Here is a 57,671-nt window from a genome sequence, read left to right as displayed (position 1 = left end):
CATGGGAGCGGGTTGAACCTCCCCGCAGTTCGCCGATAGCGCCCTGTGCCCCGGTCATCGCCTTGGTCCTCTGCCGGTTTCATTAATCAGGTTCTCCTTTCCATTGCCCGATCTCCAGCCCGGTAATCCGGGCGGAAGACTTCCACGGGCTTCGTTTTGGCATAGTGGCCGAAAATGGGGTCGGCCAGCAACCATATCTACCAGGAAAAAACATTTTGCAAAACGGCTAACCGGCGCCCGTTGCTTGAGGAGGTCTTGCAGAACTTACAAAAAAATTGGAGAATCAGATTGGACAATCAGAAATCTTGGCAGATCCGGGGTACTTTTCTGGGACCATGTTTAAAAAATAATAATCGGGGGCGGGGATATGGCCAGACAGGTGGATGTCGTCATAATCGGAGCGGGAAGCGCCGGGCTTTCGGCAATGAGTGAAGTCCGGAAAAAAACCGACAACTTTATCCTGGTCAACCAAGGCCCCTACGGCACCAGTTGCGCCCGGGTGGCCTGCATGCCCACCAAAGCGCTGATCGAGGCGGCCAGGGCCTGTCATGGCCGCCATTTTCTCAAATACCTGGGGGTGCAGGGCACCGAGAGCCTGACCATCGACCGTCCCAGGATCTTAGCCCATGTCCGCCGCTTGCGGGATGGTTTCACCAGCGGGATGATCAACTCCACCGCGAAACTCGGCGACAAGTTGATCACCGGCCCGGCCCGGTTCATTGATCCCGGCACCATCGAGGTTGCCGGCCGCATTTACCAGACCGCCAAAACCGTAATCGCCACCGGCTCCCGCTCCATCGTACCTTCAGCCTGGTACCGACTGGGAAACCGGGTCATTACCACCGAGGAGATTTTCGAACTCACCGATCTGCCGGACACCATGGCGGTCATCGGTCTGGGGCCGGCCGGCCTGGAAATGGCCCAGGCCCTGGCCCGTTTGGGAGTCAAGGTTACCGGGGTTGAACAGGGCGCAACGGTCGGCGGCCTCTCCGATCCCGAGGTCGCCGCCGGCATGGTGGAGATCCTGCGGGAGGAGATGGAGATTCATATCGGGATGACGGCAGAAGTCGAGGCAACAGCTGAAGGCCTGACCGTCATCTCCGGCGCAGAAAAAGTCCGGGTGGCCAAGGTGCTGGCCACCATGGGCCGGCGGCCCAACCTGGAAGATCTGGGCCTGGAAAACCTGGGCCTGCAAAGCGATGCCGGTGGCCGGCTGCCCCATGACCCGGCAACCATGCAGCTGGGGGATCTGCCGGTTTTCATCGCCGGGGATGCCAACGGCGACCGGCCTCTGCTCCACGAAGCCATCGATGAGGGCCGGATCGCCGGCTTCAATGCCGCCCGAGATCAGGTGGCGCGCTTCCGGCGGCGCACGCCGCTGGCCATTACCTTTGGCGAACCCGATATCGTCACCGTCGGCCAGCGCTACGAAGAGATCAGCAATCTTGCTGACTGCGTGATCGGCAACCACGATTTCTCCAGCCAATCCAGAGCCCGGATGAGCAACAGCAACCAGGGCCTCGTCCGCATCTATGCCCGCCGGAGTGACGGCCTGGTGCTGGGAGCGGAGATGGCGATTCCGGCCGCCGAGCATGTCGGCCATCTGCTGGCCTTGGCGATCCAGCAAAAGGCCACGATTAACGAGCTGCTGCGCTTGCCGTTTTATCATCCGGTGATCGAGGAGGGAATTCAAGCCGCCCTCCGAGGATTAAGCAAGCAAACCGACCAGGGCAAGGTCTCGGACACCGAGCTGCTGCTCTGCGGCAGTCATGTCGAGGATTGCCTGTCCTGATTCCCGGCCGGCATTTAAGCCTGGAACACCGTGCGATCCATTCTGATCGGGATTTGGTCCGGGCGGTTCTCCGATATTATTACGGGCAGCCGCTTGTCACCCGGCTCCTCCCATAAATTAAGCACTTGCAGCACCGAATCGATTCCCGCCAGTACCTCTGCCGCTACGGCGGCCTGCTCCCCCTTGAGGCCCTGCCGTTCCTCAAAGGCCGCCAGTTTGGCGAGGTTGTCCCCAAGACCCTTAACGGCCCGGTTGGTGTCAAGGTCGTTGTTCATAGCCAGTTCAAAATCGCGACCCAAGACGGCAATGAGCCCGGCACAATGGGCGGTATCGTTTTGCAGAACCAGCCGGGGTTCGATAATCCCGCGCGCCATAATCTGGATGGCGTCCAGCAATTCCCGGCTCGCGCTCAGTTTCCGGTCGGTGAGGTTGATCTTCCGGCGATAATGGGTGCGCAGGAGGTGAAACCGGATATGGTTGTAGCTCAACCCTTTGGCGGTGAGATCGTCGGGATAGAGGATGTTGCCTTTGCTTTTGGACATTTTCCGGCCATCGAGCAACACATGTTGGCCGTGCAGCCAGTAGCGGGCGAACTCTTGGCCGGACACCCCCTCGATCACCGCGATATTGTAGTCATGGTGCCGGTAGATGTTGTCGATGCCGCCACAGCTGATGTCCACCTGGTAGCCCAGGTGGGCGGCAATTACGGCCGGATCCTGGACGTTCCAGGCCGGCCGGCCCTTACCCAGTTCCGTCTCCCAGCAGACCCCGCCGCCCCATTCGGGCCGGCAGCCATGCCAGAGGATGAAGTCGCCCAGGTTCCAGCGCCGGCCCGGATAGGTATCCTTGGCAAAACGGCGTTTGCGGGCGGGCCACCGGCTCATATCGAGCCGGTAGAGTTTGCCGAATCCTTTGAATTTGAGCGGGTCATAAAAGATATCCCGGCCATGCCGGTAGGCGTATCCTTTTTTGAGCAGCACCTTGATCAGTTCTACCGCCGGTTCAATGCAGGTGGAGGAACGGGGGATGCATGCCGGCAGCCTGATGTTGAGCTTTGCCGCTTCTTGGCGAAAGATGGCGGCATTGGGTTCGGTCACTTCGGCCAGGTTCTTGCCCAACTTCTGAATCCGGGCGATGGATTTATCCTCCACATCGGTAAAGTTGATGACCCGCTTGGTCCGATAACCAAGATACTGCAGATAGCGCTCGAGGATATCCTCGTAGATATAGGTCCGATAGTTGCCGATGTGCGGCCGGTCGTAAATCGAGGGGCCGCAGGTGAAGATCTTGACCTCTCCTTTGGCGCGCGGCCTGAACCGCTCGAGCCGCCGGCTCATGGTATTGCGCAGATGCAGGGTTTTCATGGTTTCCGTGGTCTTTGGGTGGGCCGGCATAATCGGATAACGCGAAATCCTTGTCGTTTTATTAGGCGAACGGCAGTCCCCCCGTGGGTTGGAATTGCGTTGGCGCACGTAAATTCCAACCCAAAAGAGGACTACCGTGCTAATAGATCATACACCAGAGCGAGGAAAAATCAGCCCTTATTCAGTTAGTTCCAGATCAGGTTTTTCAGATTGACAATCCGGCCGGCAAGCTCCAACGTGAAGTAGCGGCCCTGATTGGCTTAATAAGCAAGCCCCAGCGGGAGGATGTCATGCCACGCCTACGCCGTTCTGTCCTGACAACGATCAAGGTGCGGCTCCAGGTCGGGCCCGAGCTGCCGGCCGAAAAATTCATTGCCCCCGGCACCGGAGCTCCGCCGCCAACCGCCCTGCCGCGTATCCCGCAGAAACGGCGCTGAGGCCGGGCCGCCGATGCGACCACCGCTGCCCAAAATCACTTTGCTGAGCTTGCTCTCAACCATCCTGGTCGCCTGTGGCGGAACCCCGCCGGACAAACTGGGGGTCCAGAACGACCAACTCCGACCATGTCCACCTTCCCCCAATTGCGTGTCGAGCCAGGCGTCGGATGCCGGACAAAGGATTGACCCGCTGGTTTTTCGGGACGACAGACCGGAGCGGGCCTTTGCCCGCCTGCAACAGATCCTGGAGCGCCGAAACGACGCGACCATCAAGGAAGAAAAACCGGGTTACCTGCGCGTGGAACTTCGAACTGCCCTTTTCGTCGATGACGGAGAGTTCCTGCTGGACGAAGAGCGACGATTGATCCATGTGCGCTCCGCTTCCCGCCTCGGATATTGGGATCTGGGCAAGAACCGCCGCAGAGTGGAAGAGATCAGGCGGGAGTTTGCCCGGGCAGAAGACTCTCCGAAGGGCAAACTTTGATCATTCAGGACGTGAGGGGACGGCGCGGTGCAGGACCAATATTATGAACCGATCTTCGTTGATGTTGCCCTCGGGAAAAAAGAGACTCCGGCTGATCCTGATCGAGGCAGAGCGACTTTTCTATGTAAGGCGCTTCCAGGAGGTCTTCCAATGGAGTCCCGGTAAACCTTGATGGGGCAACTGCTAACCCTGGCTGAAAGGAAGAATAGATGAAACGATTTATGCAGTCCGCATGCTTTTGCACGTTGGGCTTAATTTTAATGGCCTCGCAAGCCTCGGCCGCAACAATGGAAGAGGCCCGGGAAGCGCCCCGGTGGCGCTTCACCGGCGGCGGGGTGGTGATAATAGCCCCGGATTATGAGGGCTCTGATCAATACCGGGTGCGCATGCTTCCCCTCATTGATCTGACCTACGGGCGCCATTTCTTTATCCAGACTCATCGCGGGATTGGCTGGCGCTGGGCTCCAACCCAAAGCAACTGGGATGCCAGTGGCGCGGTGACTTACCGTTTTGGCCGAAAAGAAAGCGATAATCCGGCTTTATCCGGTCTGGGCGATATCCGGGGAGCGGCGGAACTTGTTCTGACCGGCAGCTACTCCCTTGCTCCCTGGGTATTGAGCGCCGATCTCCGGCAACAGTTGGACCATCAAGCCGGGGGGATGCTGGTCGGTCTCAGAGGAGCCTGGCGCATCCCCGGTCCCGGCGCGAAGGCTTCTATGACCCTGATTCCCAGCATTACCTGGGCTAATCGTGACTATATGGAAACCAGATTTCAAATAGATGCCGGCCAGGCGCTCCGCTCGAAATACGCCCCGTTTCAGGCCGACGCGGGAATTAAAGATCTCGGCCTTGCCTGGCAGCTGCGCTATCCGATCACGCCCCGGGTAGCGCTCACCACCCTGATCGGCTACAGCCGCTTGCTGGGCGATGCGGCGCAAAGCCCGATCGTCCGCCAGGAGGGTTCCGCCCATCAAGTGCGGGGCATCATGGGCATCGGGTATAGTTTTAAGTAGAAAATAACTCCATTCTCCCACGGAGAGGCAAAGAAAAAAGTTCCCCTTCCTGCCTGGCCGGCCTTTTTTATGCTTTGGTGCTTGCAAGAGGAAAACCAGGGTCCGGTTTTTGGCGATTAAGGCGGCGCCACTCAGTCTCTGCTCGCGGCGGGTTATTCGGACCTGCCGCCGTCAGGGCTGGAGGTCAAGCCGGGCGAGCTGGCGCTCGGATTGTTCCATCAGGGCGACCATTTCCGCCACCCGGTGATTGAACCGTTCCCGCTCCTCCTCCGGCAGCGAGGCCGCCCGGGGAATATCGGCAGTCAGCGGATTGACCGGCCGGCCCCGGACATGCAGTTCGAAGTGAAGGTGCGGTCCGGTCGAGCGGCCCGTGTTGCCCGAGAGGGCGATGCGCTGCCCCCGCGCCACGCTCTCCCCTTTGCGGACCAGGAAGCGATGCAGGTGGAGATAACGGGTGACGTATTTGCCGCCGTGTTCAATTTCAATATACTTGCCGGCAAAGGGATGGGTCAGCACCCGGGTCACCACTCCGTCGGCGACGGCCAGGACCGGCGTTCCGGTGGGGGTGGCGAAATCAACCCCATTGTGGGGCGAAACCCGGCCGGTGATGGGATGGCGGCGGCTGGGATTGAAAGAAGAGCTGATCCGGTAGCGCTGGGACGTCGGGTAGCGCATAAAGGCACGCATCAGGCTGTCGCCGTTTTGATCGTAGTAATTGCCGTCATCGCCCAGAAAGGCACTGTGGTGGTGGTTGCGGCGCAGAATGCGGACCCCGTCGATCCGGCTCTGGCCGGTCGGCTCGCCGGCCACGCTTTGCCGGGAACGGATGATCTGAAAACGATCCCCGGCCTGGATCTGGCGGGCGAAGTTGAGCTGGTCGGCAAACAACTCGGCCACCTGAACGATTTCCCGTTCGCTCAGGCCGGCGCTTTTGCCGGAGAGATAAAAACTGCCGTTGATTTCGCCAACCAGGATCTGTTGCTCCCAATCTCCCTCGCTGATCAACTCTTCGTATTCAAAAGAGGACTCGTCGACGCGCCGATAAACCACCTTGTTGCCGGCGTGGATGAAAAGCTCCATTTCCTCCAGTTGCGGTTCATTGGCAGCGAGCCGGAAGGTCAGCCGATTGCCGGGACGCAGGGTATCCAGGGCCAGCAGCGATTCGTCCGCTTCCAGGATATGGTACATGGTCTGGTGGCTGAGCTCGAATTGATCGAAAATAGAACCCAGGGTGTCGCCGGGCTTAATGGCATAAGTGTGGACCGGTTCGGGTTCCGGCGGTTCCACGACGGTTGCAACGGCCGGAATCGCAGCAGGCTGAGAAGCGGGGACGCTGACTTCACTGGCGGCAAGCTCTTCCGGGGGCGGGCTGGCCGATAAAACCATAACCCCCGCCAGGAAAAGCAGGGGTAAGGCTGCCCAGCTCAGGCCCCGCAGCAATTGGAGGTTGAATATATGCGGACCAGGTGCTGATATCGGCCTGTTTTTTTTCATGGCGACCTGTCTTGGTTTTGAGGAATGGAAAGATTGTGCCCGGCACTATAACTTAAAATAAGCCGGGACTCAAACGATCCGTGCCTTTTATGCTCCTCAAAAAACAGCAAACCTGCCTGAAAAGGGGGGCGAGGCGCGCAGATCATCCACCAAGCCAGGCCAGGACTTCCTTTTTGCTGGGGGTCTTGCCGGAACATTTAATCTGGCCGTCGATTACCACCGCCGGAGTGGTGAACACGCCAAGCTTGGCAATTTCATTGAAATCACTGATTTTTTCTACTTCGGCGCTGACCCCGGCCTCCGCCAGGGCTTCCTTGACGATTCTCTCGGTCTCATGACATTTAGGGCAGCCGGGGCCGCAAACCTTGATTTCCATAATTTGGCTCCTCCAGGTTAAATTTGTTTTTATTTCAGAAAAAGGTCCCGTAAAGCAGACCGCTGATGGTGGCCATGACAATCACCAGAGTGACGAAGACCACCGTTTTCTGGGTGCCCATCAGGCTGCGGATGACCAGTATGTTGGGCAGGCTCAAGGCCGGACCGGCCAGCAGCAGGGCCAGGGCCGGCCCCTTGTGCATGCCGTTGCCGATCAGCCCCTGGAGGATGGGAACCTCCGTGAGGGTGGCGAAATACATGAAGGCGCCGACAAAGGAGGCGAAGAAATTAGCCCCCAAGGAATTATCCCCTACGGCTCCGCTCACCCAGGCTGCGGGGATCAGGCCCTCCTGGCCCGGCCGGCCCAGGAGCAGGCCGGCAACAAAGACCCCGATCAGCAGCAGGGGCAGAATCTGCTTGGCAAAGTCCCAGGACTCCTTGAACCACTCCCCGTTTTCATCCTCGCGGCGACTGAGCAAAAGGCTCAGCCCGACAAAACCGGCGACAAAGGCCAGGGTGGGATGACCGGAAAAAACCAGGGCCAGCACCACCGCCGGCGCTCCCGCCAGGACCACCTGCCACTTGGGCAGGCCAAACCAGAACATCAGCATAATCACCAACAGCATGGCAAACAGGCCGGTGAGTAACCACTTTTGGACCCCCAGCAGGGCCCAGAAACCGCTGCCACCTCCATCGCCCCAGTTGGCAAAGACCAGGATTCCGATCAGGGCGGCGAAGAAAAGGGCGTTCTGCCACAGGGGCCTGGTGGTCTGCTGTTCGGGCTGGGGAATCTGGTCCTGGAGTTTTGCCTGTTCTTCCCTGCGGAAAATCCAGTGCATGCAGAGGCCGATGACAATGCTGAAAAGAATGGCCGCCACCGCCCGGGCCAAACCCATTTCCGGTCCCAGCACCCGGGCGGTCAGGACAATGGCCAGTACATTGATGGCCGGGCCGGCATAGAGGAAGGCGGTGGCCGGCCCCAGGCCCGCTCCCATCCGGTAGATGCCGGCAAAGAGCGGCAGCACCGTGCAGGAACAGACGGCCAGCACCGTACCCGATACCGAGGCCACCCCGTAGGCGAGCACCTTGTTGGCCCGGGCGCCGAGATATTTCAGCACCGATGCCTGGCTGATAAAAACCGCGATGGCCCCGGCAATGAAAAAGGCCGGAATCAGGCAGAGCAGCACGTGCTCTCGGGCATACCAGCGCACCAGTTCAAGGGCTTCAAAGATCGCGTTGTCAAAGCGCTCGGCCCCTAACGGCAGGTAATAGACAGCCAGAAAAACGGCGACGATAGCCGCCAAGGGCTTCCATTCGCGTTGCCAGTCCATGTGTCAGCCTCTTGTCCTGGGAGGAGGAGCAAGGCCGGAACACAGGCGGCGACGATCCACTTGGGCCAGCCCGGTCAGAATTTTCCTGATCCGGGGGTCTTCTTCCAGCCAGGTTTCCAGCTGCCCCAACAGGGTCGCGGCATAGAGAGAGTCGCTGCCATCGGCCAGGTAATAGTTGATCCAGGGTCCATCTTTTTCGTAAGCGACCAGGCCGGCTTCCTCCAGGATCCGCAAGTGCTTGGAAACCGTGGATTGGGCCAGGCCCAGCAAAGCCGTAAGCTCGCAAACACAGAGGTGGCGCCGGGCCAGGATCTTGAGGATGGTTACCCGGTTGGGATCGGACAGGGCTTTCATCACTCGGGTAAATTTTTTTGTTTCCATTTGGTCCCTTTGGATTACCATATCGCCATATGGCGATATGGTGCTGCAAAACGCAGCTTTTGTCAACCCTGAATCGGTCCTCCGCAAATTTATGCGGCGATCCGCGACCCGGCTCTCGGGGCGTCGCCCGCTCTGCTCATATTTCTGCAAATATCCGCCTCCCCGACCATAATATCGTTGGCTTCCCCAGATAGCTGACGAAAAAGCAAGGTTAGCAGCAGGAAGGGGAACATCTCTGCCGCGGAAGTGTCTTTTGGGGACAGGCCCGCCGACGGACATCGATTCAAACGGGGCGGCTGAACTTGCAAGTGGAGGTTGCCGAGAATGAAGCTGTTGCAGACAACGGTCATACTGCTGGCGCTGCTGATTGCGGCGGGGTTGTCGCTGGGCAGTCCCGTGGCCGGGGGAAGCGAACCGGCAGTACATGAGAAGATACTGGCCAACGGCCTCAAGGTGCTGGTGCGGCTGGATCAACGGGCCCCGGTGGTCACGTCGCAGATCTGGTACAAGGTAGGCTCGGCCCATGAGACTTCCGGGGTTACCGGCATCGCCCATATGCTTGAACACATGATGTTCAAGGGAACCGAGAACCTGGCCCCCGGCGAATTTTCCACCCTGGTCGCCCGCCTGGGCGGCCAGCAGAACGCCTTTACCAGTCGCGATTATACCGCCTATTTTCAGACGCTGGCGGCGGATCATCTCGAAACCGTCATGCGCTGGGAGGCGGATCGGCTGGCGAACCTGGTCCTCGACGAGCAGGAGTTTCGCCGGGAAGTGGAGGTGGTCAAGGAAGAGTGGCGCATGCGCAGCCGGGATAACCCCAATGCCCGGCTTTACGAACTGCTTTACGCCACCGCCTTCGTCAACAGCGGCTATCACCACCCGGTGATCGGCTGGAAAACCGATATCGATGCCTATACCCTGGCCGATCTGGAGCAGTGGCGGCATGATTATTACGCCCCCAACAATGCCGTCCTGGTGGTGGTGGGAGCGGTTGAACCCGAGCAGGTTATGGCCCTGGCGGAGAAATATTACGGCCCCATCGCGGCCCGGGAACTGCCGGCGGCCAAGCCCCGGATCGAATTGGAACAACAGGGCCTCCGCCGGGTAGAACTCGAACTTCCCGCCCGGCTGCCTCTGCTGGCCATGGGCTACAAGGTGCCCTCGCTGCCGGGGGCCGATGAGGACTGGGAGCCCTATGCCCTGACCGTGCTGGCCGGGGTACTCGCCGGCGGCGAGAGTTCCCGCTTCAGCAACGAACTGGAACGGGCCGGCAAACTGGCCCAGGCCCGGACCAGCTACAGCCTGACGGCCAGGCTGCCGACCCTCTTTGTCCTGACCGGGGTGCCCAACCAGGATGGCGATACCGCCGAAGTGGAGGCCTTGCTGCGGGAACAGATCGAGCGGGTCCGCCGGGAACCGATTCCCGCCGCCGAACTGGAACGGGTCAAAACCCAGGTGGTCGCCCGTGATGTCTATGAGCGCGACTCCATGTTCTATCAGGGGATGCGGATCGGCATCTATGAAGCCATCGGCCTCGATCATCGCCGGCTGGCCGAGTACGTCCCCCGGATCGAGGCGGTGACTCCTGAGCAGGTCCAAAAAGTTGCCCGCAAGTATCTGACCGAGCAGGCCCTGACCATTGCCGAACTAAAACCGTTGCCGCTGGCGCCGGGCAGCCCCCCGGCCGCCGCCCCATACGATAACGGAGGTACCGACCGTGTTCACTAAAATGAGTCGGTTGCTGAAACACCAGCTATGGCCGGCCCTGGTCCTGCTTTTTGGTTGCGCCGCTCTGGCTCCGGCCGCCGCGGCGCTGGAGCTGCAAAGCTGGCAAGCCGACAACGGCGCCCGGGTCCTGTTTTACCCCACCGCCAATCTGCCGATGGTGGATGCCCGGGTGATTTTCGATGCCGGCAGCGCCCGGGACGGAGAGCAAGCGGGAGTGGCCCATTTGACCGCCGCCCTGCTCTTCGAAGGGGCCGGAGAACTCGGCGGCCAGGTAATCGCCAGCGTACTGGAAGGCACTGGGGCCGAGTTTGCCGCCGGGGCGACCCTGGAAGCGACGACGGTGCGGCTGCGCAGCCTGAGTGATCCGGAGCGCCTGGGCCCGGCCGCCTCCTTGGTCGCCAAGGTAATCCAGAACCCCGATTTTGCTCCCGCGGCCTTTGAGCGCCAAAAACAGCGTCAGTTGCTGAGCATCCGGGCCAAGGAGCAATCTCCCTCCGCCCTGGCCGCCGATGCTCTGCGGGCGGCGGCTTTCGGCGACCATCCTTACGGCCGGCCCGGCACCGGAACCACCGCCTCGGTCAACGCCCTGACCCGGACCGCGGTACAGGATTTCCACCGCCGCCATTACACGGCGGCCAATGCCTGGGTGGTACTGGTGGGGGATCTGAAGCGCGCGGAGGCCGAAGATCTGGCCGGCAAACTGGTGGGGGGGCTACCCGCCGGAGAGCGGATGGCTCCCCTGCCGCCGCCGCCGCCTCTTGAGGGTTCCAGGGTGGTCCGGGTGCCGTTCCCGTCCGAGCAAGCCACGGTGCAGATGGCCTATAACGGTGTCGAGCGGCGGGATCCCGATTATTACCCCCTGTTTGTCGGCAACCATATTTTGGGCGGCAGCGGTTTTGCCTCCCGGCTCATGACCAACCTGCGCGAACAACGCGGCCTGGCCTACAGCGTTTCCAGTCGCCTGGTCCCGTTGCGGAGCGGGGGGCTCCTGGTCATGGGAATCCAGACCCGCCATGATCAGGTCGACCATGCCGTGACGTTGATGCAGGCCGACCTGATCCAGTTTATCCAGGCCGGCCCGACGGAAGCCGAGCTGGCGGACCACCAGGCCAACATCATCGGCGGATTCCCGCTGCGCCTGGACAGCAACGCCAAGATCGCCGAAAATATTGGCGACCTGGCGGTCATGGGTCTGCCGGCCGATTATTTCGCTCACTATCCGGCAAAAATAGCCGCTCTCGACCCCGAGGCCGTGCAACAGGCTTTCCGCGCCAGGATCGATCCTGCGGCACACGTCGTAGTCATTGTCGGGCCGGAGGCAAAAGAATAAGACCTTGCTTCCGTTGGCCGGTCATTGCCAAAATGCGGGGCGGGATCAAAACTTCGCCTCAGGGGCAGCCCCTGACGATTTCGGTGGTAAAGCCCACCACCTTGTCCGACCGGGGGATGGTCACCAATTGGTATGGCTCGACCAGTTCGTCGATTACGGTGCACTCATCATCCGGCAGGGTTGCTCGCACCTTGACCATGAAATTGGCCGTCCGCTCGCGGATTTCGACAATTTCGATCCGGTGGCGATCGGTGGTCCGCTGGCCCAGGAAGGCCGCCACCACTTTTCTTTGGGCAAAATCCACCGCCGGCTGGGCGGGGGGAATTACAAAAGCGGTTTCATGCTCCCGCCATAAAGCGTCGTAGGCTTCCTGGTTCCTGATTACCGTCAATCGCTCCATCCCGATCCCGCTGGTTTGCCCGGTCTGCAGGACCGAAAAGGCCACCAGGGTTCCGCCGTTGCCATTATCGTCGTCATCATCGGATTGACAGCCCGCCAGGAGCAAGGCAAACAGTAGAACTCCAGCCAGAAGAGCCAAACGCTTCATGTAATCGTTCCTCCTTGTTGTTATCGCGGTTATTGGCTCCGGAGCCAATAAACCGCCCCGGCACCCCCGGCAAGCTGTTATAGGCGCCAAAAGTTGCCAGCGCGTGGGCTTGGCGGCCGGATTATCGTTTTCCCCTTATAATTAAAGGCCGCCCGGAATGCAATCGGGCAGTTGCCGAAATCCGGCAACTGCCGACCGGCATACCTCTCCAAAAGCGCAACCGAGGAAAAGATTTCCTGATTAAAATTATTTGGTTAAACTGACGCTGTGATAGGCGGCCCCGCCGGAAGGCTGCCCGCGGCGGAAACCGATCCTCCGTCCAGGCGGACCGGTCAACCCTCGCCGCTCACTCCCGAACGGGTTATACGAGCTGAAACGCTACAGGAAAACAGGAGAAACAACTGGATACGTTGACCCACGCCTTGAGTGGCGCCCTGGTGGCCCGGGCCACGGCTCCGCGCCAGCCGCGCCCCGATCAGTTGTCCCTGCGTGAGCGGACCTGGATCGGCGTTCTGGCCGGCACCATCTCGGATATCGACTTTGTGGTGGCCCTCTTCGATCATGTCGCCTATCTGGAAAATCACCGGGGGGTGGCCAACTCCCTGCTGTTCATGCCTGTCTGGGCCTGGCTACTGGCCGTGGCCTGCGCGTTCGTTCTCGGCCGCCGTTACCCCTGGCGCGCCTACTACGGGGTGATCCTGCTCGCCATCCTGGCCCATATTCTCGGTGATCTAATCACCAGCTACGGAACCCAGATCTTCGCGCCCCTGAGCAACTGGGCGCCCGGCTGGAATACAACCTTTATTATCGACCTCTGGCTCTCCGGCCTGCTGGCTCTCGGTCTGCTGGCCAGCCTTTACTGGCGGCCGCGCACCGGCGCCGCCCTGGGCCTGGTCGCGGTGACGGCCTTGGTGCTGTTTCAGTACACCCAGTACCGCAACGCGGTTGAACTGGCGGACAGTTGGGCCCGGGAGCAAGGTTACACCGAAAACGTCGCTGAGGCCTATCCCCAGCCCTGGTCGCCCCTCAACTGGCTGCTGGTGGTCGATCGGGGAGAACGCTATCACCTGGCCCGGGTTAATCTGCGCCGCCAAACCCCGCTGATCATGAATCCGGATGCCCACCCGCTCTGGCGGATCCGGGAAAGCTACCTGCCCGTTGACCAATTGGCGTGGCGCCGCTACGACCAGTTCGGGCCCGATGAAGCTGCCCCTCTGGCCCGGGAAGTCTGGAGCCACGATGACCTGGCCTTCTTCCGCTGGTTCGCCAACTATCCGGCCTTACAGGCCATAGACCAATATAATGGCGATCAGTGCGTGATCTTCACGGATCTGCGCTTCGAGCTGGAGGGGCGGGAGTCCCCGTTCCGTTACGGCATGTGTCGTTCGGCGGCGGACGCTGAGTGGGTTCTTTATCGCATGCGGGCCGGAAGATCACGCCAGGCCCTGTAAGCCTGCCTGGGAGAAACTTCCGGGAAGACCAGCGACCGGAGTCCTGCTGATGGTGCCGGCAAGCGCCCGATCGGCGGGGTTTTCAGTCTAAAAATCGGCGAGGCTCTTGGCGGACGGGACCGCCGCCCTGAAGCATATCGGGCCAGATAAGCCGTTCGGCGGCAGGATAGCTTTATCAAGCCCCCTTCAGTAGTAACGCTAAGAGACCAAACTCCACGACCAGCAGCAACAGGCACAAAACGATGCCAACGATGGCCATCCAACGCTGGCTCGGCACCCTCAGGCCTAGAATGCCCAGGACAAGTCCGGCGATGGCCGGCAGAAAGGCTAAAGGCCGGATCAAGACAAAGGCCAACAACCCGGACAAACCCAGCGTCAAAGAGGCAACGGCCAAGACGTTGCGTTCTCCTGCTCCTGCTTTTCGGGCCTCAAACGGATGTTTCGCGCCGGATTCAGGTGCCATCGTTTCATTCCCCTGGTTGAGAAATCTTAGTCCTCCTGCACATTATAAATGTGCTTCCGTTACTACAGGGTATCGTATAATTATTTACGGGCCAGGATCAACCTATTCTTCAGGGCCGGCCAAGGATCAAGCACCAACTGGGCTATCCGAATGCGCCAGACTTCCGGGCAGGCTGCGGCCTGCCCCCTTGCCGGCCCAGCGATGGATAAGCAGATTCCGCTCAGTTCACCATCACCGCCGGCAACAACCACCAAAACCGGCGCCGGTTACCTGCTCGCCGGGGCCAGACGCAGGGCCATGCGTTGCAAGTCATCCAGATAGTCGCGCCAGGTATGGAGATAAAAAGCCAGAGCCTGGGAAAAGTTCTTACCCACCAGGCCATCGAGAAACAACTGGGAAATATCCCGTTCGCGCTGCAAGACGTACTGAGAAAGCAGAAAAACCCGCCGCTCCTCGGTGCTCATTTCCTCCAGCAAGCCTTCCAGGACATGCCTGGCCCGGGGCTGATACATCCAGAAGTACATCAGGTCCAGAGCATTGACGATGGTAGCCAGGTTAACGCTTTCCTCCTCCATGCTCATCGCGCAGACAAAACGCTCCGGGGATTCCAGCTGGCTCAACACCTCGGCTTCCGGGTTTTGCAGTTCCAGGCGGGCGAAGATGTCGTACAACTGCCGCAGTTTGTCGGTATAATCCCTCATCCGTTCGCGAAAGTTCACCGCCCGGTCGGCCAGACCCTCGATAAACCCGGCCACGAGGTCGGAGGCCAGTTTGGAAATAATCGCCGCCCAGTTTTGCAGAATGGCTCCGGCGGCGGGTACTCCGGCCAGGCCCAGGCTGAATCCGATCAGGAAATTCAAGCTCAAGGCCACCGGAATTGAAAGCACGGTGCGAAACAGGTTGCCCACCGCCGCTTGCCGGGGCAGTCCCCTGAACAGATTGTGCCCCATCAGATAAAGTCCGTTAACCACCGCCATCGAGGCATACAGGGCAACCGGATTGGTTTCTACCGTTACGCCAAAGCCCTTCTGCATCAGGATCGTCTTAACCAGCAGGTCCAGCAAGGGGACGGAAAAACCGGTGTACATCAAGGAATCCGCCAGCCGGTTCCATTTGACGTAGTCGCTCCAGTGCAGCAAAGGAGTGCGGCGCAGCCCGCCGGCCCCCAACACGGACTGAATGATGTTCCGGATCCCGGTGATCCCGAACCAGATAAGGGCGCCGAACCAGGCCAGCAGCCACCAGTCCTGAGTCAGGGCGAAGGTGGCGTATGCCGGCATAAAACCCAGCAGAATTTTCAGCAAATTCTTGATATTGGTATTCAGGTAGCGCGGAGCCGGCCAAGGTTTGACTTTGGTCTGCTCAGGGCAATCCAGGCGCAGCAGCTTAGCGTCCTCGCTGGCAAATCCCCCCAATGTCCGGATATTGCTCTCTTCCGGCGGCACATTCTGGTACCGCCCCACCACCCATTCGTCGTTAAATGGACGAAAAACTCTTTGCAGGAAGGGAAGCTCACTGATCTTACTGGGGCCGCTCAGTCTGGGCTCGCTCCCTTCCCGCTGCCCGGGAACCCGGTAAGTCCGGCGGCGAGCCACCTCAATCCTAATGGGAATGCGAAGGTTATCGGCAACCAATCGTTCCATCTGGCGCCGGCATTTACCGGGCAAGGAATCCACGACCACCAGCCCCATGCCCGGCACCCTGGCGGAGCCCCCGGTGGAATCGGTGCCAATACGGGATTTAAGGGTGGTGTTGCCGTAATATTTACGCAATGATTCGAGATCGCTGAGAATGGCCCGCAGGGTTCGTTTCTGATCCTCGCTTAACTCCTCGTGCTCTTCGGCGGAAAAAACCAGGTCTATGACATTGCGCTTCAAACGAACCGCGTTGCCTGAGTTCAAGGCCGATTGCAGTTCCAGGATGCGGGGATTATCGGGACAACGCCCGAAAGCCGCATCCTTGAAGTTGAAAGCCTCCAGGCGGGTAATCCGGCCGCGGCTGCGATAAAGCAATTCCAGGACATCCACCGCCCACAAACCACTTAAACTCAAGGTGATGCGGTGACGGGTGTGCAGCCTTTCCAGACGATCCAAAAGTTCTTCCAGGGATAATCGCAGCAGGGGGGGAGCCCCATCATCGGGCGAAGGAACAAAGGGATTGTGAATATTGGGGTTTTTGGCCGGTCGCAGGTAGTCATCGATGATTGTCTCGATGTCCAGGCTATTCATTCTGGTCGCCAGCTCTTCCGCCGCCCGGCGCTTTTGCTCGTCACCACAGGCGCAGCATTCACGCAGTCCCTCCAGCCGTTCGCGAAAAAGCGGCACCAGCTGGTCGTGGATCAATTTTGCCAGATGATGCAGGGAAGGTTGCCCGCTGCCCACCAGCTTGAGGAACTCGCCGGCAGCAAGGGTCGGCATCTGAATGCCAAAAAGTTGATTGATCGCCTGGCGATGAGCTCGGTTGAAGGCCTCGAGAATGGCGAAAATATAGACCTGTTGATACTCGGAGGCAACCCGGCCTGCGGCCATGAATTGCTGCACCTCCGGCTGACGGACGAACCCAAGGAAATCTCTGGTATCGGTGAAGCCGCGGGGGGTCCAGATCAGCCGAATGTAACGCCCCCGGAAACGCGGGGTTAATTCAAGGCCCAGGCGGACGTTGACCCCCATGATTTCCGCGGCCCGCAGCAACTCCTCTGCCACTTCCGGAGACAAGAAATTATAGTAGATCACCCGCAGGCGTCGAATGCCCTTGATCCAGGCATCCATGATCAAGTGGGTGGCGGATTTGCGGCCCTTGGTGTTGGCATCGTGCACATGATCATCAAAGGCGATTTGATTCCATTCCTCCGGCATCTTAACCAAATGAAACCGATCCAGTTGCCGGGCAATGGCCCGGGGCCGGCCCGTGGCCGCTTCCCGGAAATCGCGGGCCAGCGACAGTTTGCGCTCATCGTCGCCGGCCCGAACCAACTCCTTCATGATTTGCAGTAAAACCCGGGCGGTATTCTTGCGCAGATTGCCCTCGGATGAGGAAAAAATCTCTTCCCGCAGAGCCTGCAGGGTGCGCAACCTTTCTTCGACAGTATCCCGCTCCAGCGAGCGAAACATTTTGACCACGGCATAGGCGATGCGCAACCCTCTGGTGGCGGCCATTTCCTTGATTCCATGGGGATGCAGATAGGGGGTCAGCAGACTTTTCAGGTTGGGTGCGTCTTCGCCGTGCAGGACGTCGTTGACAATGCCCAGCAGTTCATGGTCCTTGAGGTCAAAAAACAACCAATCTTTAATTGATTGCCGATTCATAGGCGGGTATGGGCTCGGAGACGTTTTATTAATTGGCCAAAGAGGCCCGATCGCAAATTCAAGGGGAACAGGGTTATCATACACTCCATTCGGCCTGTTGTCATGGCTGGCTTGGGGTTCTTTGGGGGTTTGCGGGCACATCTCGCTGCCCCGCTTCGCAGCGTCTCCTCCCGGGTACTGATGATGATCGAATTAAAGCTAAAAAGCCGGCCTGACAGCCAGACATCTTCACATTAAGACCTGTGTTTGTGCCACAATGGGTATCAAGATTGACAGCAACGAAAAAATGTGTCACTAGTTTTCGGACTTGACTCGGCACTTTAGGGGGACCGGCAGTTGATCGGGCCGGGGCTGGCAGGAGGAGGGATTTTCAGTCCAGGGCGCTCAGCAACTTGCCCACAACCGCCCCGAAAAAGGCACCAAGCAAGGCGCCGATGGCGGAGATCATGACGATGACCATTACTATGCCGCTGTATACTACCCAGGATATGGCGGCCAAATCAGGGCCGAACCAGCGCCCCAGGTCGTGTTCGACGGCTTCGTACCAACCGCCGCCAAACGAGCCGTCGCCCAGGAAATTGATCATCAGCGCAACCAGGATCCCGAGAACCGCCCCGAAGTTGCATCCTACAACGACGGACAGTTTGAAAATTTTTTTCACCAATTCTCCCCCGACTAAAGATCACCAACCACCGCGATGACGAATCGATGACGAAGCCACTCAAAGACCTGATCAAATCAATCGGGCGAATAGTCGAGCCTTCCCATCCGATCCTGATTCCGGTTGCCTTGGTGGTTATCGCCCTGATCATAGTTAACGGCTACAAAACCTATCAATTTGTCGATCAGGACCCCCAATATTGTCAGCTTTGTCATGTGGTGGAGGAAGCCCACCGGGAGTGGCGGGTCAGCGGCCACCGCGACTTCGTTTGCCAGAGTTGCCATTCGATGAGCCTGATCAGCCAGAACAAGTTGCTGCTTGCCTATATTTTCACCTGGGATCATAGCGAGATTCGCCATGAGCACGCCCGGGAAAAGCCCTGGGCCAACTGCAGCCAATGTCACCTCGACGTCGCCAGGCAGGGCGGATTAGGCCTGCGCAAGTCCTATGGCCATGCCCGCCATGTTTTCATGGAAGGTCTTTCCTGCCGCGAATGCCATGACGGTAACACCCATAATTTTTATCCCGACGAACAGCGGTGCTTCAATTGCCACCAGGACAAAATGGTTCATGGCATTGGCATGGAGAGTTTTGCCTGCATGGTCTGCCACTCATTCGGCGAAACCGCTTCTCCTCCCTCCAAAGAGAGCTGTATCACCTGCCATAAGGACATTCCCGACCGGGGGCCCATGAGCAACCTGGAATGCCACAGCTGTCATCAGCCCCACGGTGACATCAGGCCGACCGAGGCAACCTGCGTGGCCTGTCACGCCAACCAGGACAGCATCGGCCGCCATGACCAGCATGCGGGAATCTCCTGCCTAAAGTGCCATCACGCTCACACCTGGCGAATCGGCCCGGAGCTGGCCCGGGAGTTATGCGTCGAATGCCACGCCTACCGGGATCCCATGATGTTTATTTTTTGATGTCCTCCTCATCGATCCCGAACTTGTTCATCTTGCGATAAAGCGTGGTCAGATCGACGCTCAAGGTTTTGGCAACCATTTCCTTGTTGCCGCCGAACCGCTTCAAGGCGTTGATGATGATATCCTTTTCATAGTCGCAAACCATCGCCTTAAGGGGCTGCAGCCGGGAGTCCTCGGGCGCCCCGGTTCCTCCCCCAGCCCCGCCGGACTTGATTTTCTGGGGCAGATCCTCGAGGGTTATCTGCTCGCCGGCGGCGAAGATCACGGCCCGCTCGACCACGTTTTTCAGTTCCCGGACGTTGCCGGGCCAGGAATAGGCCAGCATGGCATTAATCGCTGCTTCAGCGAAGCCTTTGACCACCTTGCCAGGCACCGAATGTTCCTCCTGGAGGAAGCGGTTGGCCAGCAGGGGAATATCCTCCGGCCGCTCCCGCAGGGGCGGCATCCGGATTTCGATTACGTTGAGCCGGTAGTAAAGATCCTCGCGAAAGGTTTTGTCGCGGACGCAGGCCTCGATATCCTTGTTGGTGGCGCAAATAATTCGTACGTCAACCGACTTGGTCTTGGTGTCACCCAGGGGAAGCAACTCTCCGGATTCCAGCACTTTGAGGCTTTTGGACTGAATTACCAAGGGCATATCTCCGATTTCGTCCAGAAACAGGGTGCCGCCGTCGGCCATGGTGACCAGGCCGGTCTTGTCGCAGTTGGCCCCGGTAAAAGCCCCCTTCTTGTAACCGAAGAGTTCGGATTCGAGCAAGGTTTCCGGAATGGCCGCGCAATTTATCGACATGAAGGGCTTGTTCCGGCGCGGACTGTTGTGGTGTATGGCCTCGGCGATTAACCCTTTGCCGGTGCCGGACTCGCCGGTGATCATGATATTGGCCCTAGTGGGCGCAGCTTTCTCGATGGTGTCGAAGATCTTAAGCATGGGCTCGGAGAGGCCCACGACTTCCTCGATGGAGAGCTTCTGGGAGATCTGCCTTTTAAGGGCCATGTTCTCCAGGCGCAGGCTGCCATGCTCGAGAATATGGCGCACCGTGAACTTGATATCATCATGGAGAAACGGCTTGACGATATAATCCGCGGCCCCCAGCTTCATAGCCTCCACCGCCGAATCGATCGAACCAAAGGCCGTGATCATGATGACCGGCAGCAGGCTATCGATTTCCTTGGCCTTCTTCAACACGGCAAAGCCGTCGGCCCCCTCCATCTTGAGGTCGGTTATCACCAGGTCGTAGCTCCTGCCCTCCATCATCGCCATGGCTTCGAGGCCGTTGTGCGCCGTATCAACCTCGTAGCCTTCACCGCTGAGGACGATTCTCAGAATGGTCCGAATATCCTCTTCGTCGTCAACCGCCAGAATTCTAGCCATTATTAACCCCCTCAGGATTTGCTGGCAGGATAATCGAAAACACGCTCCCATGGCCCTCGAGGCTTTCAACCCGCAACTCGCCGCCGAATTTCTTGACGATTTCATGGCTGATCGACAGACCCAGGCCGGTCCCTTTCTCTTTGGTGGTGAAAAAGGGATCGAAAATCTGACCCAGCAGTTCTTCCGGAATGCCGCATCCGTTGTCAATCACCTGGGCGACTACCCGGTCATTCTCCTTAAAAGTGCGGATGGTTATCTTTTTGCTGGTGTCGGCGATGGCATCGGCGGCGTTGAGCAGCAGGTTGATGAAGACCTGTATCATATTGCCGTCATCGACCCTGACCGGCGGCAGATCATCGGCCAATTCGAGCCGGGTGGTTATCTGCTTGAGTTTTTTATCGAATTTCAGGATTTCAAGGCATGAATTTATAATATCGTTGATATTGTGTTCCTTGATCTCCATCGCCGGGAGCCGGGAGAATCTCGACATCTGCTGCAAAATCCTGGTGATCCTCTGGATATTGTGCTCGACCCGGTCAAAGTTTTCCCGGGTAAAATCGTCTTCAGCCCGTTCCTTCAGAATCTGGACAAATGATGAAATCGAGGTCAAAGGATTACCGATCTCATGGGCAACCCCGGCGGCAACCCGGCCCAGGGCGGACATTCTTTCGGTTTGGGCAATCTTGTCTTCCATGCTTTTGATTTCGGTAATGTCCTGGATCAACTTCAGAATCCCGAGAGTCTCGCCGGCGGCGTTTTTGACCGGCGCCGTGGTTATCTGGAAAATGGTGTTTCTCTTGCCGAACAGGCCCTTGCGCACATCGTGGCAAACCCGGCCGCTGGCCTCATCCGGCGGCAGGCAGAGCGGGTAGATCTCGGAACATTGCTTGCCGACCAGATCCCCGCCCCACTGCTGCACGGTTTCATTGGCCCAGATGATTTCGTGGTTCTGATCCAGCAGCAGCAGGCCGGCGCCGATGGCGCTGACAATGGTATCCATCTTTTTATTCTCGATCAGGATTGCCTCGTTGGCCGCCCGCTCGCTCAAAATGCTTTTGCGGATCAGATAGGCAAAAATAGAAGCGCCGAGAAAGAAAGTCGAGAAAATGGCCACCACCAGCCAGGAATAGGTTCTCATGCTGTTCTGGGCGACGGCCACCACCTCCGAGTAGGGCGAGGAGAGAAAAACCAGCCAGCTGTCAGCGCCGATATCCAGGCGCGAAAAAGACAGGATTTTGTCTTCCTGGGTGGTGGCGATATAACGACCCGACTCCATTGGCGCCCCTTCCAGTACTTTGCGGGGAAGCTCGAAGGAAGTATGGCAGCCGAAGCATTCGGTCCGGGCGTTATAGAGGTTTTTGCCGACCATCTCGGGGGCGTTGGGATGGTAAAGCAGGTTGCCGCTCTGGTCCATCAACCAGACATAGCCCCGGTTGCCGGTTCTGAAGGTAGAAAGGTGCTTGTTGGCGATCTCGTTTATCGACAGGTCGATCAAGGCCCAGCCCATGGCCTGCCCATCTCTTTTGATCGGGTAGAGGACATGGATATGTTCCAGGTCATGGAAAACCACCGCCTCCTCGCGGTGGGAAAATTCGCCGAATTCTGCCAGATCAATATAATTTTCGCCGGGTTTGGTTGAGAAAAGGACCTGGCCCTCACGGTTATAGACCGTCATATCGGCCCCGAGATCAAACTCGGCCTCGAACAAGTCGGCGAAGATGGCATCGACCTCCCAGTTCTCTGCCGGGGCGTAGTAAGACAGGGTTTCGGCAATCAGCTGGATCTTGACGATTTCCTTGTCGATGTTGGCTTTGATGCAGTTGGAAATTCCCCGGGCGATCAGCATCTGCTGGCGGTTATAAGACACCGCCAGCTCTCTCAGGAGGTTCTCATGAAAGAGCACGTTCACGGTGATCAGGATGGAAACGATGGTGACAAAAATTCCTATCACCAAAAACTTGTTCTTCATGTCAGTCCCTGATCGGGGAAAAAGGAGTCACCGGCGGACCATTGCTGCCGGTAGCCGGGCAAGTCGCCCAACCCCCGGCCCCTTGGCGGCCTGGTTCATTTTTTTTCCTGGAGCCGGTTGTAACCCTTGACCCCGATATGGCAGCGGGCGCACTGTCTGTCGGAAGCAAAGGCCAGATTACCGGTATGACAGGCGCCACAGTATTTGCCCTGGTAAAGGCTTTCCATGGTGAAATCATCCCTTTCCTGGACGGCCAGGGCCTTCATCTCGAAAAGCCCGGGATGACAGGAGGAACAGACCATGCCCTTTTTAAGGTGGTCGGCATGGCTGAAAATCACAGCCATCAGCGGTTCGGTGTAAATCACGTCACCGGGTCCGGAATTCTTGCCGGGGGCGGAAAAGGCCGCGTAACAGAGCGCCAGGCTGAGCAGCACGGCCAGAGGTGATATTAATAGCATTTTTCTCATTTTAGCGCTCCTTTTCATCCCTTCATATAAAATACGTTGGGCTTGGTGCCTGCTTTGGGCCGGATGGTCCAGACCTGGGCTTCGAGCTGGTGGATCATGCGGTAGATCTTACCGGCGGAATCGGCAAGATCGCCGAAGGTCCGGGCCCCGGTGGGACAGGCCGCCGAGCAGGCCGTCAGTTTCTCGCCCTTGGAGAGCCGGGTGACGAAGCAGAAATCACACTTGTCGATGGCATGGATCTCTTCACTGAAATAACGTGCGTTGTAAGGGCAAGCCACCATACAGGCCTTGCAGCCGATACACTTTTTGTTCTCCATCATGACGATCCCGTTTTTCCGGTCTTTATAACTGGCCCGGGTGGGGCAGGCCCTGACGCAGGGCGGATCGTTGCATTGCATGCAGAGCATCGGAATAAACTCGGTCTGCCGCCCCACCGCGTGGGGAACCGTTCTTTCCAGAATGGTGGTCCGGTAGCCGTAGGAGGGCACCTGGTTGGTCTCGTTGCAGGCGGCCACGCACAATTCGCAGTCGATACAGAGGTTCTGGCGGATCACCATGCTGTAATGGGGTTTATAGGGATACTGCTCCAGGAACAGCCCGCTGGAGGCGAAGCTTTTCTCCACGGTGGAAACCAGCGAGAGGAGGCCGCCACCGGCCAGGACGCCGGTAACGACAAATCCCAACTTGAGGAATTTCCTCCTTTCGAACTCCGGCAGAGTCCCGGCTGGTTCCCGTTTCATTTTATCGATATTCTCAAACATGAGGTAGGCTCCCTGGTCTGTGGTGGATTCAGTGACCGCTTTTATGGCCCTTGAACACGCGCTCGCCCAGGAGAAAAGCGGCGGCGACGATGCCAAGGCCGGCAACAGTGATCATCATTTCGTGGAACGACGGTAAGTAAGTGTTCAGTTCCCGGGCTTCGATGACGCCCAGTTCCTGGAAGGCCGGCACCACCTGACCCAGGACCACCAGGTCGTAGCGCATGATGAAAATTCCGATAATCATCAAAATGGAGGCCAGAAAGCTGATCTTGACGTTCCTGAAGCGCGAACCCAGTAATAAGGCAAAGGGTATGACCATGCCGATCAGCACTTCAAACCCCCAGAAGTTGAGAGCATATGGTCCGGTCAGCATCGCCATCAGGACATCTTTTTTACCGGCCGTGCCCACCAGGCCGGTAATAATTTTCCAGGTGGTGAAAAAGAGAATTACCGCGATCATCAAAGCGGTCAGCTTCGAAACCGCCTCCAGGGCCCTTTTCATCGGCGCGTCGATAACTTCATTGTTGATCTTGTAGCCCAGGACGGTGAAGAGAATAATCGCCGCTCCGCCCGACATGGCCGCGGAGGCGATGAAGTAGATCGGCATGTAGGGGCCGTACCAGAATTCTCGCCCGGTGAGCATGCCGAAGATGGCGCCCAGGTTGCTGTGGGCCGCAATACCGGAGATCAGCCCGGCCAAAGCCGCATAGTAGGCGATTTTATGTTTGTGGAGGAGGATAAAGATGAACTCGATCGCCATGAATATCATGTATGCGCCGTAAAGTGTGCCCATCCACCACAGGTTGGAAGCAAAGTTGGGTGAGATTACCTGGTATATCCCCATCCGGAAGGGGTTTTCAAGATCGAAGAAAATAACCGTAAAACCGGCGAAAATGGTGACCACCGAAAGGAAAACCGCCCGGTTGACGATGGGCATGAAATCCTTCATGCCGAAAACATGGCCGATGGCGGATACGATGCAAAGGCCGGTAGAGGTAACGACAAAGAAAATGTAGGTTGAGATGATAAGGCCCCACTGGATCTCGCGGGTAACATTGTAGGCGTTATGAAACCCGATCCGCATGGCGTCCAGGCTGACGACGGACGCGATTACGATGGTGACCAGGGACAGTGAGAAGATAATGTAAAAAGAACGGGTGCCGGAAAGAAGGCCGGCAACGGCGGACATCACTTCCGAGGTAAAACCCGGGCTCGGCGGACCACCCGAATCCTTGCCGGTCGTGGCCCTACTCTGCTTTGTTTCATCTGCCATGATTGCCCTCCTGGCGAAATATTGGGCGATTTGCCTTATAAAATGGTGATCTCTTTTTTCACTTCCACATAGGGGGTACTGTCAGAGAGCAGGATCGAACCATACTTGCCCTGGAAATCCAGCAGCTCATCCAGGGAATCGAGCCTGATGACCCACTGCCGGGATTTCTCCTTTTTTTCGCAGACCACCATGCCGTTTTCCTCCCGATGGTTGACCCCGTCAGCGATCCAGTCCTTGTACCAGATCTTATCCCGGGCCTTCTCCAGGCTTTCGACGTTGCGATAATCCAACGGCGTCAGCGCTTCCTGGAAGGCCTCCTCGCAAATTTGCCGGTTTTCCGTAACCGAGACTCTTTTTCTGCTGACAATGAATTTCATGGTTTCTCCCCTTGTTTGGTTCATTATCTGCCCATAACTAACCGTTACTTCTTATTAAGCCGCACTACCATCCAATCAGTCAATCCATAACCTCAACAGGCCATCCACTCAGTTGCAGGGTTGCGAAATCGGTTAATTTGCTGCTTTGCAAACCGCAGGTGCATAAACCGTGCCTCATGCTAAGTGACTGTTTTTACAAAATATAACCTAATTAAATTTTTTGCATTGTTGCAAAAAAATGCAAAAGTGCAAAAAAATGCGGCGACCGAGGCTTGCTCGGTCGCCGCATTTGCCGGCAGTTTTTTTTAAGTCAGGGCTTACTTGTGAGCCGTGAGCGGGGCCGCGGCTTTGGCCTTGGCCCGGGAGGCTTCAAGGGCGTGGCCGACACTCCAGCCCACCAGCCCGGAGCCGAAGATGTAAACTACCGCCGAGAGCATGACCCCCAACATCATCGATACGGCCAGAATCACCTTGGGCAGGATCGCCACCGGCATCGGTCCGCCGTACATGATCCCGATGATTTTCAGTCCCACGGCGCCGCCGAGCAAAGTTCCCGGCAACAATCCGGCCAGCACGAAGAATACCAGGCCTGCGCCGACTCCCACATACAATCCCTTTTTGGCGGTTTCATTGGTTTTCATGGCTTTTCCTCCTTATTTATTGGCTGCTGCATTATGAATCTTTAACGATCCGGTTCTTGTTTCTTTGATTGCATCGATTACCAGGCCAACCAGGTAACCCAGGGTGGCCGTCCCGGTGACGCAGGCCAGGGCGGCGAGCAGAACCCCGAAGAGAATGCCCAAGGAAACGATGATCCGCGCCAGAATTCCGAATTCACCCGGCCCGAATATCATCCCGGTCAGTTGCAACCCCATTACCCCGGCCAGCAGAAAGCCGTAAAGCAAGCCGAACAAGGTGAACAGACCCAGGCCGGCCCCGGCGCCCAGGTAGGCAAACTTTTTTGCGTTTCTCTTTTCCATTTTATCCCTCCTTTGCTTCTGGTTGTTTGGCTTGGTTAAATAGCACAAACCGTGCCAAACTATAAATAGCTGTTTTTTCGTGACATGACCCGTAAATTTGCTTGCGTTTTTGCCAAGCCTCTGCAACCCTGCCAAGAAATCCCCTCGGCCGACGACTAGGTCGCAGGGGCCAACCAAAGCAACGCCGACCTTTTCGCTTGACATTAAACCCCTGCTGCATAACTATGCACCCCGGAGTGAACGTTCACTCCGCAGCCGGATAAAAAGGCAACCGGAGTGGTTATATGGCGCGGGAAAAGGAACTGCAGGACAAGCGGAGGCGCATTATGGCCGTGGCCCTGGGATTGTTGGCTGAACGGGGTTTTCACGGCGCCCCGATTGCGGCCATCGCCAAGGAGGCGGGAATCGGGGTGGGCACTATCTATCGCTATTTCAAGGATAAAGACAGCCTGATCCATGCAATATTTAGGGAACTGCATGATCGCTATCAGCAGCAACTGCTGGCTGAATTCGACCCCGACCGGCCCCTGCCCAAGAGGTTTAGCCAGATTTTCAGCTTCCTCTTGCGGATGTTCATTACCGCCCCGGCGGAGTTCCGCTTCATGGAGCTTTATTATTATTCCCCTTACGCCACCGCAAGCGCTGCCCGGCTGCCGGCCGAAGAGGGCCTTATTTTACAGACCCTCCAGGAAGCTCGTGAGCAGGGACTCTGCAAGAATGTTCCGATGCAAGCCCTGGAAGCCATGGCCTGGGGACCGGTGGTGGCCCTGGCCAAAGAACACAGCAACCGCCACTTGGCGGTTAATGATGAGATTATCGCCCAAACCGTTCGGGCTTCCTGGGACGCCATCCGGAATAGCTAAACCAGACCGGACCTGATTCCCGGGCAACCCTGCACGAAACCATCAAGTCAGGAAGAGAAGATGCAAAACAATAATAATCGGCGATCATTTAATACCCGACCCTGGGCACTGATTATCCTGGCGGCAATGATCCCAATCCTGGCGGCAGGTTGCGGCAATGGCGGGCCCGACAACGGCAGCCAGCAGGGACCGCCGCCGCCTCCGGTAACGGTGTTGACTTTGGAGCCCGAGGATGTCCGGGTGGAGGCCGAATACCCCGGCCGGGTAAGGGGTTCTCGCGAGATCGAAGTCCGGGCCCGGGTGGCGGGGATTCTCGAACAACGTTTATATATAGAAGGTAGCCCGGTCCAGGAAGGCGAGCCGCTCTTCCGCATCGACCCCGAACCTTTTGCCATCGCCTTGCAACGGGCCGAGGCCGACCAGGCCGTCGCCCTCGCCGACCACGCCCAGGCTCGGCGGGAATGGCAGCGCAGCGCCAACCTCTACGAGCAAGACGCCATCAGCCAGCGGGAACGGGACCAGGCCCGGACCACCCTGGAATTGACCGAAGCCCGCCTGGCCCTGGCCGAAGCCGCCCTGGCCGACGCCCGCCGCAACCTGCGCTACACCGAGGTTGCGGCCCCCGGCAGCGGCATCACCGGCCTGGAGAGCTTCTCCGAAGGCAGCTTGATCGAATTCGGCACCCTGCTGACCACCATCACCAGTCTTGAACCGGTGCATGTCCGCTTTTCCCTGCCGGAAAACGACGCGGCGCTCCTGGCCCGGAAAGTACTGGCCCGCGATGGCGCCAAGCAACCCCTGGAGGCTTTCCTCCGCCTGGCTGCCGACGATGATTATCCCTATCCCGGCGTGGTGGATTTCACCGACCGGGTCATCGATCCCCTGACCGGGACCGTTACCGCCCGGGCGATCTTCGCCAATCCCGACCGCCAACTGGTTCCCGGCCAACTGGTCCGGATCCGGCTGCTGCTTCAGCGGCTTGACGGAGTATTCCTTATTCCCCCGGCCGCAGTGGGCAGTGACCGCAACGGCCAGCGGGTTTTTGTCGTGGGTGAGGATGACACGGTCCAGGCTCGGCCGGTGGAGCTCGGCCCGGTGGTGGCCGGCCGCCAGGTAATTCTCTCCGGGCTGGCCGCCGGCGACCGGCTGGTAATCAACGGTCAGGTAGCCTTGGGCCCCGGCTTGGCGGTAATGCCAATCCCCGCCGAACAGGAGGATTAGGCATGGCCCGTTTCTTCATCGACCGGCCGATTTTCGCCTCGGTCATCTCCATCATCATCCTCCTGGCCGGCCTGGTCTCCCTGCGGATCCTGCCCGTCGAGCAGTACCCGGACGTGGTGCCGCCCCAGGTCGTGGTGCAGGCCTTCTATCCCGGCGCCGATTCCGAGGTCATCGCCTCTTCGGTGGCCGCTCCCCTGGAGCAGGAAATCAACGGGGTGGACAACATGATCTACATGGAGTCCACCAGCACCGATGCCGGCATGCTGATGCTCACGGTGACCTTCGCGATGGGCACCAATCCGGACCAGGCTGCGATCAACGTCAACAATCGAGTGCAGGCGGCCATGGCCCGGCTGCCCCAGCGGGTGCGTGATCTGGGCCTCCGGGTGGAGGCCCGTTCCACCAATATATTGATGGTGCCGGTGCTCTCCTCCCCCGATGGCCGTTTCGATCCGATCTATATCAGCAACTATATCCTGCTCAACGTCCTCGATGAACTGTCCCGCCTGCCCGGAGTCGGCGATGCCTCACTCTTTGCCAGCCAGGATTATTCCATGCGGATCTGGCTGCAACCGGACAAACTGGCCCGTTTCGGCCTGACTCCATCGGACGTGGCCGACGCCCTGCGGGAACAGAACGCCCAGTTCGCCGCCGGTCAGATCGGCGGCGAACCGGCCCTGCCGGGCCAGGCCTTCACCTTCACCGTCACCACTCCCAGCCAATTCAACACCCCCGAGCAATTCGAGCAGGTGATCCTCCGGGCCGACGAGCAGGGCGGCACCCTGCGCCTGGGCGACGTGGCCCGGGCTGAACTGGGCTCACAGCGCTACGATTTTTCCGCCACCTACAACGCCACCCCGGCCGTTCCCGTTGGGGTTTATCTCCAACCCGGGGCCAACGCCTTGGCCACCGCCGACCGAGTTAAAGAGACCCTGGCCGACATCAGCAATCGATTTCCGGCCGGACTTGAATATTCGATTCCCTACGATACCACTGAATTTGTCCAGGTCTCGATCCGCGAGGTGGTCGTCACCATCTTTATCGCCACCGGCCTGGTGGTGCTGGTGACCTTCATCTTCCTCCAGCGCCTGCGGGCCACCTTGATTCCGGTGGCGGCGATTCCGGTTTCCCTGATCGGCACCTTTGCCGGCATGCAGTTGCTGGGCTTTTCCGTCAACCTGCTGACCCTCTTCGGCCTGGTGCTCTCCATCGGCATCGTGGTGGACAACGCCATCATCGTGATGGAAAACGTCGAACGACTGATCCGGGAAAAAGGCCTTAAGGCCCGAGAAGCCTCGATTGAAACCATGCGCCAGGTGTCGGGAGCGGTTGTGGCCTCGACCCTGGTGCTGGTGGCGGTTTTTGCCCCGGTGGCCTTTCTGGGAGGCCTGAGCGGCGAGCTTTACCGCCAGTTCGCGGTCACCATCGCGGTTTCGGTGGTGGTCTCCGGGGTGGTCGCCCTGACCCTGACCCCGGCCATGTGCGCCAAATTGCTGGACAAGCAGCCAAGGGTGCTGCTGGCTCCCTTCCGTCTATTCAACCGCATCTTCTTGTATCTGACCGATTTTTTCGTGACCACCGCCGGCTTCCTGATCCGGCGCTGGGGCCTGGGCCTGACCCTGTTTGCCCTTTTCTGCGCTGCGACCATCCTGGTGCTGGACCGGTTGCCGACCGGCCTGGTGCCCCAGGAGGATCAGGGGGTCGCCCTCGTGGTCGGCCAACTGCCGGCGGCCGCCGCCCTGGGCCGCACCGAAGAGGCGCGCGACAACCTGGCCCGCCAGTTGATCGCCATGGAGGAGATTTCCGATTTTACCTCCATCGCCGGCTTCGATATTTTTGCCATGTCCCTGCGGACCAACGCCCTGCTCGGTTTCGCCAACCTCACCGACTGGGGGTTGCGCCCGACCCGGGAACAGCATGCCGAGGCGGTGGCCGGGCGCATTATGGGGGCGGGTTTCGGAATCCAGGAGGCCAATATCTTTGCCTTCCTGCCGCCGCCGATTCAGGGTCTGTCACTTACCGGCGGGGTGGACGGCTATCTCCAGGTGCGAGGCGAGAGCAACCCGGCGGAAATCGAAGCCCTGGCCGGACGGGTGGTCCAGGCGGCCAATGCCCGGCCGGAGCTGGTGGGTGTTCGCTCAACCCTGGATGCCAGCATTCCCCGCTACCGGGCCTCGGTGGACCGGGAGAAGGCCAAGGCCATGCAGGTGCCCATCGACAGCATCTTCGAGGCCATGCAGAGTACTTTCGGCGCCCTGTACGTCAACGATTTCACTTATTTCGGCCGGCTCTGGCAGGTCAATCTGCAGTCAGAGGGTGAGTTCCGCAGCCAGCCCGAGGATCTGCGCCACGTCTTTGTCCGCTCGGCGGGCGGGGCAATGGTGCCGCTCAGTTCCCTGGTTAGCCTGGAGCTGACCAGCGGGGCCGATATCATCAACCGTTTCAATATCTACCCGGCCGCCCGGCTGATGGCCGACCCGGCCCCCGGCTACACCTCGGGCCAGGCCAAGGAGGCGATGGAGCTGGTGGTCCGCGAGTTGCAGGACGAGCGGGAGCCTGTAATGGGTTGGATCGGCGAGGCTTACCAGTTGGAGGCCGCCGCCGGGGCCGGCGGAGCGGCCTTCGGCCTGGGCCTGCTGATGGTTTTCCTGATTCTGGCCGCCCAGTACGAGCGCTGGACCCTGCCTTTGGCCGTGGCCACGGCCGTTCCCTTCGGGGTCTTCGGCGCAGCCCTGGTCAGCTGGCTGCGGGGATTTCCCAACGATATTTACTTTCAGGTGGGTTTACTGGTATTAATCGGTCTGGCGGCCAAGAACGCCATCCTGATCGTCGAGTTCGCCGCCCAGAACCGCCGGGAGGGCATGAGCCCCGCCGAAGCGGCCACCACTGCGGCTCGTCAGCGTTTCCGGGCCATAGTAATGACCGCCCTGACCTTTATCATCGGGGTCCTGCCGCTGGTTTTCGCCAGCGGCGCCGGGGCCGCCAGCCGCCAGGAGATCGGCTCGGTGGTCTTGGCCGGGATGCTGGCGGCCAGTACCCTGGCCCTGATCTTCGTGCCGATGTTCTATATGCTGCTGGAGACTCTGGCCGGCAAGCGCCTAAGCCGCCAGCAAAGTTGACAGCTAATAGGAGAAGTTAGCAATGCCCAAAGTGATTTTACCCCTAATCTTCCTGCTCTTTGCCGGCGGCTGCGCCCTCGGCCCCGACTACCAAAGGCCGGAAGTGGCCAGCCCGGTTGAATACCGCCACAGCCCCGCCCAGGATGAAACCTGGCAACAGGCCATGCCCGCCGATGACCTGCCCAAAGGGGAGTGGTGGCGGCTGTACCGCGATCCGATCCTGGACCAGCTCCAGGAGCAGGCCGCCGCCAACAACCTGGAACTGCGGGCCGCCCTGGCCCGCCTGGAACAGGCCCGGGCCCTGGTTGGAATCAGCGAGGCCGACCTGCTGCCCCGCCTGGACCTGCAGCCCTCGGCCCAACGGGGTCGAACCCCGGCCGACCTTTCGCCTCTCGGCCAGACCATGACCACTACTACCCTTAACCTGCCCCTTAATCTTGGTTACGAAGTTGATCTCTGGGGCCGCCTGCGCCGGCTCAGCGAAGCCGCCGGAGCCGATTTCGCCGCCGGAGCGGCGGAGGTGGAAAATTTCCGCCTGATTCTGCACGGGGAAGTGGCCCGGACCTATTTTGCCTTGCGCACCCTGGATGGTGAAATCGAATTGCTGGGAAAAACCGTGGAGCTGCGCCGGGAAAACCTGCGTCTGATGGCCAGCCGCTATCAGCATGGCATAAGCGACCGGCTGGACTTGAGCCGGACAGAAACCGAGGTGGCGGTCGCCGAGGCTGAAATGATCGCGTTGCGCCAACGGCGCAGCGAAGTCGAGCACGGCTTGGCGCTGCTGGTCGGTGAGGCACCCGGTAACTTCATCCAGGCGGCAGACCCTGCCCCCGCCCCTACTCCGCCCCTGGTAAAACCGGGGCTGCCCGCGGAACTCCTGCAACGCCGGCCGGACGTGGCCGGCGCCGAGCGGCGGCTGATGGCGGCCAACGCCCGTATCGGGGCCGCCGAAGCCGCCTTCTTCCCGGCCATCCGGTTGACCGGGGCGGCGGGCTTCGGCAGCAGCGAGCTTTCCACCCTGCTGAACAGCGGTAATCGGTTCTGGAATTTCGGACCCCAGTTGAGCCTGCCGGTCTTCGACGGCGGCCGCAACCGGGCCCGGCTGGAGCAGGCTCAGGCCGTCCACCAGGAAGCCCTGGCCCAGTACCAGCAAACCATTCTCCAGGCCTTTCGGGAAGTGGAAGACGCCCTCACCGCCCTTAAGCACCTGGCCGCCCAGCAGGAAGCCCAGCAGCGGGCGGCGGCCTCCGCCCGGGAAACCGTGACCCTTGCCCACCACCGCTACCGGGCCGGTCTGGTCAGCTATCTCGAGGTGATCGACAGTGAAAGATCGGCTCTGACCCTGGAGCGGGCCGTCCTGCTCACCGACGGCCAGCAGCTCCAGGCCAATATCGCTCTGGTCAAGGCCCTGGGCGGCGGCTGGGAGGAGTAGGCAAACTGTTTCCCCGCCGCCAGGGATGGCGCTGGCGGCCCCACCCTCCGTTTGTTTTCGGCGGCAGTGGCTGCTAGATGGACCACAACTGCAAGCCGGTTTCTACATCAAAGCTACGCTCGAAAGTGGGGCCGTCATAGGCTTCGAGAATAAACTCGCAGGCAAAGACCTCTGTCCCATGGGCAAGGTGGCCGCCATAGCATTTCCCCGTTTCATCGGCCAGGGTTATGTGAGCGTGGATAAAAGCATTCTCATCCTTGAGGGATACATTCCCGATCAGCTGGGTAATCTCCATTGGCTGCTCGAAAGTGCAATACCGGTACTTTTGCCCCGACTGATCATAAAAACCGATGCGGGCCTGTCGGACCGCGCCTATCGCCTCGATGCGGCCGAGCTGGATTCCGCGCCGCACAGCGATAGCGGTAAGTTCGGTCAACAGATCAGAGCCATGCCGAAGCTTTCCCATTATAATTTCGCGAGAGCTTAATGACCTGAATAAACTCATTTGTTCTTTCCTCACTCAAAAGACGGCGCCAGCGCCGCCAGGATCAATGCGGTCAGTTTGCCGCTAACCCCTGCCCTTTTGAGGATGTTAACTGACCTGATGGGCAAAATCCACCGGCAAGTCCGGGACCGGCCAAAGCTTGTTCCCGGGCGTGCGGTATGGTTGACACCGATAAAGGGGCTTGGTAGCTTGCCGGCCATGTCCTTGGCCTTTTTGCAACCACCAACAATCGGGTGAGCGCATGTTCTTTCCAGTGGCGGGAATCGAGGTGGCACCTTGGGTGCCTTTCCTGGCGGGGTTCGCGGTGGCTCTGGTCTGCGGGATGGGCGGAGTTTCCGGGGCCAACCTGCTGCTGCCTTTTCAGATGAGCGTGCTGGGCTTCACCACCCCGGCGGTCAGCGCCACCAATCACCTTTTCAATATCGTGGCCATCCCCGGCGGGGTTTACCGCTTTATCCGCGAAGGTCGGATGGTCTGGCCCCTGACCTGGGTGGTGGTGGCCGGCACCGTACCGGGGGTGCTGATCGGGGTGCTGCTGCGGGTCAGCTACCTGCCCGATCCCGAACATTTCAAGGTTTTTGCCGGCCTGGTGCTGCTCTATCTCGGCCTGTTCATGGTCAAGGCTCTCCTCAGGCCCCCCGCCGGGGGCGGCGCAGCCGCTTCCGAGAAGCGCTTCCAGCAGTTGGTCAACGAATTCCAACGCCGGGACGCGGCCTCCCGGGAGCCTCTGCCGCGGGTGGAATTGGGCCGGCTCACCCTCAAAAGCATCGATTACACCTTTTACGGCGAACGCATCAGCGCCCCGACCATGGGGGTTTTCGGGCTCAGCGCCCTGGTCGGGATAATCGGCGGCATGTACGGGATCGGGGGCGGAGCCATCATCGCCCCCTTCTTCGTGGCAATTTTCCACCTGCCGGTTTACACCATCGCCGGGGCCTGCCTGATGGGGACCTTTCTCACCTCGGTGGTGGCGGCCCTCTTCTACCAGGTTCTGGCCCCCTTCTACCCCGACCTGGCGGTGGCCCCGGACTGGCTGCTGGGCCTGCTGATGGGGGCGGGCGGCCTGCTGGGGATGTATATCGCCGCCCGGGTGCAGAAATTCGTGCCGGCCCAGGCCATCAAGTGGCTGCTGGCCGCCATCCTGCTCTTCGGCGGGGGGCGCTATATCCTGAACATCTGGCTCTAGAAGTCGAAGCGGGCGCCGATCACCCAGACCTGGCCGCCGCCGAAATCGTTGAGCCAGGTTTCATCACCGCTGCCGCGCTTGGTGGTTATGGCGGCCCTTTCCTGCTCCCGGTAGTATTCGACGAAAAACATCAGGGCGGGGTTGAACTGGTGATCAACGCCCAGGTGGATGATGGTTTCGCCGTAATTGTCGACCTGGGCCAGCATCCCCTTCAGGGTGTTTTTGCCCATGGTGTAGGAGGTGAAGAGGTTTAGGGCGATATCGCCGTCGGCCCCGTAGCCGGTTGCAATATCACTGTCATGAATCTCCAGTTTGGCCCCGAGATAAAAATTGTCCCAGTTGTGGGTCAAGGAGAAACCCCAGATCCGCCAGTCGCTGCTTAAACGATCCAGGCCCGCGGCCAAGGCCATGGCGCCCAAGTCGTAAGTGGCGGTGCCCTGGTAGCGGTCGCTGCCGCCGGCCCCATTGTCGTTGCTCCAGGCCAGGGCGAAGGAAAACCCGTTGAAATCCGGGCTGTAGTAGCTCAAGGTCTCACTCAGGCGAAAGTTGGTGAAGGTGGCAAATCCGGTGTAATAGCTGCTGAACATGTCCACCGGGTAGGCGATGGAGTTGTAGTAGGGCATCCACATTTTGCCTCCGGCCAGCGAACCCCAATCACCCCGCAGGCCGACCTGGGCCACCCGGACATCCTGGCTGTGGTCGAAGGGATCCTGGAAGCGCAGGTTGGCCAGATCCACCGGCACTTCCAACTGGCCGAAGATGGTCAAGCCGGAGGCGGCGGGGGTATAATCGGCGGTCACTCCGAGCCGGGAATAGGCATCGCGCAGGGCGGTATAAGAACCAAGAGCCTGGCGGTTTTCCGGACGGACCGCCTCACCCTGAAGCCGGGCGGAACCGTAGAACTGGTAGTTGAAGTTTTCAGCGGCGAAAGACGGGGTCGGGGCCGCCAGCAAAAGGGCCAGGCCGGCTCCGGTCAGGGAACGCTGCATCGATGGCATGAGAAAAACCTCCTGATAATGTGGGGCGGCAAAGCCGCGCCCCCGGTCCGGCCGGAACGGGTCGGGACGCCGCTTTGCCCGCTTCAGAGCGCCCCGGTTCCGGGGCGCTGGTCTCAACGCACGGCCTGGAGAAAGTGGATGTGCCGTTCGTACTGCTCCAGCACATCGCTGATCACGTATTCCTTGCTCCAACCCATGATGTCGTAATCCTGGCCGCCCTCGCGGAGATGGACCTCGGCCCGGTAATACTTGAGGGCTTCTGCCCGGGAAGACCGGGTGTCCCGCATCACCAGAGTGGGCGGCTCGTAGGGACGGGGGCGGACCGAATAGAAAAAGTCAACCTCGTCGCCGTGGCGAACCTCCACCCAGACCCGGCCGTCCTCTCCCTCCTCAACCCGGGCATCCATTTGCTGCTTGCGCAACTCTCCCGCCACCTCGTGCAGGGCCGGCTTGACCACCGTGTCGAGAAAATTCAGCACCTCCCGGCGCCGGGGCTGATGGACCAGGGTCTGGAGGCGCTGTTGCCAGTTGAGGGCGGCATGGGGTCCCCGGGGCATCACCCGGGCCTCGCGCAGACTGATTCTTTTGACCCCTTCGATCTGCAGGGCCCGCAACAGGCCCCAGCACATCAGAATCATCACCACCGTAAAGGGTAAGGCGCTGGCGATGGTGGCGGTCTGCAGGGCCGCCAAGCCGCCGGCCAGCAAGAGGGCCGCCGCCACCACCCCTTCTACCAAGGCCCAGAAAATCCGCTGCCAGGCGGGTGACTCCTCCTGGCCTCCCGAGGTCAGGATATCCACCACCAGGGAGCCCGAGTCGGAAGAAGTGACGAAAAAGGTAACTACCAGCAGGGTGGCGATCAGGGCGGTGATGCCGGAAAGGGGCAGCTGCTCGAAAAACTGAAAGAGCGCCACCGAGGTATCCGCCGCCACCGCCTCGGCCAAGGCGCCGATCCCTTGCACCATGATCATGTGGAGCGCGGTATCGCCGAAAAAGGTCATCCACATGAAGGTGAAACCCACCGGCACCAACAGCACCCCCACTACGAACTCGCGGATGGTTCGCCCCTTGGAGACCCGGGCGATGAACATCCCGACAAAGGGCGCCCAGGCGATCCACCAGCCCCAGTAAAACAGGGTCCAGCCCCCGATCCAGTCGGTGGGCTCATAAGCATAGAGGTTGAAGGTCATCTCGAAGAGCGAGGAGATGTACATGCCGGTGTTCTGGACCATGGTCTGGAGGAGAAAGATCGTCGGCCCGGCCACCAGGACAAAAGCCAGCAGCCCCGCCGCCAGGATCATGTTGAGCAGGGAAATCCGGCGGATGCCGGCATCCAGGCCCAGGGCCACCGATAGAGTGGCGATGGCGGTGATTACCGCGATCAGGATCACCTGGACCCCCACCGTGGTCGGCACCGAGAAGAGATAATGGAGACCGGAATTGATCTGGATCACCCCGAAACCCAGCGAGGTCGCCACCCCGAAAATGGTGCCCAGAACCGCGAAGATATCCACCGCGTGCCCGATGGGTCCGTAAATCCGTTCGCCGATCAGGGGGTACAGGGAAGAGCGGATGGTCAGGGGCAGGCCCTGGCGGAAGGAAAAATAGGCCAGCGACAAGGCCACCACCGCGTATATGGCCCAGGCGTGAACTCCCCAGTGAAAGAAGGTGATGCGCATGGCCTGGCGGGCCGCCTCGGCGGTTTCGGCCTCCCCCACCGGTGGACTGACGTAATGCATCACCGGCTCGGCCACCCCGAAAAACATCAGGCCGATGCCCATCCCGGCGGAAAAGAGCATGGCGAACCAGGACCAGTAGCTGTACTCGGGTTCGCTATGGTCGCTGCCCAGCTTGATCCGGCCGTAGCCGGACAGGGCCAGGCCGATGACAAAGACCAGAAAGCCGGCCACCGCCAGCACGTAAAACCAGCCGGCGGACTCGGTGATCCAACCCTGGGTGGCGCTGAAGAGGGCCCCGGCGGTTTCGGTGGCCAGCATGGCGAAAAGCACGAAGGCCACGGTGAGAACGGCGGACAGGATGAACACCGGCGGGTTCATCAGAATGCGAGGCTTGCCGGCGGCGGACTGGGTCTGCTCCGTCATAGTCACCTCCCTGCTGGTTTTAGTATGATATTGAGAAGGTTTTTGCCCGAAGGGATCGGGGTCAGGATAACATCATGATTCCAGAGAGCAAGTGGCCTGCCAGCAGGATGGATCGGGGTAAGCGTCCACCCCGGGGAGAAATAACGAAAACCCGGCTAGAAAAAAATTGAAAAAAATCAGGCGACCAGGGAGGAACATGGCTGGGCGGGCCGACGGATCCGGGCCGCAAAGGCAGGTTCCGGCGCCGGCAGAGGGCGGTGCTCAGGCTGAACCGACGATGCTGCCGAAGAGACCGATGTCAATTCCGTGGGCCTGGGCTGCTTTACGCCACTTGTGCTGATCCGGGGTGGCGAAGATAATATCCTCGTGGGCCGGCAGGGCCAGCCAGCCCTCAACGCTGAGTTCGGCCTCGAGCTGGCCCGGAGCCCAGCCGGCGTAGCCCAGGGTGACGAGATAGTAACGGGGACCATGACCGGCGGCCAGGTCATAAAATAATTGCGGATCGCGGGAGAGGGAAACCCCGGGACTGACCACCAATTGGTTGAAAATACTGTAATCCGACGAATAAATCATGAAGACATGACTGGTTTCCACCGGCCCGCCCAGATAAACCGGCCCCGGCAACTCGTCCGGGTAAGGGATGCCGGCATTGGCCAGAATGTCCGCCAGGCTGACGTCCTTCAGGGGCTGATTGATGACCAGTCCCATGGCTCCTTCCTCATTGTGGACACAGAGATAAATCACCGTTTCGGCGAAGCGGGCGTCGGACATATGGGGAGTGGCGATGAGAAAATAGCCTTGCAAGCTGTCCAATGTGAGTATCCCCCCGGCAGGATTAACAATCCGGCTCCAGGACAGACCCGAAGCCCGGAGCCGGGCCCTCAACCATTTACCGGGGCTCGGCTCCCTTAAAACTCTATCATTCCCGATCGGCAAGCGTCAAGATCATCCCCCGGCCATCACCCCGGCGCCACGATCAGGAGCCACCCGGCCCTGATCTTTGCTTGTCAGCGGCTGGCATCCTGTGCTACAACATCGTAGGTTGACGACCAAAACCCGGTCGGGACAACGGCCGGGGCCGCGTCAGCCCTATCTTCCGGCGCTTCTAATTACCTTATATCTCTTGTCGAGTTGAGAAATATGAACGACCATACGTCATCCGAATTCAACCGGATCATTCATTCCGACCACCACGATCCCTTTCTGGTTCTGGGATTTCACCTGGTGGAGGGCGAAACTCCGGCAGCGGTGGTGCGGTGCTTTCAACCCTCGGCGGCTGGGGTTTTCCTGCTCAGCGAAGGCAAGCGGCAGGAAATGTACAAAATTCGCGCGGAGGGTCTTTTCGAAATCACCCTGCCCGGTTGCCGCGAATTTTTCCCCTACCGCCTGGAGGCCCACTATCCCGACGGGGCCACCCATCAGTTCGATGATCCCTATCGCTTCTGGCCCCAGTTGAGCGATTACGACCGTTATCTTTTCAACAGCGGCACCCATTACCGCCTCTACGACAAGCTCGGGGCCCACCCCACCACCATTGACGGGGTCAAGGGCACCATCTTCCGGGTCTGGGCCCCCAACGCCCGCCGGGTCAGCATAATCGGCAACTTCAACTACTGGGACGGCCGCCTCCACCAGATGCGGGTCCTGGGCGCATCCGGCATCTGGGAGCTGTTCCTGCCGGAGATCGGCCCCGGTGAACCCTACAAGTTTGAAATCCGCACCCAGCAGGGGGATATTCTGGAGAAGGCCGACCCCTTCCAGTTTTTCAGCGAGATCCGCCCCCGGACCGCCTCGGTGGTCCGGGATATCAACCATTTCTCCTGGAGCGACGAGGAATGGCTGGCGGCCCGGCGGGAAAAGACAACCTATCGCCGGCCGATGTCGATCTACGAAATCCATCTCGGCTCCTGGCGCCGCGATCCCGCCGACCCTGCCCGTTTTCTCTCCTACCGGGAAATCGCCGCCGCCCTGATTCCATACGTCAAGGAGATGGGGTTCACCCATGTGGAATTTATGCCGGTGATGGAACACCCCCTCGATGAATCCTGGGGTTACCAGGTAATTGGCTTTTTCGCCGTGACCAGCCGTTTCGGCACCCCCGATGATTTCGCCTGGCTGATCAATGAATGCCATCGCCACGGCATCGGGGTCATTCTCGACTGGGTGCCCTCCCACTTCCCCACCGACGGCCACGGCCTGAGCCGTTTCGACGGCACCGCCCTCTACGAACACGAGGACCCGCGCAAGGGGGCCCACCAGGAATGGGGCACCCTGGTCTTTAACTACGGCCGCAAAGAGGTGACCAACTTCCTGATCGCCAACGCCTTGTTCTGGTTTGAGCGCTATCATATCGACGGGCTGCGGGTGGACGCAGTGGCCTCGATGCTCTATCTCGATTACGCCCGCCGGGAGGGAGAATGGATCCCCAACGAATACGGGGGGCGGGAAAACATCGAGGCCATTGAGTTCCTGAAACACCTCAACACCATTGTTTATGATCGCCACCCGGATATCATGATGATCGCCGAGGAATCAACCAGCTTCTTCGGGGTTTCCAAGCCGGCGGCAACCGGAGGGCTGGGCTTCGGCTACAAGTGGAACATGGGCTGGATGAACGACACCCTCCTTTACTTCCAAACCGATCCTCTTTTCCGCAAATACCACCACAGTTCTCTGACCTTTTCCCTGCTCTACGCCTTCAGCGAAAATTTCATTCTGCCCCTTTCCCATGACGAGGTGGTCCACGGCAAAGGTTCGCTGCTCAGCAAAATGCCCGGCGACAGCTGGCAACGCTTCGCCAATCTGCGCCTGCTTTTCCTTTACTACTGGACCCATCCGGGCAAGAAGCTGCTCTTCATGGGCGGAGAGTTCGGCCAGCACTCGGAATGGTACTGCAAGGTCAGCCTGGACTGGCACCTCATCGACCAGGACGAAAAAAACCGCAAGCTGCACCAGTTTGTCCGGGCCCTCAACAATTTTTACCGCGATACCCCGGCCCTGTGGGAAAACGATTTCAATCCGGAGGGATTTCGCTGGTTGGATTTCAACGACGTCGATCACAGCATCATCAGCTATTCCCGCCACGGCGAACACCCCGATGAGCTGGTGGTCTGCCTTTTCAATTTCACCCCCCAGGTCCACCACAACTATAAGCTGGGGGTGCCCCGGCCCGGCCGCTACCGGGAGGTTTTCTCATCGGACAGCGCCGAGGCCGGCGGCAGCGGGAGTACCAACCCGGAAACGCTGGAGAGTGTCAACGAGCCCTTCGGCCAGGCACCCTGCCATATTCTGGTCAGGGTGCCGCCGCTGGGCGGCGCTGTCTTCAAAAGGGAGTGAACGGCGGGAGTGTCGCCGATTCGGACAATCAGCTTTGGCGGCGTACGGGGGAGGGAATACAGGGGTATTGCCGCCCGATCCGATTGCCCGATGCGGCGGCGCTCCCGGCCGTTTACCGTTCAGGTTTTGGCGCCCGACACGCTTAAGATTTTGTACCGGGAGGATTATAAATGAGTAGTGATAGCGGGCTCCAGCCGCCGGGGGAGAAACTGCGCCGGGCCATTGGCTGGCTCAGTGAGTGCCTGCAGGATGACCCGACCCGGAAGCGACGGGATCTGCTCCGGGAGGCGGAAATCCGCTTCGATCTCTCCCCGGCGGAATGCGAATTCCTCGACAAGAATTTCGCCAGCTCCAAAAAAACGGCCTGAAAAAGCTTTAAGGTCGGTAAAACTCCGACTCGGCCAGAATTTTACTGCTGGCCTTTAAGCTTTTTAAGGTACTGATACGCCTCGTTGATGTCCTTCATCTTCTCTTCCGCCACCCTGCTGAACTCCTCGCCCAGGTGATTGACCTTGTCCGGGTGGTACTGCTTGCTCAAGTTGCGATAAGCGGCCTTGATCGTTTCGAAGTCGGCCCCCGGTTCCAGGCCCAGGGTCTGGTAGTATGCGGCCTCCCGGCTCTCGCCGGCGGTCGCGGTCCCCCAGCTCCGGTTCTGATAACGGGCCCGGATCGACTGGTGATCGTAGGGATGGATCTGGAGAAAATCGGCAATCCGCTGAAGAACGATCAGTTCTCCTTCGCTCACCGTTTCGTTGGTGTACAAAACCCGGTAAATCAGTTCCAGCAGGATCAGGCGGGGTTCGTAGCCGAACCGGCGGCGGAAATCGAGCAGCAGGTCATCGAGGGTCAGGCTGGAAGCCATGGCCTCCTTGATCAGCTGCTTCACCCAAAGCAGCTGCTGATGGCCGTAGCGCAGTTGCATCCGGAAAAAATCACTGATCGCCGCCGTTTCGGCCCGGGTCACGGTGCCGTCGAGCTGGGCGATCTTGACCAGGATCTGCACGAGGAGGAAGACAAACTGATTGTGGGATTCGGTCTGGGATTCTTCGTAGCGCCGGATCTGGCGGCGGACATAATAGGCAAAGCCCCAGAAGGCCAATAGTCCTGCCAGGACCAGAATCACCAAAGTAAGCAGAACAAAACCGAAGACATTGAACAGCAGCGGAGCCCCGCCCACCAGCAACAGCAGCAAAGCGATGATCAGCAGGCAGCCGCCGCAGCCCGGCCCGCCGGGTCCAGCGCTACGTTGATAGATAATCATGGTTTCTCAACCGCCGGTTATTGTTCGGCGGGCGGCTGCCGGTTGCCGTCGGCCGGAGAAAAAAGGGCGGCGACAAATTCGCCGGGTTCAAAATCACGCAAATCTTCCATCTGTTCACCGATCCCGATGAAGCGGATGGGAATATTGAATTCATGACAGATGTTGACCACGATGCCGCCCCGGGCGGTGCCGTCGAGCTTGGTCAGGGCGATCCCGGTTACCTCCACCGCCTCATGGAAGAGGCGGGCCTGGGAAACCCCGTTCTGGCCCGTGGTGGCGTCGATCACCAGCATCACCTCATGGGGAGCGCCGGGAATCTTCTTGCTCATGACCCGCTTGATCTTGCGCAGTTCCTCCATCAGGTTGACCTTGGTGTGGAGGCGGCCGGCGGTATCGACGATGATCACGTCAAAATCACGGGGCCGGGCGTAATCGAAGGCATCGTAAATCACCGAGGAAGGATCGGCCCCCTGCTGCTGGGCCACGATTTCGACCCCCACCCGCTGGGCCCAGACCTGCAACTGTTCGCTGGCCGCGGCCCGGAAGGTATCCGCCGCCACCAGCAGGACCTTCTGACCCGCTTGTTTGAACTTGTAAGCCAGCTTGCCGATGGTGGTGGTCTTGCCCACCCCGTTGACGCCCAGGACCATGATGACGAAGGGGCCGGAGGAGGGCAGGACCAGCTCGGCCGGGCGATCGGCCCGGACCAGGTAATCGAGGAGCAGTTGCTGGAGGATTTTTTTCAGGGCCTGGGGGTCGCTGAGCTGCTCACGTTTGACCCGCTCCCGGGCCCGGTCCAGCAGTTCCGTGGTGGTGGCCGCCCCCAGATCGGAGGTGATCATGATTTCCTCGAGTTCGTCGAAGAGTTCGGCGTCGATCTCCTTCTTGCCGAGGAAAAGCTCGTCCATCCGGTTGATGAAGTTTTCCCGGCTGCGTTCCAGCTGTTGCCGCAGGCGCTGAAAAAAGCCGCCGCCGGCTGGGCCGGCCGCTTTCGCCTCGGTTTCCCCGGCCGCCGCCGGCTCCTCAGCCCGGAAAAAAGCGGCCCAGCTCAGTTCTGGCGCCGGTTCAGCGGCGTCGGCTGCTTCCGGCTGCTCCCGGCCGAGTTCTTCGGCCGGCTTTTCCGCTTCGGCTTCGCCTGGCAGGCCCGCTTCCGGTTCGCCTGTCCCAAATTTCTTTTTAAACCAACTCAGCATCAACAATACCTGAATTTACCCAACCAGAATATCTCTTCCCGGAGGAGGCAAGCTCCATTGCCGCCACGGGTCCTAAATAGCATTGAGGGTGGCCACCACCTGGCGGATAATCCAGGCCGGGGTCGAGGCGCCGGCGGTCACGCCGACGCATTGATAACCTCTTAATTTTGCCGGGTCCAGTTCATCCTCGGTTTCCACCAGGAAAACCGGACAATTGAGCCCGGCGGCGATTTCCGCCAGGCGCTTGGTGTTGGCGCTGTTGCGCCCGCCCACCACCACCAGGGCGTCCACCTCGCGGCACATGTTGCGCACTTCGTCCTGACGCTTGTGGGTAGAGTCGCAGATGGTGTTGAAGACCTTGCCGCCGGGGTAGCGGGCCAGGATCTCGGCGGTGATGGCCCGAAACATCTCTTCGTCCTGGGTGGTCTGGCTGACCACGATATAGGGGGCCTTGAGTTGAAGGCCGTCCAGGTCGGTCATCCGGCTGACCACCAGCCCGGCCGCCCCGGCATGTCCTATCAGGCCTTCGACTTCGGCATGATCGCGGTCGCCGACGATTACCGTGGTGTACCCCAGGCGCTGATATTTATTAATGATCGCCTGCACCTTGACCACCCGCGGGCAGGTGGCGTCTTCAATTACCGCCCCGCTTTCCTGCAGGCGCAGCTTGCGGGCCGGCGGCACCCCGTGGGCCCGGATCACCACCGTGCCCGTGGTGCTGGCCGGAACCTCCTCCATGACGCCGACGCCTTTTTCCGCCAGCATCTCCAGAACCTGGGGGTTGTGGATCAGCGGCCCGAAAGTGGCAATGGGGCTTTGCCGGGTTTCCACCAGCTTCAAGGTAGTTTCCACCGCCCGCCGCACTCCCATGCAGAAACCGGCATGCTTGGCCAGAACTACTTTCATCTTCACTCTTCCTTATCCTGAGAGCACATAGGCCTGGGCGTCCCCAAACACCGGCCCCGCGCCGCAATATAACAACTCAGAGCCGCGCCGGGGCCGGCCCCGGGGGAATGGGGCAACGCTGATAAAAATAGTCCCGGGGGCCTAAAAATCCCCGGGACCAATCCTTTATGAAAAGTAAACCGAAAAGCCGGCTTTTGCAAGCCGGAGGTTGACCGGTTGGCGGAATTGGCAGTCTTGCCAATTCCGGTCAAGCCTGCAAAATTTATTTTGCATCAACGCGACAAACCAGGTTGACAAGGGCCTGGGGTTTTCCCTACAATTTGCACAATGTGTCGCATGACAATGTAACACGTTACAGGGTGTCACATGACAATGTGATACTGGGGAGGGGGACGGCAAATAGTCATCGCTCTAAGCGCCCAGGCGGTTTTTCAGGCCTGGATGATTTGGGCCGGTCCCTGGTTTTGGAGGGGTGGGAAACGCCCGGTTGGCGGATTATCCCGGCAGAACATGGGCCAGATGATGGCCCCGCCTGCTGGTAAGAAGCCCGCTGGAGGTTCCTCACCGTACCGCGTCATCTTCAACCATCCGGACAAGGAGCATGGCTTATGACCGCAAATTCCCAGCAAGATGGCAAGTCCCGGCAACGTTTAACCCTGCTTGCCGCCCGAGCCCGCCGACGCCTGGCGGAACTGGGCCGGCGCCAACCGGTGCGACCCGGTCCCACCCTCAACGAAAGCCTGGCCCAGCACGGCATCAACCGCCGCGACTTCATCAAATGGTCGGTGGCGATGACCGCGGCCCTCTCGCTGCCGGCCAAATTTGCCCCCCTGACCGCCAAAGCCGCCGAACTGCTCAATCGCATCCCGGTGGTCTGGCTCCACATGGCCGAATGCACCGGTTGCGTGGAAAGCTTCATCCGCACCGATGCTCCAACCCTGGACACCCTGCTCTTCAACTATATTTCTTTAGAATATCATGAAACCCTGATGGCGGCCAGCGGCTGGCAGGCCGAAGAAAATCTCGAAAACGCCCTGAAAAACCACCACGGCAACTACCTGCTGATCGTCGAGGGCGGTATTCCCACCGCCGCCGGCGGCACCTTCCTGACCATCGGGCCCCATGCCCACACCGGCATCGAAATCTGCCGCAAGGCCGCCGCCGGAGCCCTGGCGACTTTCGCCATCGGTTCCTGCGCTTCCTTCGGCGGAGTCCAGGCCGCGTACCCCAATCCCACCCAGGCCAAGGGCCTGAGCGAAATAATCCGCCAGCCGGTGATCAATATCCCGGGCTGTCCTCCCAGCGAAAAGAACATGATGGGCAGCCTGCTGCACTACATTCTCTTCGGTTCCCTGCCCGCCGTCGATCGCTACAACCGCCCCCGCTGGTCCTATGGTCTGCGGGTCCACGATCTCTGTGAGCGGCGGGGGCGCTTCGACGCCGGCGAATTCGTGCAACGCTTCGGTGACGAAGGGGCCAAATTGGGCTACTGCCTCTATAAAGTAGGCTGCAAAGGGCCATACACCTTCAATAACTGCTCCCGGCAGAAGTTCAACCAGGGCACCAGCTGGCCGGTCCAGGCCGGTCATGGCTGCATCGGCTGCAGTGAACCGGATTTCTGGGATGTCATGGCTCCCCTGGTCGAGCCCCGCAAGGATCGCCTTTTCCGCACGGCCTTCCGCGGCCGCGGGGCGGACGCCACCGCCGACAAAGTCGGCCTCGGCCTGCTGACGGCGGCGGCGGTGGGGATCGGCGCCCACGCCGTGTATTCGGTGGTTCGGGGTAATTTCAGCAATCCCCCAGATCCTGGTGGCGGCAAGAAAGCCGATGCCCCGAAAGAAAAGACCTGATTGCTGAATCCATGCAGAACGGCCGGGTCCTCGCAGCCCGGCCCCGGACCTCTCAACGAGCCAAGGAGAACAGCCCATGACCGCCAAACGCATCGTGGTTGACCCCATTACCCGCATTGAAGGACATCTGCGGGTTGAAGTTGTGGTTGATGAAAACAATGTCATTCAGGACGCATACGCCAGCAGCACTCTCTGGCGGGGAATCGAACTGATCCTCCAGGGCCGCGATCCCCGGGATGCCGGGCTGCTGACCCAGCGGATCTGCGGAGTCTGCACCTATTCCCATTACCGGGTGGGGATCGAGGCGGTGGAAAACGCCCTCGGCATCACTCCGCCCTACAACGCGATTCTGACCCGCACCTTGATGAGCCAGGCCCTCTTCCTGCACGATCATATCGTCCACTTTTATCATCTCCACGGCCTGGACTGGTGCGACATCACCCAGGCCCTGGCCGCCGACCCCCGCAAGGCCTCCGACCTGGCCTTCAAGTACGCCGATTTTCCCATTGCCACCGGGGCCGATGAACTCAAGGCAGTACAGGCCAAACTCAAGGGCTTTGTCGAGGAAGGTTATCTGGGGCCCTTCGCCAACGCCTATTGGGGCCACAAGACCTACCGGTTGAACCCCGAGCAGAACCTGATCGTCCTCTCCCATTACCTCAAGGCCCTGGCGGTGCAGCGCAACGCCGCTCAGATGATGGCCCTTTTCGGCGGCAAGCAGCCCCATCCCCAGTCCCTGGTAGTGGGCGGGGTTACCTGCGTGATGGACCTGCTCAACCCCAACCGCCTGGGTGAGTACCTGACCAAGTTCGAAGAGGTCAGCGATTTCATGAACCGAGCCTATTACGCCGATGTCAAAATGGCCGCCGAAGCCTATATCAGCGAGGACAGCGTCCTCAAAGGGGCCGGGATCAAAAATTTCATGAGCGCCCGCGATTTCCAGATCAGCCGCAATGAGTGGCTGTTTGACAGCGGCATCGTTCTCGACGGCGACCTGAGCCGGGTCCATGATATCGACGAGGACCAAATCACCGAGGAAGCGACCCATTCCTGGTATCAGGACAACGAGGCCCTCCATCCCTATCAGGGCAAAACCGCTCCCAACTACACCGGTTTCCGGGACGGCGACACCGTCCAGGGCCGGGCCAAGGTTCTCGATGAAAGCGGGAAATACTCCTGGGTCAAGGCTCCCCGCTACAACGGCCGGGCCGTGGAAGTGGGTCCCCTGGCCCAGATGCTGGTGGGCTACGCCCGGGGCAATGACAAAGTGCAAAAGGTGGTCAATGATTTCCTGCAGGAAACCGGGGTGCCGGTTCCGGCCCTGTTCAGCACCCTGGGCCGGACCGCAGGCCGCATGCTCCAGACCAAGCTGATCGCCGACCACGGCAAGACCACCCTGCTCAATCTGGTGGAAAATCTCAAGGTCGACCAGGAAACCTGCGCGCCCTATGTCATCGACAATCGCCGGGAATACCGGGGCCGGGGAATGGGCGACGTGCCCCGCGGCATGCTCAGTCACTGGGTGCGGATCAGAAACGGGGTAATCGACAACTACCAGTGCGTGGTGCCCTCAACCTGGAACGCCAGCCCCATAGACGCCGCCGGCCAGCACGGCCCCTACGAGGCGGCCCTGATCGGGATCCAACTGGCCGACCCGACCCAGCCGCTGGAAATTATTCGCACCATTCACTCCTTCGACCCCTGCCTGGCCTGCGCCGTCCACGTCCTCGACTACCGGGGACAGGAACTGGCCAACTACCAGGTCAATCCGGGACAATGAGGTTCAGCGATGAAAAACAGCAACGAGCAAGACATTTTTGCCAGATTTTATCGTTTTTCCGCCGAAATCCGCTGGCTCCACTGGTTGCGGGCCCTGCTGATCTTCGCCCTGATCCCCACCGGTTTTTACCTGGCCAAACCTTTTCTGAGCCCCGGTCCGGACCTGGAGCCGGTTAATTTCCAAAACGCTCTGGTCCGGTTCTGGCACGTCGTCTTCGGCTTTGGTCTGGCCTTTGTCACCATCATGCGGATTTTTCTGTTCTTTTTCGACAGGTACAGCCGTCGCTACGAACAGGCCTCTTTTCGCGACACCATCAGCCCCGGCTCCTGGGGCCGGCAGCTGAAATATTATCTGCTCCTGGGTTCATTTAAGCGCCAGGGAGCTTACGGACCGCTCCAGCATGTCTTTTACCTGGGCCTGATGATTCTCCTGGTGTTCCAGATCCTGACCGGCTTTATTCTCCATGCCGCCAATTACCACGAGGGGTTGGGAGGGGTGCTGGGCAAACTGCTGGGACCGCTTACCGTCTGGATGGGCGGCCTCACCGGGGTGAGCCATTTCCATTACATTGCCATGTGGGCGATGATCATTTTCATCCCGATTCATATATACATGGTCCTCTGGGCGGCCAACAGAACCCCCGGCGCCGTCATCGAGCCCATTTTCAGCGGTTACAGTTTCAATAAAATTGAAAAATAACATTATACCAACCAGAACCCTGGTGCTGGGGATAGGCAACGTCCTTTTCGGGGATGAGGGGCTGGGGGTCCACCTGGCCTCCTTGTTGCGCCATAACTATCGATTCGCCAACGGTCCGGGGGCGGCTGACCCCGCCGGCCCCGGGCCGGCCCATTTCGCCATCGTCGATGGCGGCACCCTGGGGCCGCACTTGATTCCCCTGCTGGCCGAACAGAGTCAGGTGCTGCTGCTTGACACCATCACCTCCACCGGCAGCAAACCGGGCGAGGTCTTCTGTTTTGACTACCTGGAGATGCCCGCCCCCGCCAAAGCCCAGGGCAGCGCCCATGAGGTTGAAATGCGCCAGACCCTGGCGATGATGCGCATGGCCGGGGATTTGCCCCGGATCATGGTGCTGGCGGCGGTGCCGGCGATAATCAGTGCCGCCAGCTTTGAACTCTCTCCCCCGATCCGGGCCGCCGCCGGTCTGATGGAGAATAAAGCCCTGGAGATCCTGGCCGGCTGGGGATTCCAGGGGGAGAGAGTCGCCGCTTTAACGATCAGTGATATTGCCGCCAACTGTTGCCGGGTGGGTGACCGTGTCTCATAAAATCCGTTTTTTCTTCCGGACCCGCACCGGCAACAGCCCGCTCTTCGACCTGATCAGCCGTTTGATCAGCTCCTCTTCCCTGACCCATCAACTGGATTACTCCACCGGGGAAATCTCCCTGCTGGCCGAGGGGTCCGCGGAAGAGCTGGCCGCCCTGGCCGATCAATTGGGACGGGAAGTACCCCTTTCGATCTTTCTTGAAGAGAGCGGGATCACCGCGGTGACCCCCGAGACCCTGGTTGCCCAGGCCAGGGCGGACGATATTGCTCCGTTTCCGGACCGGGCCGGGATCAACGAGCTGCCACCCTGTCCCCGCTGCCTGCTCCGGGCGGAAGCGGATTATCTCCGGGGCCAGAGTCTGCCCGCGGATAACTGTAATCTCTGCGGAGGCGCCGGCCGGCAGGGCCTGCGGCTGGAGCTTGATTCCCCTGGCGGCAAGCTTCGGCTCGCGCGGATCGCGCCCCCCGACCAGCCGGCTTCCCAGCCTGCCGCCGCCTGGTTCGGGATCCTGGCCCAGGCGGCCCAACTGCTGGCCGCCGGACGGCGGCTCGACATCAGTCTCCCCGGGGAACAATTTCTGGCCGCCGCCGTTGCTCCGCAAAACCTGGATACCGGCGCCCCCGCCAAGCCAAGCCGGGAGGCCGATCGGGACACCTCAGCGGCCCAGGCTTCAGAACCAGATTACCCTACCGCCATCAGCGAAGTCCTGGTCACCATTCCCGAAACCTTGCCGGAATACTGGCATTGCGGCGAGGACGAACTGCTGTTGCTGGCCGCCCTGGAAAAACCCCTGCTGCTGCTGGAGCCCAGCCCCGAAAATCAACAGCGTTACCAACTGGCGCCTAGCCCCTTGCCGGTGGGTTTGGCCGCCGACCTTTTTTTCTGGCACCTGGGCCGCCATCTGCGGGCCCTGGATATCCCCCTGCTTTTTCTGGCCAACCGGTCCGAAACTCCCCGCTGCCGGCCCCTGATGCTGGCCGACCGGCAAAACCGCTGGCTGCTGACCGGCCACCGGGCGGTGCTGCCGCTCTTAGTCCCCCTGAATTTTGGCCCCGACCTTCAGCCCGGCGCTGCCCATGGTCCCGTCACCGTCTCCATTCACCAGCACCCGACCGCGGCAACGCCCAAAACTGCGGCGTCGCCGGCTCTCCTCCTGACTCGTTCAACCACCCGGCCCGCTGATGTGGAGCCTTCAGGGCCGGTAAATCCCCGCCAGGTTTTTCGCGCTTTCCTGGCTACCTCGACCGCCAGTAAGCTCTCCCGGACGGAGCTTGCAACCACCGGACCGGGTTCGATTTTCGGGATTTCCCTCTACCCATACCCCAACGGCCTGACCCTGCTGGAACTGGCCCCGGCTCAAGAAATCAAAATCCTGGTCGCTCCGGATGTCTCCCGGCCGCAGCATCCCTCCGCCATCCTGGCCGAGCTGGCCGAACTGGACGACCAGGCCCAACGGTTGGTGGCTAATTTTGCCACCCATCACCCCGACCGCTGGCAGCGCCTGCAAACCTGGCCGACGCCCATCCGGATCGACAATCCGGCCGATCTCTGGCTGCTGCTCCTGCTGATCGGCGGCGAGGAGCAAGAAAACACCCCCCTGCCTGACGGTACGACCAGCCTTGACTGCACCGGCTTTCCCCCGGCAGAATCCGGCCCGATCGCGCATTTTCTCCGGCTGGCCGCCCTGGTAAACCCCGGCCGCAGCCCCCGCCTGGAAATGGCGGCGAACCATGATCCCTGGCGGCTGGACGAGCGGCGCGTGTTGCGCAGCGCCCTGAGCTATGCCGTCGGCGGAGTCGGCTCCGCCGCCCTCTGTCGCGGCTGGCTGGAAAGCCTGGCCGAATGGCTGAGCCGGATTATCTGGGAACAGGCCGGCCCGGATTCCACACCCCGCGTCGCCCTCTGCAGCGAGCTTTGCCTGCATCCGGCCTTTTTCAACGCCATCCGCAACCAGGGCCGGGAGGATTTCCTGCTGCCCCCGCCGCCCCTGCCCTTAGACTGCCTCCCCGCCATCGGCCGACTCTGGGATGCGAGCCAAGCCGACCCGGGAGCCGACCCGGCTACTCAGAGGGCAGTCGCCAACGACGACCGCCGGGCCGCCCTCAAATCGGCCTTCGGCTTGTTCGGGGGAAAAGCCGGCGCTCGCCGCGGCTGAAAAAGCCCCGCTTGACATGGGGTGGTGAAAAAGCTAAACAGAGCCATGTCCACCGCCAAGCAGGCTCTGCTGCTCGTCAGCGACCAGGAATTTCTCCAGCACCAGACCGGCCGGGACCATCCCGAGTCCCCGCAACGCCTGCAAGCCGTCCTCAAACGCCTGGAGACCAGTTCCGCCCCCGGCAACCCCCTGGCCGGCTCCCTCCGCATCATTCCTGCCCGGGCCGCCGGACGGGAAGAGCTCCTGACGGTTCATGATGAAAATTATCTGCTGCGCTTCGAGGAGACGGCCCTCTCCGGCCGCAGTTATCTCGATCATCCCGATAACCAGTTGAGTTACGATTCCTACCGGATCGCCCTGTTGGCCGCCGGAGCCGGTTTGGCCGCCATCGACCGGCTGGAGGAGGGCGGGCAAAGCGCCGCCCTGGCCCTGGTCCGCCCCCCCGGCCATCACGCCGAAAGAGCCGCCGCCCTGGGGTTCTGTTTTCTCAACAACGCGGCGGTGGCCGCCCGCTACTGGCAGCAGCGCCATCAGCGCCAAAGAATCATGATCATCGATTGGGACGCCCATCACGGCAACGGCATCCAGGCCGCCTTTGAAGAAGATCCCGATGTTTTTTATCTGAGCATTCACGAACATCCCACCTGGAGCTTTCCCGGCACCGGCTGGAGTGAAGAGCGCGGCAGCGGTCCCGGCCGCGGAGCCACCCTCAACCTGCCCCTGCGGCCAGGCAGCGGCGATGAGCAGGTTATGCGTCTCATCAACGAAAAGGTTAATCCCGCTCTGGCCAAGTTTGCTCCCGAAGCCCTGATAATCGGGGCCGGCTTCGACGGTCACCGGGATGATGACATGTCCGGCCTGGCCTACAGCAGCGAACTTTATCGCCATCTCGGCCGTTGCGCTGCCGCCTGGGCCGCTCATTTTTGCCCCGGCCGCCTGCTCTCTCTGCTGGAAGGCGGCTATCAACCGGAATTGCTTGCTGTGTGCGTGGAAAATTATCTCGATGGACTGCTTAAAAGAGGGACTGATCTATGAATATCAAACAATACATGAGTACTCCGGTACTGACCATTTCCCCGGAAATGACCATCCCTGATGCTCGTGAGCTCCTGCGGGCCCGCGATTTCCGCCATCTACCGGTGGTGGACGAAAACGGACAGCTGCTGGGGATTGTCACCGACCGGGATCTGCGTTCGGCCTATCCCTCCACCGTGCTCTGCGACGAAAGAAGTCAGGCCCGATTGGCCGCTCTGAAAAAAACCCCGGTCAGCGAGATCATGAGCCGGGAAACCTATACCCTGCCGGTCGAAGCCACCATCGACGACGCCCTGCTCATTCTCGACCGGCAGAAAGTCGGAGCCCTGCCGGTGGTGGACGAAAACGGCGCGGTCCTGGGGATGTTTTCAATCCGTGATCTGATTCGGGCCTATCGGGGTCTTTTTGGCCTGGGCGAACGCGGTTCGGCCATGCTGGCCATCGAAGATGACGGTCGGCCCCGGCCCCTGAGCCGGCTCTGCGCCGCCCTGGAAGCGGCGGATATTCATTTCACCCGCCTGCTCAAGGCCAAGCAAAAACCCGATGATGAGCATTTCATTATTTACCTCCGGGTTACCACCTATAATCTCTCGGCGGTCCGCAAAATCCTGGCGGCTGCTGGTTTTTTCGAAAAAACAGATCATTAAAACGCTCATCGTAGCTGCGCCAGCCGGCAAATTAATTGAAGCCATTTTTTTCACTGTGCTTTTTGTGCAATCTGTGGTCAACTGACGGCCAACTTGTAAACAAAAACTTAAGGAAGCGCAATGTCCTCCCTGGAAGCCCTTCTTTATCCGCACAGCGTCGCCGTCATCGGCGCCTCCCGCACGCCTGGCAAGGTCGGCCATGATATTCTGGCCAACCTCATCCGTTCCGGGTTTGCCGGCAAATTGCTGCCGGTCAACCCTGCCGCCGAGGAAATCCTCGGCCTTCCCTGCCTGGCCGATCTCCGAAAAAGCGGCGAAAAAGTCGATCTGAGCATCATTGCCGTCCCCCGGGCCCGGGCGGAAGCCGCCCTGTCGGACTCCCTGGCCGCCGGGGCCAAGGCGGTGATCGTCATCACAGCCGGCTTCAAGGAGATGGACGAAGAGGGCGCGGCCCTGGAAAAGCGCCTGGCCTCCCTCTGCGCCAGTCGCCGGGTCCGGATGCTGGGACCCAACTGTCTGGGGCTGATCAACAGCCACCACCGACTCAATGCCTCATTCGCCTCGCGGATGCCCGCCCCCGGGTTAATTTCGGTGATCTCACAATCCGGCGCCCTGGCCACTGCCATCCTTGACCTGGCGGTGGGCCGCCACCTGGGGCTGGCCAAACTGATCAGCATCGGCAACAAGGCGGACATCAATGAGGTCGATCTCCTGCTGGCCCTCACCGCCGACCAGGAGACCAAGGTAATCGTCGCCTATCTTGAGGACATCACCTCCGGCGAGAATTTCATCAAGGCGGCCAGCGAGGCCAGTTCCCGTAAACCGGTGATAATCCTCAAGTCGGGGACCACCGATGCCGGCCGCAAGGCGGCTTCTTCCCATACCGGGGTTCTCTCCGGGGGCGATATCGCTTACGGAGCCGCCTTCCGGCGGGCCGGAGTGATTCGGGCCGACACCTTCGAAGAGCTTTTCGACTACGCCACCGCCCTGGCCATGCAGCCCCTGCCCAAGGGGGATCGAGTGCTGATCGTCACCAACGCCGGCGGCCCCGGCACCATGGCCGCCGACGCCGTGGAACAGGCGGGAATGCAGGTGGCGGTGCTGGACAGCAACACCGCCGGCGCCCTGCGGGAAAAACTGCCGCGAGCCGCCAGCATCGGCAACCCCATCGACGTCCTGGGCGATGCCGAACCGGAGCGCTACGTCACTGTGATGAAGGCCGCCCAGGAAGATCCGGCGGTGGATGCCATCGTGGTAATCCTCACCCCCCAGGCGATGACCCAGCCGGCGGCAACCGCCCGGGCCATCGCCGCCTGCCTGAAGGGCGACAAGCCGGTGGTGGCGGCTTTCATGGGAGGTGATGACGTCATGCCCGGCCGGGCCGAATTGGCGGCGGCCAATCTGCCCGATTATCCCTCCCCGGAGCGGGCGGTGAAGGCGCTCAAGGCCATGCACGACTACGCCACCTGGCGGAGCCGACCGCCCCGGATCGTCACCCGTTTTCGGGTCAACCGCCGCCGGGTAGAGCGGGTCATCACCCGGCGCCTGCGGGCGGGCCACCACCAACTGGGCGAGGTCCGCTCCAAGAGCGTGCTGGCCGCTTACGGTTTTCATGTGCCGGAGGGCTATCTGGCCACCAATGCCGAAGAGGCGGTGGAGGCGGCGGAAAGAATCGGTTACCCGGTGGCGATGAAGATCGTATCCCCCGATATCATTCACAAGTCCGATCTGGGCGGGGTGCGGCTCAACGTCATCGACGCCAACGCGGTCCGTGACGCCTTTGACCTGATGATGCTGCGTTGCTCACAGAGGGAATCGGCGGCCCTGCTGGAAGGGGTTTACGTGGAGAAAATGCTGAGCAAGGGGCTGGAGGTGATCATCGGCATGAACCGCGACCCCCAATTCGGCCCGATGCTGATGTTCGGCCTGGGCGGGATTTTCGTGGAGGTAATGAAGGATGTCACTTTTCACCTGGCCCCGATCAGCGAAACCGAAGCCCTCCAGATGCTCCGATCGACCCGCTCCTATGAAATGCTTGAGGGCCGCCGGGGCCGCAAAGGGGTGGACCTGGCGGCCATCGCTCAGGGTTTGCAGCGGATCAGCCAGTTGACCACCGATTTCCCCCAGATCAGCGAGCTGGATATCAACCCCTTTATCGTCGGTGAGGTAGGCCGGCCGCCGATGGTCGCCGACGCCCGCATGACTCTCGATAATCTTGAACATCACCATGATCTGGCCCGGTCAGCCCCGGCCTGTATCGTACTTAAAAGCGTCTGAATCCCGACGCCGAGGCAGGAAACGCCGCGGCAGCATCAACGGCTGCTCCCGAGAATGGGGTGGGAGCCTGCCATGAACTAACCGCTCATCAAACAACCAATAAGAGGTTGGGAATGACTTCTCATCTACGGGCTCAACCTGATCCGGAGTGGCGGGAAAAGTACCGGGATATGATCCGGACGGCGGATCAGGCTCTGGCCCTGGTCAAGCCCGGCCAGCGGGTTTTCATCGGTACCGCCTGCGCCGAGCCTGCCGCTCTGGTCGAAGCCCTGACCCGGCGGGGCCGGGACTTGTGCGACGTCGAGATTGTCCAGATTTTGACCAAGGGAGAAGCGCCCTATGCCACGGGGGAACTCAAGGATTGCTTTCACCTCAACAGCTTTTTCATCGGCCGGGCCATTCGTGAGCACATCCAGCAGGGGCTGGGTGACTATACCCCGACCTTGCTTTCCGACATCCCCCGCCTTTTTACCTCAGGCCGGTTGCCGCTGGATGTCGTTTTGATCCAGGTCACCGAGCCGGACACCACCGGCAAGGTCAGCCTGGGTATCTCCGTCGATGTGGTCAAAAGCGCGGCCGAAAACGCCTCTTTGGTCATCGCCCAGGTTAACCCCCGCATGCCCCGGACGTTGGGCGACAGTTTTCTCGATATCTATGATATCGACCTGCTGGTGCCGGAAGAAAGGGAGATCATCGAGCGGGAATCGAGCCAACCCACCCCGGAAACCTGCAAGATCGGGGAACATATCGCCGCCCTGATCGAGGACGGCTCGACCCTGGAGTTCGGCATCGGCCGGATTCCCCACGCCCTGGCGGCCTTCCTGCGGGATAAGCGCAATCTCGGCATCCATACCGAGATGCTCACCGAGAGCATGCTGGAGCTGATCGAATCGGGGGCCGTCAACGGAAGCCACAAATCCACCGACCGGGGCCGCATCGTCACCAGCTTCTGCATGGGAACCCGCCGCCTATACGACTTTGTCGACAATAACCCCCTGTTCAGCTTCCGGCCCACCGAATATGTCAATGATCCTTACGTCATCAGCCGCCAGCACAAAATGGTGGCCATCAACATGGCCCTGGAAATCGACCTTACCGGCCAGGTTTGCGCCGATTCATTGGGTTCGCGATTCTTTTCCGGCATCGGGGGACAGGTTGACTTCAACCGGGGCGCGGTCCGCTCGGTGGGCGGCAAGGGCGTAATCGCCCTGGAATCGACGGCCGAGAACGGCGAGATCTCCCGGATCGTCACCCGGCTGACTCCCGGAGCGGGAGTGGTGACCACCCGGGGCGAGGCCCACTACATCGTCACCGAATACGGAGTGGCCTATCTCCACGGCAAAAGCGTGCGGGAACGGGCCATGGCCCTGATCAGCATTGCCCATCCCAAGTTCCGGGAACAACTTTTTCGGGAAGCCATTGAGGCCAAGTACCTGAACAAGGAAATGGCCGATCTCGATGGCCGGGTCCTGCTGGCCTCCCAGGAGATGCATACCTCTACCCTGCTCGACGACGGGACCCAGGTTTCGTTCCGCCCGGTCCATCCCACCGATGAACCCCGGATGCGCGACCTGCTATATGCCCTGTCCCAGGAAACCCTTTACTACCGTTTCATGACCTCCGGGGGCCGCTTTGCCCACCGGGAGATCCATAACTTCGTATACATCGACCACCGCAAAGACGCCGCCATCGTCGGCACCGTTCCCGAGGCCCACGGGGAGGACATAATCGCCGTCGGCCGCTACTATCTCGACCAGAAAAGCAATCGGGCCGAGGTGGCCTTTGTCATCCGGGATGAGTGGCAGAATCGAGGAATCGGCACCTCGCTCTTCAAACATCTGGTCGATATCGCCAAGCGCAACGGCATTGCCGGCTTCACCGCCGAAGTTCTGCGGGACAACCGGCGCATGCAGGCGATCTTCAATAACAGCGGCTATAACGTCCAGAGCAAGGTGGAGGACGATGTTTACAGCTACAGCATCGACTTCAACTAGTTAAAAAAAAGCCCGGGCAACCCCTGCCAGAAGGGGGCTGCCCGGGCGTTTCGGTTATGCTCGCACGGTGACTCGCCGGGCCGCCGTCTTCTTGGCGCCCTCGGCTGCCTTGGCCTTTTTGGCTCCGGATTTGGCGGTTGCAGGCTTGGCCGCTTTCTTGATAATCCTGGAGGAACCGGCGGCCTTGGGGGCTTTGCTGGTTTGGGCCGCAACCTCCGCCGCGACCATGACCGGCTTAA

At 60.2% G+C, this 57,671-nt stretch carries 49 protein-coding genes (2 of these 49 cut by a window edge); 23 read left to right on the top strand and 26 right to left on the bottom strand.

Translation table 11 applies throughout. From position 1 onward, the window contains the following. On the bottom strand, positions 1-3 hold the 5' end (the start) of the coding sequence (locus ACHHTY_RS01265) for an MFS transporter (RefSeq protein ID WP_395492225.1). Its footprint begins 1,167 nt before the window's first position; 3 of the gene's 1,170 nt are visible here — the first part of the coding sequence; it begins with the start codon at positions 1-3; its stop codon lies off the left edge, out of view. 364 nt (positions 4-367) lie between these two features. Here ACHHTY_RS01265 and ACHHTY_RS01260 point away from each other — a divergent pair, with 364 nt between their 5' ends. Next, on the top strand, positions 368-1,792 hold the full coding sequence (locus ACHHTY_RS01260) for a dihydrolipoyl dehydrogenase (RefSeq protein ID WP_395492224.1): 1,425 nt from the start codon (positions 368-370) through the stop codon (positions 1,790-1,792). A gap of 14 nt (positions 1,793-1,806) precedes the next feature. Here ACHHTY_RS01260 and ACHHTY_RS01255 read toward each other — a convergent pair whose 3' ends face one another. Continuing rightward, on the bottom strand, positions 1,807-3,156 hold the full coding sequence (locus tag ACHHTY_RS01255; protein ID WP_395492223.1) for a class I tRNA ligase family protein: 1,350 nt from the start codon (positions 3,154-3,156) through the stop codon (positions 1,807-1,809). Between the two features lie 450 nt (positions 3,157-3,606). Here ACHHTY_RS01255 and ACHHTY_RS01250 point away from each other — a divergent pair, with 450 nt between their 5' ends. Next, positions 3,607-4,077 carry a DUF1499 domain-containing protein gene (locus tag ACHHTY_RS01250; protein WP_395492222.1) on the top strand — a complete coding sequence of 157 codons (471 nt, stop codon included), beginning with the start codon at positions 3,607-3,609 and terminating at the stop codon, positions 4,075-4,077. Between the two features lie 209 nt (positions 4,078-4,286). Beyond that, a complete protein-coding gene (locus ACHHTY_RS01245) occupies positions 4,287-5,090 on the top strand; it encodes a MipA/OmpV family protein (protein ID WP_395492221.1) in 804 nt (267 codons plus the stop codon). Between the two features lie 171 nt (positions 5,091-5,261). Here ACHHTY_RS01245 and ACHHTY_RS01240 read toward each other — a convergent pair whose 3' ends face one another. The 4 genes from ACHHTY_RS01240 to ACHHTY_RS01225 all read right to left on the bottom strand — a co-directional run bounded on the left by ACHHTY_RS01240 (position 5,262) and on the right by ACHHTY_RS01225 (position 8,671). After that, on the bottom strand, positions 5,262-6,476 hold the full coding sequence (locus ACHHTY_RS01240; protein ID WP_395492220.1) for a peptidoglycan DD-metalloendopeptidase family protein: 1,215 nt from the start codon (positions 6,474-6,476) through the stop codon (positions 5,262-5,264). Positions 6,477-6,726: 250 nt separating this feature from the next. Next, on the bottom strand, positions 6,727-6,960 hold the full coding sequence (locus tag ACHHTY_RS01235) for a thioredoxin family protein (protein WP_395492219.1): 234 nt from the start codon (positions 6,958-6,960) through the stop codon (positions 6,727-6,729). 34 nt (positions 6,961-6,994) lie between these two features. After that, a complete protein-coding gene (locus tag ACHHTY_RS01230) occupies positions 6,995-8,290 on the bottom strand; it encodes a permease (protein ID WP_395492218.1) in 1,296 nt (431 codons plus the stop codon). Between the two features lie 3 nt (positions 8,291-8,293). Then, positions 8,294-8,671, bottom strand: coding sequence for an ArsR/SmtB family transcription factor (locus ACHHTY_RS01225; RefSeq protein ID WP_395492217.1), 378 nt, complete (start codon positions 8,669-8,671; stop codon positions 8,294-8,296). A 324-nt stretch (positions 8,672-8,995) separates the two neighbouring features. On the opposite strand from ACHHTY_RS01225, the gene ACHHTY_RS01220 reads away from it, so the two are divergent. Then, on the top strand, positions 8,996-10,402 hold the full coding sequence (locus ACHHTY_RS01220) for a M16 family metallopeptidase (protein WP_395492216.1): 1,407 nt from the start codon (positions 8,996-8,998) through the stop codon (positions 10,400-10,402). Further along, positions 10,392-11,732 carry a M16 family metallopeptidase gene (locus tag ACHHTY_RS01215; protein WP_395492215.1) on the top strand — a complete coding sequence of 447 codons (1,341 nt, stop codon included), beginning with the start codon at positions 10,392-10,394 and terminating at the stop codon, positions 11,730-11,732. The genes ACHHTY_RS01220 and ACHHTY_RS01215 overlap by 11 nt, the downstream gene beginning before the upstream one ends. A gap of 58 nt (positions 11,733-11,790) precedes the next feature. Here ACHHTY_RS01215 and ACHHTY_RS01210 read toward each other — a convergent pair whose 3' ends face one another. After that, positions 11,791-12,279, bottom strand: a complete 489-nt coding sequence (locus ACHHTY_RS01210; protein WP_395492214.1) for a protease complex subunit PrcB family protein — start codon at positions 12,277-12,279, stop codon at positions 11,791-11,793. A 410-nt stretch (positions 12,280-12,689) separates the two neighbouring features. Between ACHHTY_RS01210 and ACHHTY_RS01205 the strand changes: the two genes are divergently transcribed. Next, positions 12,690-13,730: a metal-dependent hydrolase gene (locus ACHHTY_RS01205; RefSeq protein ID WP_395492213.1), complete on the top strand. Its 1,041-nt coding sequence runs from the start codon at positions 12,690-12,692 to the stop codon at positions 13,728-13,730. 175 nt (positions 13,731-13,905) lie between these two features. On the opposite strand, the gene ACHHTY_RS01200 is transcribed toward ACHHTY_RS01205, so the two are convergent. The 3 genes from ACHHTY_RS01200 to ACHHTY_RS01190 all read right to left on the bottom strand — a co-directional run bounded on the left by ACHHTY_RS01200 (position 13,906) and on the right by ACHHTY_RS01190 (position 18,159). Further along, on the bottom strand, positions 13,906-14,193 hold the full coding sequence (locus tag ACHHTY_RS01200) for a hypothetical protein (RefSeq protein WP_395492212.1): 288 nt from the start codon (positions 14,191-14,193) through the stop codon (positions 13,906-13,908). A gap of 266 nt (positions 14,194-14,459) precedes the next feature. Next, the gene (locus tag ACHHTY_RS01195; protein WP_395492211.1) at positions 14,460-17,471 is read right to left on the bottom strand and encodes a hypothetical protein; all 3,012 of its coding nucleotides are present in this window, start codon (positions 17,469-17,471) and stop codon (positions 14,460-14,462) included. 397 nt (positions 17,472-17,868) lie between these two features. Then, positions 17,869-18,159, bottom strand: coding sequence for a hypothetical protein (locus ACHHTY_RS01190; protein ID WP_395492210.1), 291 nt, complete (start codon positions 18,157-18,159; stop codon positions 17,869-17,871). Positions 18,160-18,206: 47 nt separating this feature from the next. Here ACHHTY_RS01190 and ACHHTY_RS01185 point away from each other — a divergent pair, with 47 nt between their 5' ends. After that, complete coding sequence (locus ACHHTY_RS01185) at positions 18,207-19,085, top strand: cytochrome c3 family protein (protein WP_395492209.1); 879 nt, start codon at positions 18,207-18,209, stop codon at positions 19,083-19,085. Here the strand turns inward: ACHHTY_RS01185 and ACHHTY_RS01180 are convergent. From ACHHTY_RS01180 to ACHHTY_RS01145, 8 genes are all read right to left on the bottom strand, one after another. Beyond that, a complete protein-coding gene (locus tag ACHHTY_RS01180; protein WP_395492208.1) occupies positions 19,075-20,457 on the bottom strand; it encodes a sigma-54-dependent transcriptional regulator in 1,383 nt (460 codons plus the stop codon). The two genes, ACHHTY_RS01185 and ACHHTY_RS01180, sit on opposite strands and share 11 nt — an antisense overlap. Then, the gene (locus tag ACHHTY_RS01175) at positions 20,450-22,426 is read right to left on the bottom strand and encodes a sensor histidine kinase (protein ID WP_395492207.1); all 1,977 of its coding nucleotides are present in this window, start codon (positions 22,424-22,426) and stop codon (positions 20,450-20,452) included. Before ACHHTY_RS01175 ends, ACHHTY_RS01180 begins: the two co-directional genes overlap by 8 nt. A 95-nt stretch (positions 22,427-22,521) precedes the next feature. After that, the gene (locus ACHHTY_RS01170; protein WP_395492206.1) at positions 22,522-22,893 is read right to left on the bottom strand and encodes a cytochrome c3 family protein; all 372 of its coding nucleotides are present in this window, start codon (positions 22,891-22,893) and stop codon (positions 22,522-22,524) included. A gap of 14 nt (positions 22,894-22,907) precedes the next feature. Then, positions 22,908-23,654, bottom strand: a complete 747-nt coding sequence (locus ACHHTY_RS01165) for a 4Fe-4S dicluster domain-containing protein (RefSeq protein ID WP_395492205.1) — start codon at positions 23,652-23,654, stop codon at positions 22,908-22,910. Positions 23,655-23,682: 28 nt separating this feature from the next. Beyond that, positions 23,683-24,927, bottom strand: coding sequence for an NrfD/PsrC family molybdoenzyme membrane anchor subunit (gene nrfD, locus ACHHTY_RS01160; RefSeq protein WP_395492204.1), 1,245 nt, complete (start codon positions 24,925-24,927; stop codon positions 23,683-23,685). A 35-nt stretch (positions 24,928-24,962) separates the two neighbouring features. Continuing rightward, a complete protein-coding gene (locus ACHHTY_RS01155) occupies positions 24,963-25,304 on the bottom strand; it encodes a hypothetical protein (protein ID WP_395492203.1) in 342 nt (113 codons plus the stop codon). A gap of 317 nt (positions 25,305-25,621) precedes the next feature. Beyond that, a complete protein-coding gene (locus tag ACHHTY_RS01150; protein ID WP_395492202.1) occupies positions 25,622-25,945 on the bottom strand; it encodes a hypothetical protein in 324 nt (107 codons plus the stop codon). 12 nt (positions 25,946-25,957) lie between these two features. Then, entirely contained in the window at positions 25,958-26,284 is a 327-nt protein-coding gene (locus tag ACHHTY_RS01145; RefSeq protein ID WP_395492201.1) for a hypothetical protein, read from the bottom strand. Positions 26,285-26,568: 284 nt separating this feature from the next. Between ACHHTY_RS01145 and ACHHTY_RS01140 the strand changes: the two genes are divergently transcribed. The 4 genes from ACHHTY_RS01140 to ACHHTY_RS01125 all read left to right on the top strand — a co-directional run bounded on the left by ACHHTY_RS01140 (position 26,569) and on the right by ACHHTY_RS01125 (position 32,919). Further along, complete coding sequence (locus tag ACHHTY_RS01140) at positions 26,569-27,147, top strand: TetR/AcrR family transcriptional regulator (protein WP_395492200.1); 579 nt, start codon at positions 26,569-26,571, stop codon at positions 27,145-27,147. A 126-nt stretch (positions 27,148-27,273) separates the two neighbouring features. After that, positions 27,274-28,368, top strand: coding sequence for an efflux RND transporter periplasmic adaptor subunit (locus ACHHTY_RS01135; RefSeq protein ID WP_395492199.1), 1,095 nt, complete (start codon positions 27,274-27,276; stop codon positions 28,366-28,368). A 2-nt stretch (positions 28,369-28,370) separates the two neighbouring features. Further along, complete coding sequence (locus ACHHTY_RS01130; protein WP_395492198.1) at positions 28,371-31,487, top strand: efflux RND transporter permease subunit; 3,117 nt, start codon at positions 28,371-28,373, stop codon at positions 31,485-31,487. 22 nt (positions 31,488-31,509) lie between these two features. Next, positions 31,510-32,919 carry an efflux transporter outer membrane subunit gene (locus tag ACHHTY_RS01125; protein ID WP_395492197.1) on the top strand — a complete coding sequence of 470 codons (1,410 nt, stop codon included), beginning with the start codon at positions 31,510-31,512 and terminating at the stop codon, positions 32,917-32,919. Positions 32,920-32,992: 73 nt separating this feature from the next. On the opposite strand, the gene ACHHTY_RS01120 is transcribed toward ACHHTY_RS01125, so the two are convergent. Then, complete coding sequence (locus ACHHTY_RS01120; protein ID WP_395492196.1) at positions 32,993-33,385, bottom strand: PPC domain-containing DNA-binding protein; 393 nt, start codon at positions 33,383-33,385, stop codon at positions 32,993-32,995. 280 nt (positions 33,386-33,665) lie between these two features. On the opposite strand from ACHHTY_RS01120, the gene ACHHTY_RS01115 reads away from it, so the two are divergent. Continuing rightward, on the top strand, positions 33,666-34,610 hold the full coding sequence (locus ACHHTY_RS01115; RefSeq protein ID WP_395492195.1) for a sulfite exporter TauE/SafE family protein: 945 nt from the start codon (positions 33,666-33,668) through the stop codon (positions 34,608-34,610). Here ACHHTY_RS01115 and ACHHTY_RS01110 read toward each other — a convergent pair. The 3 genes from ACHHTY_RS01110 to ACHHTY_RS01100 all read right to left on the bottom strand — a co-directional run bounded on the left by ACHHTY_RS01110 (position 34,607) and on the right by ACHHTY_RS01100 (position 38,523). Continuing rightward, positions 34,607-35,608, bottom strand: coding sequence for a porin (locus ACHHTY_RS01110; protein WP_395492194.1), 1,002 nt, complete (start codon positions 35,606-35,608; stop codon positions 34,607-34,609). The two genes, ACHHTY_RS01115 and ACHHTY_RS01110, sit on opposite strands and share 4 nt — an antisense overlap. A 113-nt stretch (positions 35,609-35,721) precedes the next feature. Further along, a complete protein-coding gene (locus ACHHTY_RS01105; protein ID WP_395492193.1) occupies positions 35,722-37,710 on the bottom strand; it encodes a BCCT family transporter in 1,989 nt (662 codons plus the stop codon). 261 nt (positions 37,711-37,971) lie between these two features. Continuing rightward, entirely contained in the window at positions 37,972-38,523 is a 552-nt protein-coding gene (locus ACHHTY_RS01100; protein WP_395492192.1) for a YqgE/AlgH family protein, read from the bottom strand. Positions 38,524-38,850: 327 nt separating this feature from the next. Here ACHHTY_RS01100 and glgB point away from each other — a divergent pair, with 327 nt between their 5' ends. Together glgB and ACHHTY_RS01090 are read left to right on the top strand one after the other, a co-directional pair. Then, a complete protein-coding gene (glgB, locus tag ACHHTY_RS01095; protein ID WP_395492191.1) occupies positions 38,851-41,046 on the top strand; it encodes a 1,4-alpha-glucan branching protein GlgB in 2,196 nt (731 codons plus the stop codon). A gap of 170 nt (positions 41,047-41,216) precedes the next feature. Further along, the gene (locus ACHHTY_RS01090; protein WP_395492190.1) at positions 41,217-41,414 is read left to right on the top strand and encodes a hypothetical protein; all 198 of its coding nucleotides are present in this window, start codon (positions 41,217-41,219) and stop codon (positions 41,412-41,414) included. 41 nt (positions 41,415-41,455) lie between these two features. Here ACHHTY_RS01090 and ACHHTY_RS01085 read toward each other — a convergent pair whose 3' ends face one another. The 3 genes from ACHHTY_RS01085 to ispH all read right to left on the bottom strand — a co-directional run bounded on the left by ACHHTY_RS01085 (position 41,456) and on the right by ispH (position 44,406). Further along, positions 41,456-42,307, bottom strand: a complete 852-nt coding sequence (locus tag ACHHTY_RS01085; RefSeq protein ID WP_395492189.1) for a DnaJ domain-containing protein — start codon at positions 42,305-42,307, stop codon at positions 41,456-41,458. Between the two features lie 17 nt (positions 42,308-42,324). Beyond that, positions 42,325-43,500 (bottom strand): signal recognition particle-docking protein FtsY, encoded by a 1,176-nt coding sequence (ftsY, locus tag ACHHTY_RS01080; protein ID WP_395492188.1) that lies wholly within the window; start codon positions 43,498-43,500, stop codon positions 42,325-42,327. 72 nt (positions 43,501-43,572) lie between these two features. Then, positions 43,573-44,406 (bottom strand): 4-hydroxy-3-methylbut-2-enyl diphosphate reductase, encoded by an 834-nt coding sequence (gene ispH, locus ACHHTY_RS01075; RefSeq protein ID WP_395492187.1) that lies wholly within the window; start codon positions 44,404-44,406, stop codon positions 43,573-43,575. Between the two features lie 608 nt (positions 44,407-45,014). On the opposite strand from ispH, the gene ACHHTY_RS01070 reads away from it, so the two are divergent. The 9 genes from ACHHTY_RS01070 (at position 45,015) to ACHHTY_RS01030 (ending at position 57,432) form a co-directional block, all read left to right on the top strand. After that, positions 45,015-46,256 carry a hydrogenase small subunit gene (locus tag ACHHTY_RS01070; RefSeq protein ID WP_395492186.1) on the top strand — a complete coding sequence of 414 codons (1,242 nt, stop codon included), beginning with the start codon at positions 45,015-45,017 and terminating at the stop codon, positions 46,254-46,256. 76 nt (positions 46,257-46,332) lie between these two features. Beyond that, entirely contained in the window at positions 46,333-48,036 is a 1,704-nt protein-coding gene (locus ACHHTY_RS01065) for a nickel-dependent hydrogenase large subunit (protein ID WP_395492185.1), read from the top strand. 9 nt (positions 48,037-48,045) lie between these two features. Beyond that, the gene (cybH, locus tag ACHHTY_RS01060) at positions 48,046-48,735 is read left to right on the top strand and encodes a Ni/Fe-hydrogenase, b-type cytochrome subunit (RefSeq protein WP_395492184.1); all 690 of its coding nucleotides are present in this window, start codon (positions 48,046-48,048) and stop codon (positions 48,733-48,735) included. Next, on the top strand, positions 48,725-49,324 hold the full coding sequence (locus ACHHTY_RS01055; RefSeq protein WP_395492183.1) for a HyaD/HybD family hydrogenase maturation endopeptidase: 600 nt from the start codon (positions 48,725-48,727) through the stop codon (positions 49,322-49,324). Before cybH ends, ACHHTY_RS01055 begins: the two co-directional genes overlap by 11 nt. After that, positions 49,314-51,479: a hypothetical protein gene (locus tag ACHHTY_RS01050; RefSeq protein ID WP_395492182.1), complete on the top strand. Its 2,166-nt coding sequence runs from the start codon at positions 49,314-49,316 to the stop codon at positions 51,477-51,479. Before ACHHTY_RS01055 ends, ACHHTY_RS01050 begins: the two co-directional genes overlap by 11 nt. 45 nt (positions 51,480-51,524) lie before the next feature. After that, positions 51,525-52,514: a histone deacetylase family protein gene (locus ACHHTY_RS01045; RefSeq protein ID WP_395492181.1), complete on the top strand. Its 990-nt coding sequence runs from the start codon at positions 51,525-51,527 to the stop codon at positions 52,512-52,514. Further along, entirely contained in the window at positions 52,511-53,161 is a 651-nt protein-coding gene (locus ACHHTY_RS01040) for a CBS domain-containing protein (RefSeq protein ID WP_395492180.1), read from the top strand. The genes ACHHTY_RS01045 and ACHHTY_RS01040 overlap by 4 nt, the downstream gene beginning before the upstream one ends. A gap of 120 nt (positions 53,162-53,281) precedes the next feature. After that, positions 53,282-55,438, top strand: coding sequence for an acetate--CoA ligase family protein (locus ACHHTY_RS01035; RefSeq protein WP_395492179.1), 2,157 nt, complete (start codon positions 53,282-53,284; stop codon positions 55,436-55,438). 113 nt (positions 55,439-55,551) lie between these two features. After that, positions 55,552-57,432, top strand: a complete 1,881-nt coding sequence (locus ACHHTY_RS01030) for a GNAT family N-acetyltransferase (RefSeq protein WP_395492178.1) — start codon at positions 55,552-55,554, stop codon at positions 57,430-57,432. 54 nt (positions 57,433-57,486) lie between these two features. Here ACHHTY_RS01030 and ACHHTY_RS01025 read toward each other — a convergent pair whose 3' ends face one another. Next, positions 57,487-57,671, bottom strand: the 3' end of a protein-coding gene (locus ACHHTY_RS01025; protein ID WP_395492177.1) for an AP2/ERF family transcription factor. It continues 460 nt past the right edge of the window; only the last 185 of its 645 coding nucleotides appear in the window; its start codon lies off the right edge, out of view; the stop codon is at positions 57,487-57,489.

Source organism: Desulfurivibrio nitratireducens, assembly GCF_044068515.1.
Classification (GTDB): domain Bacteria; phylum Desulfobacterota; class Desulfobulbia; order Desulfobulbales; family Desulfurivibrionaceae; genus Desulfurivibrio.
Note: the sequence above shows the minus strand (reverse complement) of the source record. Positions and strands in the feature narration are given on the sequence as shown.

Bases quoted from the DNA above. Each gene is read 5' to 3' on its own strand.
- ACHHTY_RS01260 (WP_395492224.1), top strand. From the start codon at position 368: ATGGCCAGACAGGTGGATGTCGTCATAATCGGAGCGGGAAGCGCCGGG.
- ACHHTY_RS01255 (WP_395492223.1), bottom strand. From the start codon at position 3,156: ATGAAAACCCTGCATCTGCGCAATACCATGAGCCGGCGGCTCGAGCGG.
- ACHHTY_RS01250 (WP_395492222.1), top strand. From the start codon at position 3,607: ATGCGACCACCGCTGCCCAAAATCACTTTGCTGAGCTTGCTCTCAACC.
- ACHHTY_RS01245 (WP_395492221.1), top strand. From the start codon at position 4,287: ATGAAACGATTTATGCAGTCCGCATGCTTTTGCACGTTGGGCTTAATT.
- ACHHTY_RS01240 (WP_395492220.1), bottom strand. From the start codon at position 6,476: ATGGTTTTATCGGCCAGCCCGCCCCCGGAAGAGCTTGCCGCCAGTGAA.
- ACHHTY_RS01235 (WP_395492219.1), bottom strand. From the start codon at position 6,960: ATGGAAATCAAGGTTTGCGGCCCCGGCTGCCCTAAATGTCATGAGACC.
- ACHHTY_RS01230 (WP_395492218.1), bottom strand. From the start codon at position 8,290: ATGGACTGGCAACGCGAATGGAAGCCCTTGGCGGCTATCGTCGCCGTT.
- ACHHTY_RS01225 (WP_395492217.1), bottom strand. From the start codon at position 8,671: ATGGAAACAAAAAAATTTACCCGAGTGATGAAAGCCCTGTCCGATCCC.
- ACHHTY_RS01220 (WP_395492216.1), top strand. From the start codon at position 8,996: ATGAAGCTGTTGCAGACAACGGTCATACTGCTGGCGCTGCTGATTGCG.
- ACHHTY_RS01210 (WP_395492214.1), bottom strand. From the start codon at position 12,279: ATGAAGCGTTTGGCTCTTCTGGCTGGAGTTCTACTGTTTGCCTTGCTC.
- ACHHTY_RS01200 (WP_395492212.1), bottom strand. From the start codon at position 14,193: ATGGCACCTGAATCCGGCGCGAAACATCCGTTTGAGGCCCGAAAAGCA.
- ACHHTY_RS01185 (WP_395492209.1), top strand. From the start codon at position 18,207: ATGACGAAGCCACTCAAAGACCTGATCAAATCAATCGGGCGAATAGTC.
- ACHHTY_RS01180 (WP_395492208.1), bottom strand. From the start codon at position 20,457: ATGGCTAGAATTCTGGCGGTTGACGACGAAGAGGATATTCGGACCATT.
- ACHHTY_RS01175 (WP_395492207.1), bottom strand. From the start codon at position 22,426: ATGAAGAACAAGTTTTTGGTGATAGGAATTTTTGTCACCATCGTTTCC.
- ACHHTY_RS01170 (WP_395492206.1), bottom strand. From the start codon at position 22,893: ATGAGAAAAATGCTATTAATATCACCTCTGGCCGTGCTGCTCAGCCTG.
- ACHHTY_RS01165 (WP_395492205.1), bottom strand. From the start codon at position 23,654: ATGTTTGAGAATATCGATAAAATGAAACGGGAACCAGCCGGGACTCTG.
- nrfD (WP_395492204.1), bottom strand. From the start codon at position 24,927: ATGGCAGATGAAACAAAGCAGAGTAGGGCCACGACCGGCAAGGATTCG.
- ACHHTY_RS01155 (WP_395492203.1), bottom strand. From the start codon at position 25,304: ATGAAATTCATTGTCAGCAGAAAAAGAGTCTCGGTTACGGAAAACCGG.
- ACHHTY_RS01150 (WP_395492202.1), bottom strand. From the start codon at position 25,945: ATGAAAACCAATGAAACCGCCAAAAAGGGATTGTATGTGGGAGTCGGC.
- ACHHTY_RS01145 (WP_395492201.1), bottom strand. From the start codon at position 26,284: ATGGAAAAGAGAAACGCAAAAAAGTTTGCCTACCTGGGCGCCGGGGCC.
- ACHHTY_RS01140 (WP_395492200.1), top strand. From the start codon at position 26,569: ATGGCGCGGGAAAAGGAACTGCAGGACAAGCGGAGGCGCATTATGGCC.
- ACHHTY_RS01135 (WP_395492199.1), top strand. From the start codon at position 27,274: ATGATCCCAATCCTGGCGGCAGGTTGCGGCAATGGCGGGCCCGACAAC.
- ACHHTY_RS01130 (WP_395492198.1), top strand. From the start codon at position 28,371: ATGGCCCGTTTCTTCATCGACCGGCCGATTTTCGCCTCGGTCATCTCC.
- ACHHTY_RS01125 (WP_395492197.1), top strand. From the start codon at position 31,510: ATGCCCAAAGTGATTTTACCCCTAATCTTCCTGCTCTTTGCCGGCGGC.
- ACHHTY_RS01120 (WP_395492196.1), bottom strand. From the start codon at position 33,385: ATGGGAAAGCTTCGGCATGGCTCTGATCTGTTGACCGAACTTACCGCT.
- ACHHTY_RS01115 (WP_395492195.1), top strand. From the start codon at position 33,666: ATGTTCTTTCCAGTGGCGGGAATCGAGGTGGCACCTTGGGTGCCTTTC.
- ACHHTY_RS01110 (WP_395492194.1), bottom strand. From the start codon at position 35,608: ATGCCATCGATGCAGCGTTCCCTGACCGGAGCCGGCCTGGCCCTTTTG.
- ACHHTY_RS01105 (WP_395492193.1), bottom strand. From the start codon at position 37,710: ATGACGGAGCAGACCCAGTCCGCCGCCGGCAAGCCTCGCATTCTGATG.
- glgB (WP_395492191.1), top strand. From the start codon at position 38,851: ATGAACGACCATACGTCATCCGAATTCAACCGGATCATTCATTCCGAC.
- ACHHTY_RS01090 (WP_395492190.1), top strand. From the start codon at position 41,217: ATGAGTAGTGATAGCGGGCTCCAGCCGCCGGGGGAGAAACTGCGCCGG.
- ACHHTY_RS01085 (WP_395492189.1), bottom strand. From the start codon at position 42,307: ATGATTATCTATCAACGTAGCGCTGGACCCGGCGGGCCGGGCTGCGGC.
- ftsY (WP_395492188.1), bottom strand. From the start codon at position 43,500: ATGCTGAGTTGGTTTAAAAAGAAATTTGGGACAGGCGAACCGGAAGCG.
- ispH (WP_395492187.1), bottom strand. From the start codon at position 44,406: ATGAAAGTAGTTCTGGCCAAGCATGCCGGTTTCTGCATGGGAGTGCGG.
- ACHHTY_RS01070 (WP_395492186.1), top strand. From the start codon at position 45,015: ATGACCGCAAATTCCCAGCAAGATGGCAAGTCCCGGCAACGTTTAACC.
- ACHHTY_RS01065 (WP_395492185.1), top strand. From the start codon at position 46,333: ATGACCGCCAAACGCATCGTGGTTGACCCCATTACCCGCATTGAAGGA.
- cybH (WP_395492184.1), top strand. From the start codon at position 48,046: ATGAAAAACAGCAACGAGCAAGACATTTTTGCCAGATTTTATCGTTTT.
- ACHHTY_RS01045 (WP_395492181.1), top strand. From the start codon at position 51,525: ATGTCCACCGCCAAGCAGGCTCTGCTGCTCGTCAGCGACCAGGAATTT.
- ACHHTY_RS01040 (WP_395492180.1), top strand. From the start codon at position 52,511: ATGAATATCAAACAATACATGAGTACTCCGGTACTGACCATTTCCCCG.
- ACHHTY_RS01035 (WP_395492179.1), top strand. From the start codon at position 53,282: ATGTCCTCCCTGGAAGCCCTTCTTTATCCGCACAGCGTCGCCGTCATC.
- ACHHTY_RS01030 (WP_395492178.1), top strand. From the start codon at position 55,552: ATGACTTCTCATCTACGGGCTCAACCTGATCCGGAGTGGCGGGAAAAG.